56 protein-coding genes (1 of these 56 running past the window's edge) are annotated in these 57,671 nt (G+C 53.1%); 34 read left to right on the forward strand and 22 right to left on the reverse strand.

What is annotated here, in order from left to right:
- Together IE065_RS08455 and IE065_RS08460 are read left to right on the forward strand one after the other, a co-directional pair.
- Nucleotides 1-623, forward strand: a 623-nt coding sequence (locus IE065_RS08455; RefSeq protein WP_189513933.1) for a PD-(D/E)XK nuclease family protein, incomplete at its 5' end; no start/stop codon positions are given.
- A 457-nt stretch (nt 624-1,080) separates the two neighbouring features.
- A complete protein-coding gene (locus IE065_RS08460; protein ID WP_189513936.1) occupies nt 1,081-2,673 on the forward strand; it encodes an ABC transporter substrate-binding protein in 1,593 nt (530 codons plus the stop codon).
- Nucleotides 2,674-2,685: 12 nt separating this feature from the next.
- Here IE065_RS08460 and IE065_RS08465 read toward each other — a convergent pair whose 3' ends face one another.
- From IE065_RS08465 to IE065_RS08490, 6 genes are all read right to left on the reverse strand, one after another.
- Nucleotides 2,686-3,498, reverse strand: a complete 813-nt coding sequence (locus tag IE065_RS08465) for a metal ABC transporter permease (protein WP_189513939.1) — start codon at nt 3,496-3,498, stop codon at nt 2,686-2,688.
- The gene (locus tag IE065_RS08470; protein ID WP_189513942.1) at nt 3,495-4,214 is read right to left on the reverse strand and encodes a metal ABC transporter ATP-binding protein; all 720 of its coding nucleotides are present in this window, start codon (nt 4,212-4,214) and stop codon (nt 3,495-3,497) included. Before IE065_RS08470 ends, IE065_RS08465 begins: the two co-directional genes overlap by 4 nt.
- Nucleotides 4,215-4,220: 6 nt before the next feature.
- On the reverse strand, nt 4,221-5,240 hold the full coding sequence (locus IE065_RS08475; RefSeq protein ID WP_189513945.1) for a metal ABC transporter substrate-binding protein: 1,020 nt from the start codon (nt 5,238-5,240) through the stop codon (nt 4,221-4,223).
- Nucleotides 5,241-5,298: 58 nt separating this feature from the next.
- Nucleotides 5,299-5,679: a Fur family transcriptional regulator gene (locus IE065_RS08480; protein WP_189513947.1), complete on the reverse strand. Its 381-nt coding sequence runs from the start codon at nt 5,677-5,679 to the stop codon at nt 5,299-5,301.
- Nucleotides 5,680-5,848: 169 nt separating this feature from the next.
- A complete protein-coding gene (gene sixA / locus IE065_RS08485) occupies nt 5,849-6,343 on the reverse strand; it encodes a phosphohistidine phosphatase SixA (RefSeq protein ID WP_189513950.1) in 495 nt (164 codons plus the stop codon).
- A gap of 50 nt (nt 6,344-6,393) precedes the next feature.
- On the reverse strand, nt 6,394-6,915 hold the full coding sequence (locus IE065_RS08490) for a hypothetical protein (RefSeq protein WP_189513954.1): 522 nt from the start codon (nt 6,913-6,915) through the stop codon (nt 6,394-6,396).
- Between the two features lie 253 nt (nt 6,916-7,168).
- On the opposite strand from IE065_RS08490, the gene IE065_RS08495 reads away from it, so the two are divergent.
- Nucleotides 7,169-7,741 (forward strand): outer membrane beta-barrel protein, encoded by a 573-nt coding sequence (locus tag IE065_RS08495; protein ID WP_189513956.1) that lies wholly within the window; start codon nt 7,169-7,171, stop codon nt 7,739-7,741.
- A gap of 332 nt (nt 7,742-8,073) precedes the next feature.
- Nucleotides 8,074-9,990: an autotransporter outer membrane beta-barrel domain-containing protein gene (locus IE065_RS08500; RefSeq protein WP_189513960.1), complete on the forward strand. Its 1,917-nt coding sequence runs from the start codon at nt 8,074-8,076 to the stop codon at nt 9,988-9,990.
- A gap of 166 nt (nt 9,991-10,156) precedes the next feature.
- Here IE065_RS08500 and IE065_RS08505 read toward each other — a convergent pair whose 3' ends face one another.
- Entirely contained in the window at nt 10,157-11,035 is an 879-nt protein-coding gene (locus IE065_RS08505; RefSeq protein ID WP_189513963.1) for a polyprenyl synthetase family protein, read from the reverse strand.
- A gap of 48 nt (nt 11,036-11,083) precedes the next feature.
- On the opposite strand from IE065_RS08505, the gene IE065_RS08510 reads away from it, so the two are divergent.
- From IE065_RS08510 to IE065_RS08520, 3 genes are all read left to right on the forward strand, one after another.
- Nucleotides 11,084-11,692 carry a DUF4013 domain-containing protein gene (locus IE065_RS08510; RefSeq protein ID WP_189513966.1) on the forward strand — a complete coding sequence of 203 codons (609 nt, stop codon included), beginning with the start codon at nt 11,084-11,086 and terminating at the stop codon, nt 11,690-11,692.
- Between the two features lie 5 nt (nt 11,693-11,697).
- Entirely contained in the window at nt 11,698-11,982 is a 285-nt protein-coding gene (locus IE065_RS08515; RefSeq protein ID WP_189513968.1) for an FmdB family zinc ribbon protein, read from the forward strand.
- 264 nt (nt 11,983-12,246) lie between these two features.
- Nucleotides 12,247-13,782, forward strand: a complete 1,536-nt coding sequence (locus tag IE065_RS08520; protein WP_189513971.1) for an adenylosuccinate synthetase — start codon at nt 12,247-12,249, stop codon at nt 13,780-13,782.
- A gap of 67 nt (nt 13,783-13,849) precedes the next feature.
- On the opposite strand, the gene IE065_RS08525 is transcribed toward IE065_RS08520, so the two are convergent.
- The 6 genes from IE065_RS08525 to IE065_RS08550 form a co-directional block, all read right to left on the reverse strand.
- Entirely contained in the window at nt 13,850-14,254 is a 405-nt protein-coding gene (locus tag IE065_RS08525) for a Fur family transcriptional regulator (protein WP_189513972.1), read from the reverse strand.
- Nucleotides 14,255-14,287: 33 nt separating this feature from the next.
- Nucleotides 14,288-15,133, reverse strand: coding sequence for an SMP-30/gluconolactonase/LRE family protein (locus IE065_RS08530; protein ID WP_189513975.1), 846 nt, complete (start codon nt 15,131-15,133; stop codon nt 14,288-14,290).
- 79 nt (nt 15,134-15,212) lie between these two features.
- Nucleotides 15,213-15,776 (reverse strand): AlkZ-related protein, encoded by a 564-nt coding sequence (locus IE065_RS08535; RefSeq protein WP_189513977.1) that lies wholly within the window; start codon nt 15,774-15,776, stop codon nt 15,213-15,215.
- A 27-nt stretch (nt 15,777-15,803) separates the two neighbouring features.
- Nucleotides 15,804-17,726 (reverse strand): potassium transporter Kup, encoded by a 1,923-nt coding sequence (locus IE065_RS08540; RefSeq protein ID WP_189513979.1) that lies wholly within the window; start codon nt 17,724-17,726, stop codon nt 15,804-15,806.
- 54 nt (nt 17,727-17,780) lie between these two features.
- On the reverse strand, nt 17,781-18,419 hold the full coding sequence (gene pdxH / locus IE065_RS08545; protein WP_189513981.1) for a pyridoxamine 5'-phosphate oxidase: 639 nt from the start codon (nt 18,417-18,419) through the stop codon (nt 17,781-17,783).
- 47 nt (nt 18,420-18,466) lie between these two features.
- Nucleotides 18,467-18,967: a cupin domain-containing protein gene (locus IE065_RS08550; RefSeq protein WP_189513983.1), complete on the reverse strand. Its 501-nt coding sequence runs from the start codon at nt 18,965-18,967 to the stop codon at nt 18,467-18,469.
- Between the two features lie 113 nt (nt 18,968-19,080).
- On the opposite strand from IE065_RS08550, the gene rpsP reads away from it, so the two are divergent.
- The 5 genes from rpsP to rplI all read left to right on the forward strand — a co-directional run bounded on the left by rpsP (nt 19,081) and on the right by rplI (nt 21,679).
- Nucleotides 19,081-19,365 carry a 30S ribosomal protein S16 gene (gene rpsP, locus IE065_RS08555; RefSeq protein ID WP_189513985.1) on the forward strand — a complete coding sequence of 95 codons (285 nt, stop codon included), beginning with the start codon at nt 19,081-19,083 and terminating at the stop codon, nt 19,363-19,365.
- Between the two features lie 120 nt (nt 19,366-19,485).
- A complete protein-coding gene (locus IE065_RS08560; RefSeq protein ID WP_189513987.1) occupies nt 19,486-20,022 on the forward strand; it encodes a GNAT family N-acetyltransferase in 537 nt (178 codons plus the stop codon).
- A 51-nt stretch (nt 20,023-20,073) separates the two neighbouring features.
- Nucleotides 20,074-20,784, forward strand: coding sequence for a tRNA (guanosine(37)-N1)-methyltransferase TrmD (trmD, locus tag IE065_RS08565; RefSeq protein ID WP_189513989.1), 711 nt, complete (start codon nt 20,074-20,076; stop codon nt 20,782-20,784).
- A gap of 10 nt (nt 20,785-20,794) precedes the next feature.
- Entirely contained in the window at nt 20,795-21,163 is a 369-nt protein-coding gene (gene rplS, locus IE065_RS08570) for a 50S ribosomal protein L19 (protein WP_189513991.1), read from the forward strand.
- Nucleotides 21,164-21,190: 27 nt separating this feature from the next.
- Nucleotides 21,191-21,679, forward strand: a complete 489-nt coding sequence (rplI, locus tag IE065_RS08575; protein WP_189513992.1) for a 50S ribosomal protein L9 — start codon at nt 21,191-21,193, stop codon at nt 21,677-21,679.
- Nucleotides 21,680-21,930: 251 nt separating this feature from the next.
- Here rplI and IE065_RS08580 read toward each other — a convergent pair whose 3' ends face one another.
- Together IE065_RS08580 and IE065_RS08585 are read right to left on the reverse strand one after the other, a co-directional pair.
- Nucleotides 21,931-24,105 carry a protein-disulfide reductase DsbD family protein gene (locus tag IE065_RS08580; RefSeq protein WP_189513994.1) on the reverse strand — a complete coding sequence of 725 codons (2,175 nt, stop codon included), beginning with the start codon at nt 24,103-24,105 and terminating at the stop codon, nt 21,931-21,933.
- 52 nt (nt 24,106-24,157) lie between these two features.
- A complete protein-coding gene (locus IE065_RS08585; RefSeq protein WP_189513996.1) occupies nt 24,158-24,592 on the reverse strand; it encodes a hypothetical protein in 435 nt (144 codons plus the stop codon).
- Nucleotides 24,593-24,790: 198 nt separating this feature from the next.
- On the opposite strand from IE065_RS08585, the gene IE065_RS08590 reads away from it, so the two are divergent.
- Genes IE065_RS08590 through IE065_RS08605 form a run of 4 tightly spaced genes read left to right on the forward strand, consistent with a single transcriptional unit; the run spans nt 24,791 to nt 30,523 of the window.
- Nucleotides 24,791-26,050, forward strand: coding sequence for a glycosyltransferase family 4 protein (locus IE065_RS08590; RefSeq protein WP_189513998.1), 1,260 nt, complete (start codon nt 24,791-24,793; stop codon nt 26,048-26,050).
- Nucleotides 26,051-26,089: 39 nt separating this feature from the next.
- A complete protein-coding gene (locus IE065_RS08595) occupies nt 26,090-26,503 on the forward strand; it encodes a four helix bundle protein (protein ID WP_200163362.1) in 414 nt (137 codons plus the stop codon).
- 31 nt (nt 26,504-26,534) lie between these two features.
- Nucleotides 26,535-28,283: an alpha-amylase family glycosyl hydrolase gene (locus IE065_RS08600; protein ID WP_189514000.1), complete on the forward strand. Its 1,749-nt coding sequence runs from the start codon at nt 26,535-26,537 to the stop codon at nt 28,281-28,283.
- Nucleotides 28,284-28,327: 44 nt separating this feature from the next.
- Nucleotides 28,328-30,523 (forward strand): cation:dicarboxylate symporter family transporter, encoded by a 2,196-nt coding sequence (locus tag IE065_RS08605; protein ID WP_189514002.1) that lies wholly within the window; start codon nt 28,328-28,330, stop codon nt 30,521-30,523.
- Between the two features lie 48 nt (nt 30,524-30,571).
- On the opposite strand, the gene IE065_RS08610 is transcribed toward IE065_RS08605, so the two are convergent.
- Entirely contained in the window at nt 30,572-31,051 is a 480-nt protein-coding gene (locus IE065_RS08610) for an RrF2 family transcriptional regulator (RefSeq protein ID WP_229792080.1), read from the reverse strand.
- Nucleotides 31,052-31,170: 119 nt separating this feature from the next.
- Between IE065_RS08610 and IE065_RS08615 the strand changes: the two genes are divergently transcribed.
- The 3 genes from IE065_RS08615 (at nt 31,171) to IE065_RS08625 (ending at nt 33,341) form a co-directional block, all read left to right on the forward strand.
- Nucleotides 31,171-31,425, forward strand: coding sequence for a YecH family metal-binding protein (locus IE065_RS08615; protein ID WP_200163363.1), 255 nt, complete (start codon nt 31,171-31,173; stop codon nt 31,423-31,425).
- A gap of 44 nt (nt 31,426-31,469) precedes the next feature.
- Nucleotides 31,470-32,696: an NnrS family protein gene (locus IE065_RS08620; RefSeq protein WP_189514007.1), complete on the forward strand. Its 1,227-nt coding sequence runs from the start codon at nt 31,470-31,472 to the stop codon at nt 32,694-32,696.
- A gap of 72 nt (nt 32,697-32,768) precedes the next feature.
- Nucleotides 32,769-33,341, forward strand: coding sequence for an Ntn hydrolase family protein (locus IE065_RS08625; protein WP_189514011.1), 573 nt, complete (start codon nt 32,769-32,771; stop codon nt 33,339-33,341).
- 23 nt (nt 33,342-33,364) lie between these two features.
- Here the strand turns inward: IE065_RS08625 and IE065_RS08630 are convergent, their stop codons facing one another.
- Nucleotides 33,365-34,345 (reverse strand): endonuclease/exonuclease/phosphatase family protein, encoded by a 981-nt coding sequence (locus tag IE065_RS08630; RefSeq protein WP_189514013.1) that lies wholly within the window; start codon nt 34,343-34,345, stop codon nt 33,365-33,367.
- 34 nt (nt 34,346-34,379) lie between these two features.
- Between IE065_RS08630 and IE065_RS08635 the strand changes: the two genes are divergently transcribed.
- The 4 genes from IE065_RS08635 (at nt 34,380) to IE065_RS08650 (ending at nt 37,376) form a co-directional block, all read left to right on the forward strand.
- The gene (locus tag IE065_RS08635) at nt 34,380-34,889 is read left to right on the forward strand and encodes a Dabb family protein (RefSeq protein ID WP_189514016.1); all 510 of its coding nucleotides are present in this window, start codon (nt 34,380-34,382) and stop codon (nt 34,887-34,889) included.
- Between the two features lie 86 nt (nt 34,890-34,975).
- Nucleotides 34,976-35,620 carry a hypothetical protein gene (locus tag IE065_RS08640; protein ID WP_189514019.1) on the forward strand — a complete coding sequence of 215 codons (645 nt, stop codon included), beginning with the start codon at nt 34,976-34,978 and terminating at the stop codon, nt 35,618-35,620.
- Nucleotides 35,613-35,981, forward strand: coding sequence for a transcriptional regulator (locus IE065_RS08645; protein WP_189514022.1), 369 nt, complete (start codon nt 35,613-35,615; stop codon nt 35,979-35,981). Before IE065_RS08640 ends, IE065_RS08645 begins: the two co-directional genes overlap by 8 nt.
- Before the next feature lie 9 nt (nt 35,982-35,990).
- Nucleotides 35,991-37,376 carry a hypothetical protein gene (locus IE065_RS08650; protein ID WP_189514024.1) on the forward strand — a complete coding sequence of 462 codons (1,386 nt, stop codon included), beginning with the start codon at nt 35,991-35,993 and terminating at the stop codon, nt 37,374-37,376.
- On the opposite strand, the gene IE065_RS08655 is transcribed toward IE065_RS08650, so the two are convergent.
- Nucleotides 37,373-37,834 carry a hypothetical protein gene (locus tag IE065_RS08655; RefSeq protein WP_189514027.1) on the reverse strand — a complete coding sequence of 154 codons (462 nt, stop codon included), beginning with the start codon at nt 37,832-37,834 and terminating at the stop codon, nt 37,373-37,375. The genes IE065_RS08650 and IE065_RS08655 overlap by 4 nt on opposite strands.
- Nucleotides 37,835-38,042: 208 nt before the next feature.
- On the opposite strand from IE065_RS08655, the gene pyrG reads away from it, so the two are divergent.
- The 4 genes from pyrG (at nt 38,043) to IE065_RS08675 (ending at nt 43,464) form a co-directional block, all read left to right on the forward strand.
- Nucleotides 38,043-39,704, forward strand: a complete 1,662-nt coding sequence (gene pyrG / locus IE065_RS08660; protein ID WP_189514030.1) for a CTP synthase — start codon at nt 38,043-38,045, stop codon at nt 39,702-39,704.
- A 136-nt stretch (nt 39,705-39,840) separates the two neighbouring features.
- On the forward strand, nt 39,841-41,643 hold the full coding sequence (locus IE065_RS08665; protein WP_189514034.1) for a heparinase II/III domain-containing protein: 1,803 nt from the start codon (nt 39,841-39,843) through the stop codon (nt 41,641-41,643).
- A 65-nt stretch (nt 41,644-41,708) separates the two neighbouring features.
- Nucleotides 41,709-42,572, forward strand: a complete 864-nt coding sequence (locus tag IE065_RS08670) for a glycosyltransferase (protein WP_189514037.1) — start codon at nt 41,709-41,711, stop codon at nt 42,570-42,572.
- A 94-nt stretch (nt 42,573-42,666) separates the two neighbouring features.
- Nucleotides 42,667-43,464 (forward strand): ABC transporter ATP-binding protein, encoded by a 798-nt coding sequence (locus tag IE065_RS08675; RefSeq protein WP_189514040.1) that lies wholly within the window; start codon nt 42,667-42,669, stop codon nt 43,462-43,464.
- Here the strand turns inward: IE065_RS08675 and IE065_RS08680 are convergent.
- A complete protein-coding gene (locus IE065_RS08680) occupies nt 43,461-44,672 on the reverse strand; it encodes a glycosyltransferase (RefSeq protein WP_189514042.1) in 1,212 nt (403 codons plus the stop codon). The two genes, IE065_RS08675 and IE065_RS08680, sit on opposite strands and share 4 nt — an antisense overlap.
- A gap of 228 nt (nt 44,673-44,900) precedes the next feature.
- On the opposite strand from IE065_RS08680, the gene IE065_RS08685 reads away from it, so the two are divergent.
- Entirely contained in the window at nt 44,901-45,890 is a 990-nt protein-coding gene (locus IE065_RS08685) for a glycosyltransferase family 10 domain-containing protein (protein ID WP_189514046.1), read from the forward strand.
- Between the two features lie 23 nt (nt 45,891-45,913).
- On the opposite strand, the gene ychF is transcribed toward IE065_RS08685, so the two are convergent.
- Both ychF and IE065_RS08695 read right to left on the reverse strand, forming a co-directional pair.
- Nucleotides 45,914-47,014 carry a redox-regulated ATPase YchF gene (ychF, locus tag IE065_RS08690; protein WP_189514234.1) on the reverse strand — a complete coding sequence of 367 codons (1,101 nt, stop codon included), beginning with the start codon at nt 47,012-47,014 and terminating at the stop codon, nt 45,914-45,916.
- A 138-nt stretch (nt 47,015-47,152) separates the two neighbouring features.
- Nucleotides 47,153-47,968 (reverse strand): PEP-CTERM sorting domain-containing protein, encoded by an 816-nt coding sequence (locus IE065_RS08695; RefSeq protein WP_189514049.1) that lies wholly within the window; start codon nt 47,966-47,968, stop codon nt 47,153-47,155.
- Nucleotides 47,969-48,266: 298 nt separating this feature from the next.
- Here IE065_RS08695 and IE065_RS08700 point away from each other — a divergent pair, with 298 nt between their 5' ends.
- Nucleotides 48,267-50,360 carry a RecQ family ATP-dependent DNA helicase gene (locus IE065_RS08700; protein WP_189514052.1) on the forward strand — a complete coding sequence of 698 codons (2,094 nt, stop codon included), beginning with the start codon at nt 48,267-48,269 and terminating at the stop codon, nt 50,358-50,360.
- An 18-nt stretch (nt 50,361-50,378) separates the two neighbouring features.
- Here the strand turns inward: IE065_RS08700 and IE065_RS08705 are convergent, their stop codons facing one another.
- Nucleotides 50,379-51,971 carry a mechanosensitive ion channel family protein gene (locus tag IE065_RS08705; protein WP_189514055.1) on the reverse strand — a complete coding sequence of 531 codons (1,593 nt, stop codon included), beginning with the start codon at nt 51,969-51,971 and terminating at the stop codon, nt 50,379-50,381.
- A 371-nt stretch (nt 51,972-52,342) separates the two neighbouring features.
- Between IE065_RS08705 and IE065_RS08710 the strand changes: the two genes are divergently transcribed.
- From IE065_RS08710 to IE065_RS08730, 5 genes are all read left to right on the forward strand, one after another.
- Nucleotides 52,343-52,516: a DUF1328 domain-containing protein gene (locus tag IE065_RS08710; protein WP_189514059.1), complete on the forward strand. Its 174-nt coding sequence runs from the start codon at nt 52,343-52,345 to the stop codon at nt 52,514-52,516.
- 97 nt (nt 52,517-52,613) lie between these two features.
- Nucleotides 52,614-53,819 (forward strand): phospholipase D-like domain-containing protein, encoded by a 1,206-nt coding sequence (locus IE065_RS08715; protein WP_189514062.1) that lies wholly within the window; start codon nt 52,614-52,616, stop codon nt 53,817-53,819.
- A gap of 119 nt (nt 53,820-53,938) precedes the next feature.
- On the forward strand, nt 53,939-55,426 hold the full coding sequence (locus tag IE065_RS08720) for a sigma-54-dependent transcriptional regulator (RefSeq protein ID WP_200163365.1): 1,488 nt from the start codon (nt 53,939-53,941) through the stop codon (nt 55,424-55,426).
- 123 nt (nt 55,427-55,549) lie between these two features.
- Nucleotides 55,550-57,415: a sensor histidine kinase gene (locus tag IE065_RS08725; protein WP_189514065.1), complete on the forward strand. Its 1,866-nt coding sequence runs from the start codon at nt 55,550-55,552 to the stop codon at nt 57,413-57,415.
- Nucleotides 57,405-57,671 carry the 5' portion of an ElaB/YgaM/YqjD family protein gene (locus tag IE065_RS08730; protein WP_189514068.1) on the forward strand. 60 nt of this gene lie beyond the right edge of the window, so only the first 267 of its 327 coding nucleotides appear in the window; its start codon is at nt 57,405-57,407; its stop codon lies beyond the right edge, outside the window. Before IE065_RS08725 ends, IE065_RS08730 begins: the two co-directional genes overlap by 11 nt.

Consider the following 57,671-nt stretch of genomic DNA (forward strand, 5'->3'; position numbering starts at 1 on the left):
CCAAAGGTCCCCCCCCCCCTTTTACCGGGCATGCACGTGATGAAAGCGACTGGCGCTCCGAACCGGGATACCCCGAAACCCGCGTTGGCTCAGAGGCCCTCGGCGGCGCTGACTATGGGAACTGGTGGCACAACGCCATGGAGCATGCCCCTTGGGGGCAACCAATGTCAGCCTGGGCGGATCACCTCGCCACCGTCACCCCCCATTGCCCAATCCCAGAACGCGGCCCCCGCGAGCTGGAAGCCCTCTTCGCCACAGCGGAATTTGTCTGGCTCAACGACGATGCACGCCAAGTTCGCACCGAAGTTTCTCTTTTCTGGCCGGAAGCCGCCCAAGCACCAGAGCAGCCCGAACTCAACCTCACTTCCCCCCAAGCCCCCCCCCCTGCATTTGCCTACGACGGCTTCATCGACCTGCTCGCCCACGATGAACCCCGCGATCGCTGGCGCATTGTGGACTGGAAAACCGACCGTATCAGCAAAAATCCCGCCACCGAACTCCGCGACGCCTATGGCCCGCAACTTGCAGCCTACGTCACAGCACTGCGTTCACTCTTTGGCCGCCCAGTCGAGGGCTATCTCTACAGCACCCGCGCCGCTAAATGGATTCGCCTGCCCGATTGATATCGGGTTTATCGTTGGGAAAACTCACAATGTTCACTTTAATATACTCCTGCTGCATCGCCTTAATTGCCGCGTTCTTATTTCCACTGATTCTAGGTGGCTTAACTTTAGACCGACCAAGTGGCAACTCAGACAATCTCCTTCAAATAATGCCTGCTGTATTTATATTTTACGGCTATTTCTCCATATTTTCATGTGCCGTCTACGCAATGGGCACCCGGCGAGGATATTGGAAAGCTACATGGTGGAAAAACGGCCTACTTTTTCTGCTGATGCTCGTCATACTGCCTCCGACAACGATCATAGTTTCCATCAAACTCTTTGGCGCTAATGCTCAAGCTAGCACAATATCACCTTTTACTCAATTTCCCGCCTACATCGTGCTAACTATTGCTGTGCTCATTATCGGCTTTTGTTTAAAGCCTCGATCTTCGTTAACCACCTAATTTCTCAACGCATGTTCTCAAAAGTTAATTGCTTCGCCGCGCTCCTTGCTCTGGCCGCGCTCTTCGCCGGTTGTGGAGAAGGAGAGAAAGGCACCCTGAGCAGTTCCGCGCACAAGAATACCTTTATCTTCGCACGAGGCAGCGATGCCCAAAAGCTGGACCCCGCCGATGTCGACGACGGTGAATCCGTCAATACGATCGCCCAAGTCTGCGAAGGACTGCTCCGCTTTAAGCCTGGCACGGTCGAGCTTGAACCTTGGCTTGCTGAGTCCTTCACCTCGTCGCCGGATGGCCTCACACACACCTTCAAGCTGCGTCCCGGAATTAAGTTTCACGATGGGACCCCGCTCAACGCCGAAGCTGCTGCATTCTCCTTTCGCCGCCAACTAGACCCTGAACACCCTGCACATTTGCCCACAGCCAGCTTCGTTTACTGGAACTTCCTGTACAACGAAATCCAATCAGTTGAAGTCATCGACGAAATGACGCTGCGCTTTCATCTCAACGAGCCTAATGCGACTATTTTGTATTCCCTGGCAATTTTTCCGGCATGGCTGATCAGCCCGAAAACGCCTCCCACAGACATCCCCTATAAGCCCGTTGGCACGGGGCCCTATCAATTCGCAGAGTGGGCAGTGGGCCAGGCTATCGTCCTGAAGCGCAACCCCAATTACTGGGCATATACGCCTCAGTTCGACCGCATTATTTTCAAGGCCGTGCCCGAAAACACCGTTCGCCGCCTCGAACTAGAGGCTGGCGACATAGATGGCATCGACGGCGTTCAGCCCGCCGAAGCCATTGCTTTAAGCAAGAACCCGGATTTTAAGCTCTATCGCGGGCCCAGCATGAATGTCGGCTATCTAGCGATCCAGACTCAAAATGTCCGCTGGCAAGACCCTGATATTCGTCGTGCATTGGCCATGGCAATTGACCGCAAGGCCATTGTCGAACTCGCGCTCGACGGCGCAGCAGTCCCGGCAGACTATCCAATTCCACCGGGCTTCCTTGGTGAACCCCAAGACCAACCACCGCCGTACCAACACGATCCCGTCGCCGCAAAAGCCCTCTTGACTAAATTTCCTCAGCTGCTCAAGACGCCAATTGTGCTAAGCACCCTTAGCGACTCGCGGCCGTATTTCCCTGACCCACAGCGTGTAGCCTCCCTCATTCGCAGCGACTTAGAGACCATCGGCTTGACCGTTAAAATCGAGACCCGTGACTTCAAGAGTCATCTGCAAACGCTTCGCAACGGCGACTTCGAAATCGCTCTCATTGGCTGGATCGGTGACAACGGTGACACGGATAATTTCCTCGCAACCTTCTTTCACAGCCGCGCCGCGGTCCCCGGCAGCGCCACGAATTATTCATTTTACAAGAACCCGGAAATGGACCACCTGCTTGACGCCGCACGCCGCGTTAGCAACCCAACTGAGCGCACCAAACTCTACAACGAAGCACTCAAGGTCTGGTCGCGCGATCTACCAATGATCCCCCTCGTTCATGCGGAACAAATGATTCTCCTGCGCAAGCAGGTAACAGACTTCACGCTGTCCCCGACCGGCAATGTATTCCTTGGCCCAGTTGGCTGGTCATCGTCTGATTGAATCTGAAGCAGCTCAGCCGCGCCACGCGCGGGCAAGCCAACTGCCTGCAAAGCACGCCGTGGATGCTAGGACAATCGATGCCCCGGAGCTAAAATCAAACTGGTAGGAAATGATCAGCCCAGCAATCACGCTGAAAGCTGCAATCCCCGACGCCAACAGCATTGCGATGCCCACCGAACGCGCCCAAATCAATGCGGCGGCGGCAGGTGTTATCAGTAGAGCAGTCGCCATCAGGGCACCGACCACACGCACCGCCGTAACGACGCTCAGCGCCGTCAATACGAGCAACACGGTGCGCATCCGATCGGGCCGGGCACCGATCACCCGCGCGTATTCTGGGTCCACCGAAGCCAGTTCGAGCTCCTTATTGATGAGGCCTACGGCAATCAGCACAATCACGGTCACAATCGCAGTTAAAATCAGGTCCGCTGGGGCAACGCCCAGTACACTACCAAAGAGCAAGGCGTTGAAATCACGGAAAGAATTAACCTGGCTCATCATCAGGACGCCGAGAGCAAACATGCCAGAAAGCACCACGCCGATGGCGGCGTCTTCCCCCACTTCACGTCGGCGAGCCAACCAACTCACACCAAAGGCTGTCGCCAATGCCGCGCCCAGCGCGCCCCAGAAAATGTCCAGCCCACGCAGAAAGGCGAAGACCATGCCCGGCAAGACTGTGTGCGAAAGCGCACCGCCAAAAAACGACATGCGCCGCTGGACGATATATACGCCAATGACTGCACAATTGACGCCTGCCAAAGCGGCGGCGAGTAACGCGCGTTGCATGAACGGCGCAGCAAAAGGATCAAGCAGCCAATCGATCATGGTGCGCCCTCCTCTGTCAGAGAGCCGTCAGTCAGGCGAAAACGGGCGTCAAAGAAGTCTTCTCCAAAATCTAGCTCATGGGTAGCGGTCACCAACGTTTTACCTTCGGCCTTGAGCCCGCGCAAAACGCCACGCACAAGTGCGCGATTCTCGGCATCAACCGCATTAAAGGGTTCGTCGAGCAGGAGTAGGTCCGCCCCATGAAGCAATGTTCGCGCCAGCAGAAGACGCTGCTGTTGCCCCCCCGAGAGCTCGTTGATACGCCGCTCCGCCAGCGAGGTAAGCGTTAACCGATCAAGTATTTCGGCGGCTGCCTTGCGTTGTACACGCCCCGGGCGACGAAACCACCCCAAGTGAATGTAAAGGCCAGTCAGTACAAAACGTTGCACGCTAATCGGGAAGTCCCAATCGATATCTCGATGCTGTGGCAGATAAGCGACTTGATGGTGACACTGTCCAACAGCGTGACCAAGCACCGAGATCTTCCCCTGACGTAGTCGAAGCAGACCAGCGATGCTCTTGAGCAAGGTCGATTTGCCAGAGCCGTTATCACCGAGCAGCGCAATACTGCGGCCGCGATCCAGAGTCAGATTTAATCCACTGAGTACAGAGGAATCGGCACCCGGATAGCCCAAGGCGACATTCTGAAAGACCAATGCAGGAGACTCATGGGCGTGATGCCCTCCGCAGGTCGCATGATAGCGCAAAGTTTTCAAAAGCGATTAGCGTAGGGCCGTGACGATCGTTTCAACATTCCCACGCATGAGAGAGAGATAGTCCGGTGCTCGACCATCGGCAGCAGTGACGTTGCCAGTGTAGAGGACAAAAGGTGTGGGGAGACCGGCCTCACGAACGACCTGCTCAGCCAAGCGCGGGTTCGCCGTAGAATCGACAAATACAGCTGGCACGCCGAATCTACTGATTAATTTAAGCAGGCGATTGAAATCGCGAGCAGAAGGGTCAGGAGACTCCGTACTCACACTGCCTAAAATGCTCGTTGGGGTAAAAAAACCGTAGCGCCTCCCAAAATAGCGGAGATTGTCGTGATAATTGATCAACAGTCTGCGGCGGGTGGGGATTTCGCCCAAGCGGGCCTCCGCCCATTCGTCCAGCGTGATAATCTCATCTAAATACTTTTCGCGGCGCTTGTCGAAGTAGGCTGCATGTATCGGATCAAGCTCATTGAGCGCATTGTTGATCGAAAGGATCATTAAAACGGCCATTTGGGGATCGAGCCAGACATGAGGATCATATCCATGATCATGATCATGCCCATGTCCGTCATTCGCTGATTTGGGCATTTGCGGAATCATTGAGGTCCAGATTTCATTCGCCACCAACGCATCTTCCTTACAACAGGGAGGCTTATTGGCGGCGTCTGGATAAAGCAGGGGGCGATCAACCCAAAATGCTTCACCTGGCTCCAAGAGGTCCAAGCCATCAGTAAGAATCAACTTCCTAGCGGAAGTTCCACTGGCGACTATTGCCTCATTGAGCCAAGGCTCAAGTCCCTCTCCAAAGGCAACAATCAGGTCTGCCTTGGCAAGTTCGTTGATCTGACGTGGGCTGGGCTCAAAATGATGCGGGTCCGCTCCCGAGTCGGCAAAAGACGCAACCTGTACTTGGTTGCCACCCACTTGGCGCACCCAATCCGCAGCAATGCCGTTACTCGCAGCTACGGTTAAACGTGCTGGCAGATGTGCGACAGCTAAAAAGGCTGCAAGCGTGATAATCCACTTCATCGCCACAAACTGGCGAGACCTCCGAGGAAATGCAAATCTTTTGCAGTAAGAGGTTTCGCTAGTCTTCGTCTACAAATTGCCCGTAAATATAAATCTCGATTTCTTCCGGCTGGAAGCCTTCGGGCAGGGAGTCATGGTCAATTTTAATGTCCATGCCTTCGGCTAAGCGCACACGGTTCGTTTTACGGCATATAACGACAGCACGCTGGTTACTGCGTGGCAAAAGATAGCAAGTGCGATGGCCTGGTACCTCAAGTGCCTCGATCTCTTGACTATCTAGTAATAAGCGAATGTTCCGATAAACCGTGGCAATGCCCAAGCCTGGCGCATGGTCTGCCGCCTGTTCCCGAATTTCCTTCGGCGTCAGGGGATGCTCAGCTATGCGCAAAGTAGCCAAGATCGCGGCCCGCTGCTTCGTCTCACGAAAAATTTTTCCCATCAAATCTACAATTCACCTAACTAATTGGCTATCAGGTAATTTCTTTTCAATGCAAAAATCAGAAAAAATGATATACACTGTTATTGATAGTCGATTCTCACCTTCAAAACAAACGTTTGTTTAAGGAATGGAGCGGATTGACAAGTATTTGACACATAAACAGTGGTCCTCAATTTGAAACAGGGTTGTTAGTCAGGAACCAACTAAGAACCCAAACACCAGCGGGTCGACGAAAGCTCGGCCCTGAACCACGCTCCAGGCAAAGAAGACCGCTTTTTTTGAAGTCTATGCAATCAGCACTCGGGTTCCCCGTCAGCAACCAAGCAGTCAGGATGGATAAATGTGGATTGTGGCCAACGATCATTAGATCTTTATCCGAACCGTGCAAAAAAGACAACAAAGCCAAAGGATCGTTCTCCGGGGCAAGACCAGCGATTTCAATTTGCGGGATGCTCAACCCAAGCCCTTCACGAAATAGCTGAGCCGTCTGTTTAGCACGCAGCAAGGTGCTGTGGTGGACTGCCAAGAGATCACCGAACTCCTTGGGTTTTAGCAGGCCACAAAGTTTTTCAATGGATTTCTCACCCTTAGGCGTCAACTCACGCTCCGAGTCGCTTGGCGCATCGTAAGAAGCTTCGGCGTGGCGTAGGAGGTATAATCGCATACCGGTTTGTAGCAGGATACGCGCACATGTCTAGCGAAACGTGATATTTTTCATTCATCTTCATCAACTGAGCCGTCATCCGCCGCATTGGCAGGTAATTCATGAGGCAAGGCCAAATAGTAACTCATCAGCCAGAGACTCCAAGCCCAGGGATAAATGAGCGGCGGCAAAAGCACCCCCACCGCCACACAAAGCACCCCTAGAATCGTGCTGGAATATGCTCCTGCCAGGTAGAGCGCGATCAGCACAGGGAAGCAGCCAAAGACGGTGAGGCCATAATTCCAAACCATTGCCCCCAAATAAAAGCCCTCCGTTCGCGTCAGCTTCAGTGAACAGTGTGGGCATCGGTAATGCAATCGAAACCAAGTCCGGAAAATCTGCCTACCACCACAATTTGGACAGCAGACAGTCAAGCCACGTAGGAAAATCTGGAATCGATTGACAGGAACCATCCCCCACACCATGCGCAAGTAAATCAACTTGGCAAGCAGCGCCATAAAAGCTTTGCACCGAAGATCTTTGTTATAATTAAGTTGGCGCACGCCACGTATGTGAGGGTCCCAGATGCGCATAAGGATGCGTGTTATTAACCAGACCCCAGCCCTTGCCTTCCCAACGACAAGCCATGAACTCCAATAGACGCCCCAAATCCTCTGAAAAAAAAGAGTGAGGGCCTGGCCTAGGTGTTTTCTTCATTCATGTTTGACGCGATCCTCATTCCCTTTTTCGTATTATTTTATATATGCAAAAAAAGACATTTACCTTTTTATATAGTGATGCAACTTTGCTGCGACTGCTACATCAGAAACCCATAAATAATCTAAAATGACAAATAGCAAAAAAATCCTCGCAATTGGAGCCGTCGCCTTACTGGCAAGCGCCACTCAAGCTGTCGCAGAAGGCGGCGAATGGTATATATCCGCTAAGGGCGGTGCAAATTTCCCGGACCAGGGTCTGGACACCGGTTGGCAAATCGACGGCGGAATCGGCTATCGTTTCTTCTTGGACGAATCTGTTAATAAAGGCACGGACAACGAATTTGCACTACGCTTGGAGTTCAATCCCGGCTTCCTCCAAAACAAGCCATCAGGTGCCACGAACAATGTAAACGTAGGGCGCTTCATGGGCAATGTCCTCCTTGACGTTCCCGTCATCGACTGGGCTTACCTCTATGGTGGCCTCGGCATCGGCGGCGCATACTATAATGTGGAGTCAGTCGATAACGACTTCGTGTTTGCCTATCAGGGCATGGCTGGCGTCGGTTTCGTCGTGGCAGAAAACGTTAAACTGGAAGTTGGCTATCGCTACTTCACCACCCTGGACCCCACCTTGCTCGGATTCGCCGTTACCGCGCCAAAATATCACGCAGCAGAAGCAGGCATCCGCTTCGAGTTCTAAGGCACTTCCTCAGTTTTGTTTGCAAGACCCGCCTTCCGGCGGGTTTTTTTATGAACCTGACTAGCCAATCAGTAACAACTGACAGGCTTTCCTACAGCTAGAACCGATTCGGCGAAATCGAGGTGCAGTTAATTCACAACAATCAAGCATTCTACTGATCAATATAAGCGCATTTCATAGACCTCTGTCCCCCCTCTATTCTTCTGTAAAATCGTGTGATCCGAAGCAACATAGCTGATAATCACGGTGAAATATTTTTAATTTGCAATTTCCCTGCCACCGACAGTAAATCTTACGTACCAATCAACACAATTTAACCATCACATACACCTATGAAGCGTAGATTCAATGTAACCGTTGCAACCATCGCATGCCTATCTAATATGGCATTTGCTGAAACCTTCAATGAGCAAGTCACCATTGATGACGGCAATTCAGCCCAAATCGATTTGGTCGTTTCAGGCGATGCCTCCGTAGCAGGCGATTTAACTGTAGGCGGCGGGAATGTCCTGACAGACCTCATCATCGATCCCGCTTTGAATATATATACCAACGACTATATCACGGCGACCAATCCATACATCCTGGACCAAAAGTTGTATCATCCTTTATTGACAAACATCCTCTTCCTGGCCCCTCAGCAATTCGACGTCAGCGCAACATTGGATGCTTCAGCAATACCGACGAGCCAAGTTGCCTATTTGTTTGATGGCAACCATCACGATGAGAATGTGTATGCAAGTGGTGGAGAACTCGTCATTACAATCGATTTTTCGCAGAGCAATTATTTGGCCCCATCTCAGGGCCTAGGTTACGGCGCAGGCGAATTGGTACTCGCTGCCTATGATGGAACCACCCACCCCAGCGCCGTGTCCGCTCGCATTTATTCGCCCACTCATAATTGGTTGCCTTTGAGTAAGCTACCAGACCTATACGGAGTTGCAAATGGCGACATCTATGGAAATGGCAAACTGTGGTTTCTGCGGTTAGTGAGTGACAATCATTCGCCGTCAACAAAACTGGAAATTACCATTACAATGGATCCAGGCTGTTCCTTGTCTGAACTAGAATTCCACCCTCAAAAGCCGTATAGATTATTTCAGACACCGGTGGTGACAAAATACCAAGACGAAATCCTATACAATGATATCAGTTTTTACGACTCAAGCAAAACTGAATCCATCAATTTTGATGCGGAAGCGGGTGCCATTACGGCCAGAGAACTCGTTATTGACGGCTTTACATTAGACAGCAGCAACAACACCTTGGTGTTCGAAGACAGCCAATCATCCGGCAACGCCTCTATCGAAATCGGAGCCGCCAACCCGGTCATGGTCTTTCAGGATACAAATATGGTGTTTGGTGAAGCCAGCGGTAATCTATCTTCGATAACTGGAGCCGACAACTTAGTCTTTGGCAATAGCGCAGCCCAAAACTTAACGACAGGCTTCAACAACATCGCATTGGGAGAATATAGCTTGGGTTATGCAGATGAAGGAGATGGAAATATAGCTTTAGGAGCTGCTTCAATGATAAATGCAGCGGGGCCAAATAGTAGGATTAACATAGCCATTGGCGGATGGACGCTCTCCAGAATCAAAGACTATATGAACATCGCAATTGGAAATGCCGCTCTCCGATATCAAGAAACGGGAAGTTTTCAAATTGCAATTGGGACAAATGCCATGGGTGGTAGCGGTGCAGGCTCTGCCCCTGGAAACACCTCATATTCCCTCGCAATCGGATATGCCGCGCTCAATAACCTCGATAACGGAACACATAATCTAGCAATAGGCGGTTACGCTGGCGATGAGCTAGTAACTGGATATAATAATACGTTCGTAGGGGCAGGAGCAGCGGGTCTTCTTACAACAGGTTCACATAACGCTTTATTTGGAGGAAACGCAGGCTCTGCTCTAACCTACGGTGATTATAATTCGATGTTCGGCCGTTATGCTGGTGATAATCTCGTGACGGGTCATCGAAACATTGCGATCGGCTATCAAGCGACATTCCCCAATGCAAACGCCAGCGACCAGCTCAACATCGGCAACACGATCTACGGTGACCTCGCAACCGACAAAGTCGGGATAGGCGTCACAGATCCTCAAGCCACACTCGATGTCGGCGGAGACGCAATTGTCTCTGGCAACGCTGATGTCGGCGGAGACCTTCAGGTAGCTGGCACCATTACCATGACTGCACCCGCAGGCGACATATCCATGGGGATTTTTGGAACTAATCCATAAAAAGCAGCAGTCTTTTCTGTTTCCCCAAAGCCCCGCCATCGTGCGGGGCTTTTTTTACAATCCGATACATTCATTGGCGAACGCCAAGCACCTCGGCTCAAGGCAACCGCCCCGCTACCCTAATCAACCAAAACGAAACTCTAACCTCCAGCGCCTGTGGCGCTGGTTAGTGCACCCGCTGCTCCATATAGCGGGCGAGCTCAATGAGAACCGTGTTGTTGCCGCCGAGCTGTTCAAAGCCCTTAATCGCTTCGTCAGTGTGTTCCTTAGCCTTCGCGCGGGAAGCCTCAAGACCGTAGAGACTTGGATAAGTCATCTTGTTGTTTTCTTCGTCAGCGCCCACGGGCTTACCCATGGTCTCAGCGTCAGAAGTGGCGTCGAGAATGTCGTCGATGATCTGGAAGGCGAGGCCGAGGTGGCGGCCCGCTTCGCGCATGATCGCTACGTTTTCTGCGGACGCACCAGTCAGGCGATAGCCCATGGTCAGGCTGGTCGTCATGAGGGCACCGGTCTTATTTAAATGAATGAACTCCAAGCGCTCGGCGGTGGGTTCGTCACGCTCACCGAGAAGGTCTTCCATCTGCCCGCCGATGAGTTTCTCGCTGCCAGCGGCATCGCCAAGGTCATGGACGAGGTCCACCGCAAGTGCGGGATCGTAGCGATATTTATCGGCGAGAATCCAGAGCGCATAGGTCAGCAGGGCGTCACCAGCCAGCAACGCAGTTTCGTCGTCGAACTGCTTGTGGCAGGTCGGGTTTCCCCGACGCAGGTCACTGTCATCCATGCAAGGCAAATCGTCGTGGATGAGACTGTAGGTGTGCAGGCACTCCATGGCGACGCAAGCTGGAAGCGGGTCGTTGTCCGACGGAAACAGTTCGTAGGCGGCCAAGATCAGGCATGGACGCAGACGTTTGCCACCAGCCTGGAGGCTGTAGCGCATGGCTTCGTGGAGCACAGCTGGGCGCGTCGCAGCAGGCGGCGTTAAATCATTGAGGGCTTGTTCGACGCGGTCGCGGTAATCCTTTATCGTTGCTTTGAAGTCCATGAGAGTAATGATCGTCGGCTTAATCTTAAGCGTTAAAACCGGCAGGATATGGCAAGCATTGAACAGATAGGCGAGCGCATTTTTCGACAAGAAGATAGCTGGAAGCGGCTGCTAATCGGCGGAGCCCTGTGTTTAACAGTGTTCGGACTACCGCTGGCCTTCGGTTACCTCTTCGTATACTCTTTTAACCTGAAGAAAGACCCCGAGGCCCCCCTCCCCCCTTGGGACAACTGGTCGCGCATGTTCATCGTGGGGCTGCACGGGCTGGCAGTCTTCCTGGCTTGGGTGGGCATACCGCTCGCCATCGCGTGCCTGCTGACATGGCTCTTCGGCATGGCACCGGGCAGCTTCCTAGATATATTTAGTTGGCTGGCGCGAGCAGTGGCCTTTGTGGTTGGATTGCCGCTCTTCGCTTCGGCGCTCATCCATTACCAGCGCGAACACGAGTGGAAAGCCCTGGCCGATTTCGAAGCCATTTGCCGCCCCGTGGAGAAGCACTGGAAGGCGCTTATTCTGCCCGGCGTCGCTTGGTGCGGCCTGATGGCAATTGGTCTACCACTGCTTCCCTTCACATTTTTTCTTGGCATGGTCGTCTTCCTCGCTTACGCGATTCCGCTACTTTCCCAACCAATACCGGGCAAAGCTCCAAAAATTTAACGACTATGCCAACTTACGATTACCACTGTTCCGCCTGCGAAACGGACTTCGAGCACGTCCAATCCATGAAGGACGCGCCGCTAACGGCCTGCCCGCTCTGTAAAAAGAAGGGCAAAGTAAAGCGGATGATCAGCTCTGGTGCCGGCATCATTTTTAAAGGCACGGGATTCTACGAAACCGACTACAAGAAAAAATCTGGCGGGGAGCCAAAGAATGAGACCCCGAAAGCCGAGACGAAGTCTGAGCCCAAAACCGAGAGCAAAAAGAGCGACTCGAAAAAGTCGGATTAAAAGGTGAATTCAAATGCGGCGCAAATCGTCCTAGATTGGCATTACATTGGATGAGCCGAATGGAACTGCGGATCGAGATGATCCTCACCGCCTTCATTTGACTTGGTTCGCAACATTACTGATACGTGCCTTCACAGTCAGTATTCAGTCGATTGACTATGCAGGCATTGGTTACGCTTGCATTGAGAGTCCGACTCGCTACTCTGCAACGTTTTGCCCGAATTCGGGGTACCAATAGCAACACTCTAGCACACAAAGTTTACCATGGCCCTAACTCCATTTTCCAGCCGCCTCATTGCCGACGTTGGTGTCAGCATGGGGGACGAAGGCAAGGGACGGCTCATCCCAGAGGTGATTGCCGAGATAGCGGAGCAGACGGGTCATCCAGACGCCGTAGGCATCGTGATGAAGGTCAACGGCGGGGCCAACAGCGGGCACACTGCTGGTGGGCTGAAGCTTAATCTGCTCCCTGCTGGCGTAGTCGATGCCTCGGTACGCTGGCTTGCAATTGGCAGCGGCGTAGTTGCCGATCCGCGTAAGGCGCTTTGGGAGCTCAAGCCCCTTGAGGCCAAGGGCTATAAGCTTTGGAACCGCCTCGTCTTTGATGAACGCACGATGGTCAGTGATCTGTCCCATCGCCTCCTCGATCTAGCTTGGGAAGACTACCGACAGAACGTTTTAAAGGGCGAACCCCGTGGCTCGACCGGCCGTGGCATCACCCCGGCCTACCTCGACGAAGTTGGCCAGATGCAGATTTTTTACGGCGACATTACTGAGAGCCCCAAAGCGTTGGCCAAGCTCTTCCGCGAACGCCTTGAGCGCGCTGTAAGCATCATTCGCCACGTTTGCGAAGTGACGCCCGCAGCCTGGAGCGAGTTCTTCGACACCCTCACCAACGCAGAAACGCGCGCGAACAAAGATAGCATCGAAGCAGGCATTTTTCAGACCAGCGAGTTCGACTTCACCCAGTTCCGTGGCGACGGTGATTACGGCCTCAACATCGACCGCGTGGTCGAAGTTTACACCGCAGCCCTCTCCGAGTTGAAAGGCAACATATCCGACGTGCGCGAGCTCGTGCTGGCTAATCAACAGGCTGGCAAATACTTGGTTGGCGAGTTTGGTCAAAGCTACTGGTTGGACAAGCGGGCGGGCTTCTCGCCCAACGTCACTGCCTCCCACACCTTCACACCTGAGCTATTCCAGAGCGCCGGCATCCCCGTCCAGCCCGTGCACACCATCGGCTGCTGCAAGGCCTACGACACCAAGGTCGGCACCCACATTTTCCTCACTCAGATGGACGACACGGCACCACTGACGATCGCGCTGAAAAAGCTCGAGTTCGGCGTCAGCACTGGCCGTCAACGCATGGTCGGCTGGTTCGATGCGGTGGAGAAAGGTGACTGCTTGCGCTTCGGCGGCTATCAGGACCTCGTCATCAACAAGCTCGACGCCCTCACCCAACCCGACGGCGGCAAGCTGAAAGTCTGTATTGCCTACCGAGCACCTGACGGATCAGTCGTCAACGCCGTACCACGCGAAGACGCTACCCGTCGCAGGTTGAAACCCATTTACGAAGAACTGGAAGGTTGGACTCAGGACATTTCTACCGTGCGTTCCTTCGCCGATCTTCCTACTGCAGCCCAGCGCTACGTGGCGTTCTGCACCAAGGCCACGCTTGATGTCGCGGGGCGCGGAGGCGAACATCCACCGCTCAATGTCCGCTATGTTGGCGTTGGCCCCGAACCGTCGCAAATCATCAAGGACGTGCCCGCGATTGCGGATCTGCTGAAGTTGGCATAACGCACCACCTTTTGCCACTTCGACTCAAGCTCCTCCCACCATTGGTGGATATGGCTAGTTGGCTTGTTCAGTCTTTCGGGCACTCGAGGCAGTAGCCGTAGATGATCACTTCCTCGCCTTCGGGGATGAAAGCCGGCGGGATTTTCGCTGCGTATTCTGGGAGAATGTCTTGGGTTTCCTCGGGAAGAACGAACACATTGTTGCACTTGCGGCAGATGAAATGCGGGCAGTGGTTGAACGTTGGCAGTTCGTAACGGGCGGGCTGACCGGGCAAGTAAACACGGACTAAGCTATGCTCATCGAGCATTTCTCGGACATTCCGGAATACCGTGCGCTCGCCAAGGCGGGGGTAATGCTGACGCGACCGCTCCAGTAACTCTTCAAAGCTCAACGGGCGCTCGGCCTGTCCCAAAGCTGCATAGATGGCTTCGCGCTGGCGGGTGCGGCGAAAGGTTGGTGAATCATCGGGCATGGCAGCTAAGCGAAAGGCAACGCAGGCATCTGGTCAACGCTCCAACGTGACACGATAGACGGATTTCACCGCAGTTACAAACAGAACGATTGGATCTTCGCTGATCACCGATACGTTCGCTGGGCGCTCGGGCAGTTCAATAGAGTCCAGGAGTTCGCCGCGACTCGAATAGATATCAACTGCTGCTGCCGTCAGGTAAACGTTACCCGCAGTATCCATCGACATCCCATCGGAGCCCTGATCCGCGAACAAAACCTTATCCTGCAACGTTCCATCCTCCCTGATTGTGTAGCGCCAGGTCTTACCAGCGCCATGGTCCGCAATGATGAGCGTCTCTCCGTCGGGCGTCCCAATAATACCATTGGGACGAACGAAGTCGTTGACCACGCGCGTCAGTGTCTTGCGGTCCGCACTTAGATGATAGACATGCTCGCCGTCCTGCTCGAGATTGTCCCTGTTCCCATAGCGCGGATCGGTGAAATAGACACCACCGTCAGGCGCGATCCACAGGTCGTTTGGGCTGTTGAGTTTCTTGCCGTCGTAGAACTCCGCAAGCACAGTCGCCTCCCCCTTGACGATGGATTCTTCGATCAGCATCCGGTGCCTACCGGCACAAACAATCAGGTTATTATCATCGCGAAACAACAGGCCGTTGGCCCCGCCGGAATCTTCGCGGAAAACGGTGACCTCACCCGTAGTCGCGTCCCAGCGATGAATGCGATTCTTCGGGATGTCGCTGAAATACACGGCATCGCCATTCGGGCTGAGCGCGGGGCCCTCCGTGAAAGAAAAACCAGTCGCGAGTTGCTCGATTTGAGGCTCAGCGCAGGCAATCGAGGTAAGGATGGTTAGCAGGGTAAAAATCAGACGATGGGGCATAAAACTACCTAGATAATAGCGACACGTCGAAAGGCGAATCAAAACCAATGCCACCGCAATTCTCAAGATCCACCGATCCTTATTCTCCCGCTGATTCGTGAAGCTCGGGATAAGCTTCGACAATGTCGAGATGCACTTCGCGAAAGGGAACCCATTGATCATTATCAAGGTTCGGATCATTTGAGCGCACAATATTCAGGCTGATTTGGAGTTTCTTCAGTGCGGTATCGAAACGGCTCTTCGTGCAATGAAACTCAGCCACGGCATGCTTCCGCAAATCACCAGTAAACCATGGTTCAATCCGGATGCATTCAAAGATTTGCTGACAGAGCAAAGGCAGCTCGGAAACGGCTTGATAGGCTTTCGGGTAATGGGTGCTGCGCAAATATTCCATCTCCATAAGGACAGCGTCTCCGCCGGGCACTTTGCCGTAGAATATCTCGTCGGGAAAAGTTTGCGGGATCCGGGTTTTCCAATCCCAGATGGCGCTCACCTTTGGATTCCAGCCGCCTCCTTTGGGTTTCTTATCCGAGATATCAGTATTCTCCCAGAGTGAAGGATACGGGGAATCCTTGCTCCCAAACACGGTGCAAACTTTATGTTTCAGCACAAACTCAGTGGCATCTTCGAAGGTTTTAATCATGGCGATAATTGTAATTTAGACCCGACGCTATTTTTCCTTTTCGTCATCAAACCGGACGGTCTGAATCGTCTCAATGAAATCGTCCGGCTGCCAGCGGAAGTATTCATAGATTGGTCGGGAGTTGCGTAGCATAAAGGCAAACATCCGCTGCTTGAACTGAGACATCAGCGCATTGCGTGTCGGCGTCAGGCGTTCGCGGGAGACAAAGTAAATCACCGGGCGCGGCACGGCACCAGCGAACAAGCGCGACTCAGCCTCGGCTAGGATTTCGTCGAGATCCGGATTGTCTTCGTAACCGTAAGAGGCCGTGACCCGCACAAAACCATGAGGCAAGGGCACCGTCTCCGTGATCATTTCCCCATCCACACGCGGAATGGACTCCGGTGCCATAGTCAGCACAATGTTCCGCTCACGCAGGGAATTATAGACGCGCAAATGGTTGGCCAACGCGATGGGCATGATCAGATTATTGCCCGTCAGGAAAACCGCCGTGCCCGGCAGTCGATTATATTCCTCCGGCTTCAGGTTCTCCAAAAACGCGCTCAACGGCTCACGGCGTTCGGCGTGATAGGCGTGAATCAGGCGCCGTCCCGTGCGATAGGTGACCATCAGCAGGAAGACCACGCCCGCAATCGCCAATGGATAATAACCGCCCGAAAGCAGCTTGATCAAATTCGCACCAAAAAATGCGAAATCGATCGTCAAAAACAGAACCAGCAACACAACACTGCCCACGATTCCCTTTTTCAGGCGTTTGCGACGAACTTGGAAATAGGCAATACTCGTCACCATCATCGCACCGGTGTCCGCCAACCCATAGGCCGAGGCCAAGTTCTCCGCCGAGCGGAACATCATCACCGTAAAGACGCACATCACCCCTAGGCTCAGATTAACCAGCGGGATGAAAATCTGTGACTCGTGCTCAACTGAGGTGTGGACGATTTTTAAGGGCGGCAAGAGCCTGAGCTGGATTGCCTGACGCACCAACGCAAACGAGCCAGAGATAAGCGCCTGCGAGGCCACAATCGTCGCCAGAGTCGCCAAAATTGTTAGCATTAGCGTTGGCCAACCGTCAGGCACCAGCGCGTAAAACGTATTCTCAGGCGGAACTCCTGCTGCCAACACCAACGCCGCCTGACCAAAGTAGTTCAGCAGCAGCGCCGGCAGGGCAACGCCATACCAAGCCAGCTTGATCGGCAGACGCCCGAAGTGCCCCATGTCGGCAAAAAGCGCCTCGGCCCCCGTTACACAAAGCACCACAGCACCGATGACCAAAATCGCCGTGTGTGCATGGGTGAATAGAAACGTCACTGCGTGCATCGGGTTGATTGCCGACAGCACAAAAAAACCATGCTGGTATAATTGCCAGGCCCCAAGCGCGGCCAAAGTCAGGAACCACACCAGCATCACCGGGCCAAAGAGAACACCGATCTTACCCGTGCCAAAGCGTTGCACTGCAAACAACCCAGCGAGCACCAGCATCGACAAAGGCACAATAAAGCGCTCAAGTCTTGGCTCGAAAAACTCCAAGCCCTCCACCGCGCTCAATACCGAGATAGCGGGCGTAATCACGCCGTCCCCTAAAAGCAATGCTGCACCGAAGATAATGATTATCAATATGATAGGCGTTCCGCTCTTCGAAGCAATGTAGGGCCGCAATTGCGCCAACAGTGCAAATACCCCCCCCTCCCCGTGGTTATCCGCTCGCATAACAAAACCCAGGTATTTCACCGAAACGACCAGAATTAGCGCCCAGAAAAACATCGACGTAATCCCGAGGACGGACTCCGTCATCTGCCCGGCATCGAGGTATTTACAGGCTGTCGAAAAAGCGTAGAGCGGGCTTGTCCCGATATCACCAAACACGACGCCGAGCGCCCCGAGCAATAACGCCCCGGACAGACCCTTCTTAGCCGCAGCCGGCTCGTCGCCCTGTATTTGCTCCCCCACGTGGCAAAGTTCTATTTGTGCGAATCAGCAATGACAAGCTTTGGGGGATAATGTTTAGGGAGCCAGCCGCTCGATGCGCCAGCTCGCCCCATTGAGCGAGTATTGTAGGCGGTCATGGAGCCGATTTGGGCGCCCCTGCCAGAACTCAAAGGTCGCGGGCGTCACTCGAAAGCCACCCCAAAAATCCGGTAACGGAATCTGCCCATCGCCAAACTTCCGCTTCATCTCGTCCAGCTTCATCTCAAGCAAACTGCGCGAGCTGATAACGCTGCTTTGTTGCGAAACCCACGCTCCAAGCTGGCTACCTCGGGGACGGCTCAGGAAATATTTCAACGATTCCGTTGCGGAAATCTTCTTCGCCGAACCCCTGATTTTCACCTGACGCTCCAGCCCCAGCCAAGGAAACTGCAGCGCCACCCGGGCATCATTAGCAATTTCCCGCGACTTCGCGCTTTGAAAATTCGTGAAAAACACAAAGCCGCGCTCATCGTAGGCCTTGAGCAGAACCGTACGGGAATTCGGTGCCCCGTCGGCATCCACCGTCGAGAGCGTCATCGCGTTCGGCTCGACCAACTGCGCGGCGAGCGCCTGCTCAAACCAGAGCCGAAACTGGGCAAAGGGGTCCGCCAAGGCACTCTCCTCGGAAAGTCCAGCCTGGGCGTATTCACGGCGCAAATCTGCGGGATCAGTCATGCAGAGAAATGTGAACGAGCAATTCCGGAAAAGCAACCCACGGCATATTACCGCACTAACCGGCGAATGTCGTCCGCCCAGTCGGGATATTCCTCGATCAGTGAATCACGGTCGCCCAGCACAAAATCTTCCCAATAAAACGCAGGCGCGACCATGACGGAAAGGAAGGCGTAGCCGTGGTAACTCGTTTCGTCACTCAGGCGGGCCCCCTGCCAGACACCGCGCGGCACGATGGATGTCGGCACGTGGCCGTTGGAGTATTGGTTACTTAAGATAACTTTTTCTCCGCTGCCATCCGGATGCAGCAGTAATTGCTCCATTGCATCCCCCGCATGCCAGTGAAAGGTCTCCGTGGAGCGAAGTAACTGATGCATAGCGGAGTAATTTTCGCGGGTAACCAAGTAGTAGATGCCCGAAATCAGGCTACAAGCTGGACCCTTGACACCGGCTGGGATCTGTTCATCGTGAGTGTAAATGCGGCGGAACCATCCTCCTTCATGCGGTAGCGGCTCCAGCCCGAAATCGTGGATGATAGTTTCGGCGTCCATGGAATAATAACGATAGTTCACCTAGAAAGTGGCTTGACAGGCTGGGCAGCAACCTATTTTTTCCTCTGTTTTCCACAATTCCAGCAACCGAATTTCCATCATTTAGATCAATCATGGCCCTTAAAATCCGACTCCAGCGCCACGGCTCCACCCACAATCCGGTTTACCGCATCGTAGTGGCCGAATCCAGCAACCGCCGTGACGGCCGCCACAACGAAGTCCTCGGCAGCTATAACCCACGCGCCCGCGGCAAGGACACCGAGCTCAGCATCAATCTTGAGCGCGTCGACTATTGGGTCAGCGTTGGTGCCAAACCAACCGACACTACCCGCACGCTGATCAATCGCGCACGTCGCGCTGAAACAGCCGCACCAGTAGAAGCAACGGCCGAAGCCTAAGCACTGCCGCAAGACTTCCAGTCCTGCGACATTCTGGCCCCGGCGATTTGCCGGGGTTTTTTGTTGGCTGAGGTCAGCAAAACGATTTTCAAAAACACGAAGGACACCAAGAGTACGAAGATGAAGACGAAGTGTGGCAAAGACCTTACTATCAGAGCAGCGACCGCAGATGACGCCAGCGCACTCATTGATTTCGTAAATCAGGTCAGTGGCGAATCCGATAGCTTGGCCTTCGGAACGGGCGAATTCGGTGTATCCGTGGAGCAAGAGGTCGATATCCTTAATGACTTTGCTCAATCGCCCAATAAAGTCTATCTAGTAGCAGTGGTCGATGAACGAATAGTCGGCGGACTGTCTTTCAGCGCTGGACATCGACCGCGAATTCAACACTGCGGAGAATTTGGCCTTTCTATTCTTAAGGAATACTGGGGTAAAGGTATTGGTGGCTCAATGATTGATGAGCTCATTGCCTGGTGTCACAAAGGTGGCAGAGTAACAAAAATCAACCTTCATGTGCGCACAATAAATCAGCGGGCCATTGCATTGTACATGGGCAAAGGCTTTACTGTTGAAGGGAAGCACTCGAATAGTATCAAGATTGATGGCCAATACTTTGATAATTACAGTATGGGAAAAATCTTAGATTCATGTGTTTAGCTTTGAAGATAATTAACCTTCGTGATGTTCGCACCCTTTCTGGTTCAATAAATGCGCTTTGATTTAATCACGCTTTTCCCTCGCATGGCCGAGGGCTACTTGCAGGAAAGCATGCTCGGGCAGGCCACCAAAAAGGGCCTGCTGGACATTGGCGTACATGATTTAAGAGATTGGTCGCAAAATAAACACAAAACCGCCGATGACCGACCCTTTGGCGGCGGCGCAGGCATGCTATTGTCGCCGGAGCCGCTATTTTTATCGATCGAGGAGGTTGCCACTCCCGGCGCGGAAGTCATTTACCTCTGCCCCGACGGCGAGACGCTCTCCACGCCAATGGCCCGTGAACTAGCGGCCAAGGAACACATTGTGCTGGTCAGCGGACACTACGAGGGCATTGACCAACGCGTCCGCGATACACTAATCACGCGAGAGGTCTCTATCGGCGATTATGTGCTGACGAATGGCACCCTGCCCGCCTGTGTTTTGATCGACTGTGTAGCCCGTTATATACCCGACGTTTTAGGTGAAGAAAAATCCTTGACGCAAGACTCCTTTAGCGACACTTTCCTCGGTTTTCCTCAATTCACACGTCCAGCTGACTTCCGTGGGATGCAAGTTCCCGAGGTTTTGCTCAGTGGCGATCACGCCAAGATCGACGCGTGGAGACGGGAACAAAGCCTTTTGAAAACCAAGCAACGTCGGCCTGACCTGCTGGAGAAACGCTCAACTAGCAGACCCTCCGGCAAAGAAGGCCCCCAGTAAATTCACAGTCATGCAAGCCACAATTGAATCAGTCACCGCCGATCAACTCGACAATAGCCGCCTGAATTTTAAGGTCGGTGACGGCGTGCGCGTCCACACCCGCGTCCGCGAAGGCGACAAAGAACGTATCCAGATTTTCGCTGGCATCGTCATTGCCCGCAAGGGTTCCGGCATCCGTGAAGCCTTCACGGTTCGCCGCATTAGCTTCGGCGAAGGCGTCGAGCGCGTATTCCCAATCCACAGCCCGAACATCGACAAGATCGAAGTCGACCGTGAATCCATCACCCGCAAGGCCCGCCTCTATTACCTACGTGATCGTATCGGTAAGGAAGCGACCAAGGTTAAGGAAAAGCGCCTGATCGAAGCTGGCCGCAAGTAACCCCCCCCCTCAAAAAGAATTTATCCAATGAACACCGACGTTTTATTGCTCCAGCCTGTCGAGAGCCTCGGCCACGAAGGCGACCAAGTCTCCGTTAAGGCCGGTTACGCACGCAACTATTTGCTACCGCGCAACCTCGCCCTTCCGGTCAACCGCGCCAACAAGAAATACATCGAGTCTCTCACAGCCCGCAAAGAATCCCGCCTCAAGCAAGAGCGCGAGCATGCGGACCAGATTCTCGCTCGTCTCGAAACCGTTTCTATCGCAATTGCGGTGAAAACTGGCGAAGGCGGCAAGATGTTCGGCTCTGTCTCTTCTCAGGATCTCATTGACCGTCTCAAAGAAGACGGCATTGAAGTCGAGCGCAAGCAGCTCAATCTGCACACGCCCGTCAAGACCCTCGGCAAGCACACCACCAAGATCAAGCTGCACCCTGAAGTCAGCTATGAACTGGAGTGGGAAGTCGTCTCGGAAAACCCGATCGAAGAAGCACCGACCGAAGAAGAACAAGCCTAGGCACCGTCTTCAAGAAACACCCGAAACTTTCCAATAACCGCCCGGACTACCGGGCGGTTTTTTTGTGCCTCCCCCCCTTTCACTTCACATAGACAAAAAAATAGAGGCCCCCCTCTCCCAAGGGGGACCTCCCGCCATCTCTACTGTGTTATCATTCCGTCGGGTTCTCACCCGAGAAAATCTCCTATAAAGACTATATCGTCTTCCGCTTAATTAGCTTTAGCAGAAATGAGGAAATTTTTCGCAAAAAATTACTCTACGCCAATTTCCGCTAACGCGGCCTGCACATTGGCCTCGGTGAGTAGCTCTGGCAGCGTGACTGGCTCCGAGCGACCCGGAATGTACAAAACGTTGAAAGGCACTGCACTTCGACCAAATTCGGCCAACGCACGCGTTACCTCCAGATTGTGATCCGTCCAATCCGCCTTTAGCGTGGCGACATTGTTTTTCTGAAAGTCTTCAATCAGTGCCTTACTCTTATAGACACGCTTATTAACCTGACAAGTGGCGCACCAGCGAGCGGTGAAATCGATATAAACAGGGCGGCCCTCCGCTAGTAAAGTGCTCACCGTTTCGGGCGACCAAGGCTCCCACACCAAGAAGTCGAGCTTTTGCCCGGTTTCTTTTGCAAGCTGGATTTGATGCTCGCGGCGCTCGTCCTCACTAATGCGGCTAAAAGTGTAAAGTACTGGGCCAACGATCAGAATTAACGCAAAAACAACAGCGATTCGACGCGTGCCCGCCGTTTTGTTAATGGCCCCCCAGCGACCAAACACCCAGCTGCCCATCCCCGCCAGTACAATGCTGATCAGTACGAAAAACAGTGTATAAGGCACCACTTGATCAGCAACCACCCAAACCAGCGCCGCAACTGTAGCGTAAAGCAAGAAGGCCATGCCTTCCTTAAAGGTCTCCATCCACGGCCCAGGACGCGGTAGCTTGCGCGTCAGCCCCGGGAAAAAGGACAAAATCAAATACGGGGCTGCCAGCCCGAGCCCCAACATCGTCAGCAGTAGCTCACGTGCCGGTAACGACGTCTTGACGAGGGCACCGAGCACGGGGGCAAGGAATGGCGCAGCACATGGGGCACCGACCGCTACAGCGAACAGCCCAGCACTGAAGGTGCCCGCATAGCCCGCCTTTGCACTTAGCGATGAGCCTAGGCCAATAGCGGAGACTCCGAATTCAAAAAGCCCGCTTAAGCTCAGACTAAAGACAAAGACCAGAATGATCAAAAACAGCACGAAGCGAGGCGTCAGCCAAGCAGCCCAACCACCTTCAGCCTGACCAGTGCTAAGGAATGTCTGGTGCACCGGCTCGAACATCAACCCAATCGCCCAGAAGCTCACCAGCACGCCCAACGTGTAGACTAGGCCATGGGCAATGACCTTGCCCGGCGACTCACCCGCCTGATTCACAAAGCCCATGACTTTGAGCCCAATCACCGGGAAAACGCACGGCATTAAATTAAGAATCAGCCCACCCAAAAAGGCCAACGCCAACAGCCCGAAATAAGAACGGCCAGCAGTCTCAGATCCCTTCGCGCTATCCGCCACTAAAGGTGTTGAAGCGGTCGCACCAAAGGTTGGGTCAATAGACATGCCAATGCCCTCTCCGCTCGCGAGCCAGCCCTTCTCTGCCCGCAGTACCCCTGGCAGAGCCGATGCTGATCCGGAGAAATACTCGCTCTTGGTCAGCTCAATGGTTAGCGTCCCATTAGGCGCACGGGTGACGACTTGCGGGGCGCTTGGCTCCACATAGGCATTGGCCGAAAAGAATGTCACCTCGCCCGGATTGTGATGGGGGGGGGCGGACAATGGACGCACCGTTAAGGTGATCGTAGTGGCCGATTGCTTTGCCTCGGCTGCCCAATCCTCTGATAATTCGCGGGGCCAAAAGTCTTGCTCGGTGGCCTGAAGTGCGGGGGCCCACGTTGAGGGGGGGGGGGGGGCGTTTTCTACGGGCAGTTCCAATTTTAGGTCAACACCGCCTGGCACGCAGGTTTTGTCATCACACTCCAACCAATCTGCGCGCGCAGCCAACTGCAAATTGTCACCAGCCGGTAAATTAGCTGACGGCGTGGCCTGCATGATGAGGAAGACCTCGCCTTCGTAGACATAATTGACGATTCCGCCCTGATCGAAGCTATGCGGCGTCGGCCAATGAATTTCGCCAATGGTCAGGCCTTCCGGCAGGTTTTGCCACTCGATCTCAGTGACCAAGCCTGCGTCGCCGGGATTTTTCCAATAGGTGTGCCAATGCGGGTCCATTTTCATCCGCAGGGCGATCTCAAACGGCTTACCGGGCTGAATGCTCGTCACATTGGCCACTAATTCGGCCTCCACATGCTGGCTGCGTGCGGGTTCGGCGGACAGCACACCGAGGCCAACCAGCCACAATACAAATATACGTAAAACGGTTTTCATGAAACACTTGCGTCGCAAATATCTTTGCTTCCTGACAGCAAAGTTTAACGGATCACTGGATAAATTGAATGGCCATGCCGCGGAAAATCGAACGCGAGCGAACGGTTTCCGTGTAGAAAACACCCCAATCATAGACGTAGTTTGGTGTCGTGTAGCTATCCACCGCCATTTGCGGATCGAGCAATATCACACCATCGGCACCGACCTCAGCCGCCTTATCGCGGAAGAGCTGGAAGATTTCCTCCTGCGGGGGTACCGTTTGATAAGTCGGAATCGTTATCACGCCAAGCTCACGGTATTCTCCCTGCGGGCGCTGCGTCAGGAACAGTGTCACCTCCGAGGGCGAAATCGGCCCGCGTGCTGCCACAGCCGACGCATCCTCAGCATTCAGCGGAGTGATCGGATTATTCAGCGCCGAATATTGCACGTTGTAGCCACAGCCTGCAAAAGCCAGTGACGCAGTTAAAAGAAGTCCGGATATTTTCACTTTCGACACGCTAACTCAATTTTCCCTGAACGCCAATCGAATTGGTGAAAAGGAAATCACGCCGAGCAATTTTGCCCATGTCCCCTCGCCTCTCATTCCTACTCCTTTCGCCTTTAATCTGCCCTAGCTAAAAGCTTCCCCTTGCCCCTGCTATAAAAATAGGCATACTGGCAGCCAATCTGCTAACCTAACTACTGCATGCCCAAGAACATCGGATTTATCTCGACTCGCTTCGCCGGAACAGACGGCGTCTCTCTCGAAAGCGCCAAGTGGGCTGAAGTCCTCTGGGACGACCGCCATATAAGCTACTGGTACAGTGGGCTGAGCGACCGCAGTAAAGACATCGCATACGTCGTGCCCGAAGCCCACTTTGGCCACCCGGAAAACGAATGGATCAACGAACGCCTGTGGAAACGTACCCAGCGCGATCCCCTCGTATCTTCGCGTATCCGCGATTTAGCCGACTACCTGAAGGGTACGCTGCACGATTTTGCCCGTCGGTATAATCTCGATTTCATTATTCCGCAAAATGTGCTGACAATTCCCATGCACGTTCCCCTTGGAATCGCGGTAACCGAGTTTCTCGCGGAGACAGGAATGCCCGCCATCGCGCACCATCACGATTTCTACTGGGAACGCACGCGCTTCTCGGTGGGCTGCATCCAAGACTACCTCGACGCGGCCTTCCCACCCAGCCTATCGAACATCCGCAATGTCGTCATCAATCGGCCGGCCCAAGAACAGTTTGCGCTGCGTAAGGGCGAGTCTGCGCTGCTGATCCCCAATGTTTTTGATTTTGACCAGCCGGCTCCTCAGCCCGACGAATACTCAGCCGATATTCGTGAACAAATCGGTCTGGAAAAAGATGACCTGCTCATCCTCCAGCCCACGCGCATCGTCCCACGCAAAGGCATCGAACACGCGATCACCGCCGTGGGGATGCTCAAGGACCCGCGCTGCAAACTCGTCATCTCGCACGCCGCTGGAGACGAAGGCATGGACTACAAACACATGCTCGAAGAGAAAGCGCGCGAGGAAGGTGTCGATGTCCGTTTCTTCGACGAGCGCATTGGGGAAGTCCGCCAGTTTGACGACGAAGGCCGGAAAATTTACACGCTGTGGGATCTCTATCCGCACGCGGACTTCGTTACCTACCCGAGCACCTACGAGGGCTTTGGCAACGCCCTGCTGGAGGCCGTGTATTTCCGCAAGCCAACGCTAGTCAACCGCTACTCAATCTTCATTCAGGACATCGAGCCCAAGGGCTTCCGTTTCGCCTTGATGGACGGTATCGTCACCAACCGCGTCGTCCGCGAGATCAAGCGCATCCTCGACGACCCTGCCTACCGCGAAGAAATGTGCGAGCACAACTACCGCGTCGCGCGACGGCATTATTCTTATACGGTACTGAGACGATCGCTGCGCACATTGATGACGGCGTTGACTGGCCTCAATTAATTGAGGCCAGAGGTTAAAGTTTTAAGGTTAAAGGCTAAAGTGGAATTTGAAATTGAGGAACCGGGAAAATCTTTTGAAAACTTGAACGTATGGAAGCGATCATGTCGCTTAGCTGTTTCAGTGTATCAGGCATTGGGAAATTTCCCTGATCGGAGTTTGAAGGATCAGATGACCCGGGCCGTTGTTTCGATCGCCTCAAATATTGCTGAAGGACATGAGAGAAATAGCCCCAAAGACTTTATTCGATTTCTTCGAATCGCCAAAGGCTCAACCGGCGAACTCAAGACCCAACTTTATATTGCTCAAGCAATCGGTTATCTCGGTAAAGAGGCATGCGATCCTCTCGCACAGGAGTGCCGCGAAATTTCGGCCATGATCCAAGGCCTCATTCGGAGTATCCCCACTGATAAGCCTAAAGCTAGCGATAAAACCCACATACTTCAGCAACTTTAACCTTTAACCTTACAACTTTAACCTTCTCCCCATGATCAAATACATCGACCACGCCATTCTTTCCCGCATCAAGCGACGGCTCTTCAATCTTTATGGTGATCGCGCGGACCAATTGACCGAGCGACTCTACTATCTCGTTGGACGGTATGGAGTGGGTGCACAGCCGCCTGTCGCGCCTGAACAACGCTGGACCGAAAACGATGTTTTCCTGATTACATACGCCGACATGGTGCAGTCCGAGGAGGATACGCCGCTGGCCACGCTCAAGCGTTTTTCCACAGAGCACCTCAAGGGTGCAATCAATACGATCCATATTTTGCCGTTCTATCCTTGGTCCAGTGACGATGGTTTTTCAGTCATTGATTACCGCGCGGTAAAAACCGATTACGGTAGTTGGAAGGATGTCGAAAACATTGGCGATGAATTCAAGCTGATGTTTGACCTCGTGCTCAACCACTGCTCCAGCCAAAGCGCGTGGTTCCGCGACTTCTTGACCGGTATTGCACCAGCCAACGAATACTTTGTGGAGATGGACCCCAAGACGGACCTCTCCGCCGTCGTTCGCCCGCGCACCTCGCCTCTGCTCACCAAGACCATTACCCGTGACGGCGATGCCTGGGTCTGGACGACCTTTAGTGCTGATCAGGTGGATCTGAATTGGAAAAACCCTGACCTACTCTTCGAGTTTCTAGACATTCTGCTGCTCTACATTAGCCACGGTGCCACCACACTACGCCTCGACGCCTGTGCCTTTATGTGGAAAGAACTGGGCACGGACTGCCTGCACCTGCCGCAGACCCACGAGATGATCAAGCTTATGCGCGACGTTTGCGAGCTCGTTGCGCCACAGGTGCTGATCATCACTGAAACCAATGTGCCGCACGAAGAAAACATCAGCTACTTCGGCCAAAACGACGAAGCGCATTTGGTCTACAATTTCAGCCTGCCGCCGCTGCTCCTGCACGCGCTGTTGACCAGCAACAGCAAATACCTAACGAAATGGGCGTCGGAGCTCGCCTTCCCCGAAGCAGGCAAAGGTACGTTCTTTAACTTTACCGCCTCGCATGATGGTGTTGGCGTGCGCCCGCTCCAGGGGCTCCTGCCCAAGAAGGAGTTCGACAAGCTCATCCATGCAGTCGAAGAGCGCGGTGCCCACGTTTCCAAACGCACACTGCCAGATGGTTCGCAAAGCCCGTACGAACTCAACATCACCTACTACTCCGCCCTGGCCAGCCGGCATGATTCCGAGGGGCTCGGCATCGCGCGTTTCCTTTGCTCACAGGCCGTAGCCCTCGCATTCAAGGGCGTACCCGCGGTGTATTTCCACAGTTTGGTCGCCACGCCCAACTATCACGAGGGCGTCGAAAAAACCCATCAACCGCGTACGATCAATCGGCGTAAATACAATGAGGCCGAGCTCATGCACCAGTTGGCCGCCGAAAATGGCCCACAAGGAAAAGTCTTCCGCAAGTATCTACAGATGCTCCGTCGCCGTACGAATTACCCAGCCTTTCATCCGGATGGCGACCAAAAGATCATCGATGCCGGGCCCAATCTTTTTGCGCTCGAACGCACATCTCCGAGTAAGAATCAGACCGTCTTCTGTGTCTTCAATTTCACCGATGAGGAACAGGCGGTGGTCAATCCCAAGGACACCGAAATGCTCAAGAAAGCAAAGAAGTTTTATGACATTCTTTCCGGAAAAACCCATAGCGACGGCTCGCGTGGAATCAAGCTGGCACCCTACCAAGCCATGTGGCTCGTCCCACGCATTGAATAATTTGACTGGTAATTTGGTTCCATACTTTCTATCGCAGAGTGAAAATGAGCGAAACTGACTCTGCCACCGCAACGGAACCGACCAAGAAAAAGCTATCGCTGACCACGATGATCATGATCGGGGTGGGCCTTGGATTGCTCACCGGCTTATTCTTTGGCGAGGCGTGCGCGGGGCTTGATTTTGTCGGCCAGGCTTTTATCCGCCTACTGCAAATGACGATCCTGCCCTACATCGTCGCCTCCCTGATCCTTGGTATTGGTAGTCTGACCATTGAAAAAGCCAAGATGCTTGCGATCTACGTGGGTGCACTGCTGCTAGTATTTTGGGCGATTGGTTTCGTTGTCACCATGCTCATGCCGATCGCTTTCCCCAGTTGGCAAACGGCTTCTTTCTTCAGTACATCCTTGCTAGCACCCCCGCACCAAGTCGACTTCTTAGAGCTCTATATTCCAGCCAACCCATTTAACTCACTCGCACAAAACGTCATCCCCGCTGTCGTGCTGTTCAGCCTGGCCCTCGGCATTGCGCTGATCAAAGTGAAGGAAAAAAAGACCCTGCTCGACAACCTGCGCACCGTGGCCGAAGCCCTGACCACAGTCGCCGGTATGATTGTTAAGCTGACCCCGATCGGCGTATTCGCCATCACCGCTTCAGCCGCTGGCACACTAACTCTGGAGGAGTTGAGCAAGCTCCAAGTCTACTTCGTCAGCTACATGAGTATCGCGTTGTTCCTCTCGATCTGGCTGCTACCGATGTTAACTGCGGCGATCACGCCATTCTCCTACAGAGAGATCATGCGTGTCTCACGCGATGCGCTCCTTACTGGCTTCACAACAGGCAACCTGTTTATTATTCTGCCCGTGCTTACGCAGAACTGCCGCGAACTGTTTGAACTGAAAAAAATCAAAACAGAAAATACCGATTCCTACATCGACGTCGTCATCCCAGTGACCTTCAATTTTCCCAACTTGGGCAAAGTCACGATGCTTCTCTTCATCTTGTTCGCTCTCTGGTTTAGTGGCGGAGATTTAAGCATCACGCAATATCCTGTGTTTATATTCTCCGGCTTGTTCAGCCTCTTTGGCAGCTTGAATGTTGCCGTACCGTTCCTGCTCAACTTGCTCAATGTCCCGGCGGACCTCTATCAGCTCTACGTCATCACGGGTATCATCAACGGACGCTTTGCCACGCTGCTTGCAGCGATGAATTTGCTCACGTTCACACTGATCGCGGTGTGCGCGATGACCCGCAATCTGCGGTTCAACCCCATCGCGCTCGGGCGTTTTGGGGCAACCACCGCTGGACTACTGGTGGCAATTATTGTCCTCAACCGAACTTATTTCGAATATGCCGTTAAAAACGAGTATGACATGGACAAGCAACTCGCCTCCATGCACACGCTGCTGACACCCAGCAACGCCAAGGTTTACAAGGATAACCCGCCCACGCCACCGCCGCTTACCTCACGCCAATCAAGACTCGATCGCATCAAGGAGGAAAAACTCCTCCGCGTAGGCTACTTGCCAGAGCACCTGCCCTTCACCTTTTTTAATGAAGAAGACCAGCTTGTCGGCTTCGACGTCGACGTCGCCAATCTCTTAGCTGAGCAACTGAATGTTGCCTTGGAATTCATCCCCGTTAAGGAGAGTACCATGGCCGAGCAAATCCAGCGTGGTGAGTGCGACATCGTTATGTCTGGCATTGCGATGAACGTTGCAAGGCTCGAGCAAATGTCCTTCTCCCAGCCCTACGAGCACCTCACCTTTGCATTCATTACTACCGACAAGAAAAAAGACATTTTCTCGGATCGCGTACGCTTGACCAATACCAAAGGCCTGACCATCGCCGTCGTCAACGATAGCTACTATGCAAAGAGCCTGAAAATTTATCTGCCGCTAGCCAACATCAAGAACATCAATACGATGGAGGAATACTTCAAGGCACCTACGGGCACCTACGATGCCGTCCTCACCAGTGCAGAAGAAGGCTCAGCTTGGACACTACTTTATCCAAGCTTCGCCGTGACCATTCCCAAGCCGGGCACGGTGTCACTCCCCATTGCTTACCCGGTTCCTTACGACGACGTTGAGTTTGAAGATTTCATTTCCAAGTGGATTGCGGTTAATCATGGCGGCCTGCGATACGAAGAAATCTACAACCACTGGATCCTTGGTCGCGGCGCCAGCGTCACCAAGCCTCGCTGGTGCATCATGCGCAATGTACTCGGTTGGGGAGACTAACCTTTTAAAGTGCGGATTACCAAACAAGGCCCTTGAAAACAAAATTCATCAACTAGATTTTGCCGAAGAATTACCAATCCCAGTCGGGTTTTGCTTCATGAACACATCCAATTTGGTTTGCTCAAGATATTGATGCATCTGGTCATTCAACGACATTAGCTGATCATGCAAGGGGCAGGGATCTTGCTTACCGCACCAATTCGGCCCAAACGGGCACATGATTCGATCTTCGACCTTCTCGAACAGACTCACGATCTCCAGCAGTCTGATTTTAGATGGATGCTTTGCCAGTGAATACCCACCACGAGGTCCTGGAGCCCCTCCGACCAACCCTCCTTGCGACAATATCACCAGCAATTTCGCGACAAGGGGTTTCGTCAACTCACGTTTCTCCGCGATATCTAACGAGCTGAGGCGAATGCCTGCGCCATAGACTTCCGCCAAGTAGCTCATCGCCGATATCGCATTTTGCGCAGTCTTTCCGTATTTGAACATCAATTGTGGGCTGTGATCGTTAACAGAACACATTAGAAATCTATCATCAATTCAAGAATAAAATGTATTTAATTATTGATTATTGATTCGAGACCGCTAAATTTTCCAAATCACAGAGCTTAATAAGAAATCAACACCCAATCAACGACCTCATGAATCACGACATAGTGAATGAAACCCACGGCCACGCAGTACTGCAAATGATGGACGAATCCGGCAAGACTTACTCACAGGAATCACTCCTTGACGCCATCAATAAAAAGTTTGGCGATAGCACTCGCTTTGTCATCTGCTCCGGCGGCAATCTGACTGCTAGCGAACTAATCGAAGCACTCGACGCCAAAGGTAAATTTATCGGCGAGAAAGATGCTTTCAAATTCGACCCTGACGCCATGTGCAATCACTAACCCCGGCTCGACATAGCTTGTAGAACCAAGGAAGGACTTCTCTCATGCCAAACGATAATGCCAGCCAACCATCGCACTCGTCATTCGAGCGCCCGGGCTACTGGAAATTAGTCGCAGCGGGGGAACCCTATCGCCTGCTTTTTGTAGTCGGGTCAGTTCTCGGTCTATTGGGCATCGGGCTATGGCCTGCATATGCTTTGAAATGGATAGATTTCTACCCCGGCCTGATGCACGCACGCATCATGATTGAGGGGTTCCTGACCTGCTTCGTCGTTGGTTTTCTGGGAACAGCGTTCCCTCGCCTACTGGACGTAAAACGCTTCAGTCTTGAAGAAAGCCTGACGTGGACAGTCGCTCTGATCACAGCAAGCCTGTGCCACTTATTCGGCAATTACCTCTGGGGCGATTTTCTTTTTACGTTATCCATACTCCTACTAGTCTACAACTTATTAACGCGATTTGCTTCGCGCAAGGACACGCCTCCGCCGGGTTTCATCTTGGTAATGCTGGGCATGTTGTGTGCACTGTTTGGCGGCACGCTCCAAGTTGTAATTCATCTGTCTCCAGACGGCATCAATTATGCCATGTCAACTTTCTCTAGGCTCGCACTCAATCAAGGCTACCTGCTCCTGCCGGTTATGGGCATCGGAGCGTTTCTAATACCTCGATTTTTTGGTCTGCCAAATCGTCAAAACTTTCCTGAATCCAAGAAACTTCCCGTTGGCTGGATTCCAAGGGCACTCTTTGCTCTGTTTTGCGGCATACTTGTTTTGGCAAGTTTCGTACTAGAAGCCAACAATTACCTACACACAGGCTACTCACTGAGAGCCTTTGCGATTTTGTTGTATTTTTTCCGCGAATTACCGATCCATCAGGCAAAGTTCAATCAAGGTGCCCTGGCGCTTTCAATACGAATTGCCCTGATCTCCATTCCACTCGGCTACATACTGATGGCGATTTGGCCCGAGCGACAGGCTGCGTTTATTCACGTCGTGTTCATCTCTGGCTTCAGCCTGTTAACATTTATCGTGGCTAGTCGAGTGATCCTGGGGCACAGCGGCCAGTCTCATATGTTTCGCAAGAATTTGAAATCGGTGTATGCCCTGCTTGCTTTAATGTGCCTGGCCATGCTCACCCGAGTCAGTGCTGACTGGCTACCCAGTGTCCGTATGAACCATCTAGGCTATGCAGCAGCAACATGGATGATTGCTGTCATTCTTTGGGGAACTCAGTTTTTTAAGTATCTCTCGCACGAAGATTGCGAATCATAGACCAACCCTAACTAGCACAATCGAAGCCTTCTTTTAGTTGGCAAATACAGCCGAAATCAGAAAACTGGCCACATGTCCGTAGTCGTTGCTGTCGAAAAAGGAAATCGGGTGGCCATTGCCGCCGACTCACTATACACCGCTGGAAATCTCCGCGTTCCGCCAGAATACAAAATCAACCATCAAAAGCTATTCAAGTGGGGGTCTTGCTGGCTGGGGCTCATCGGATGGGGCGCATTGAGCAACATCACCGAGTCACTCATCCGCGATTACCCCGACGCAATGAACGACCCGTCCAGACAAGGCGTTTTTGACTCCCTCCGCGCACTGCACCCCATTATGCGCGACGATTTTTACTTGGAAACCAGCGAGGACAAAGGCCAACCAGTGGAATCCTCTCAGCTCGACGGCCTCTTAATATCTTCGCGTGGCATCGTTGGCTTCAGTAGCTATCGCAACGTCAATGAATACGCACGCTTCTGGGCGATTGGCGCTGGCCGCGAATATGCGCTGGGTGCGATGCACGCTTGCTACGACCGCCTCCGCGATCCGGCAGCCATTGCGCGAAATGGCGTCAACGCCGCGATTACCTTTAACGACTCCTGTGGCGCGCCAGTACAAATCCATACGCTGAGCAAGAAGCACTGACCTTCAGCGTGAGGCCAACATACCTATTCACTTTGCGATGCAAAGCCGAAATCTAAACCAATGGGATAATGGTCGCTACCGAGATCCGGGCCAGTCCATTGTGTAACCGCGCCCAAGCCATCACTCAGGAAAAACTGGTCAATGGGAATCCAAAGCAGCGGATTCGTAGTGGGCCAAGTCCGTCGCGGCAAAATACTGGTAACGACCGGAGTCACGTTGCTTTTCGATACAAAGTCTCGGTAAAATGGCGACCAAGGCGTAGTGTTCATATCCCCCATGACCAAAGTCGGGACTCGCTCGGATTCTTTGGCGCTGTAGTTGGCAATGGCAGTCAGCGCATTGCTGCGCCAGTTCCACGCTTTTTCATTAGTCGGTGAAAGAGGGTGAATCAACAGCAGCAGCAGTGGTCCATCGGGCGTCATCACCTCATAGGGCACTGAACCAACGCCCGCAAAGCCAGGCGCTGTTTGCTCTGTCGGCGGAAAGCGACTAAGCACCGCCGCGCCATAGCGTCCGCCCCACATCTGCACCTGCTGATAGGGTAGAATGTCCTTTAAATTCTCCAAGACGACTTGCCAATCACTGGTGAGTTCGATCAGCGCAACGAAATCAGGCTCCTGCTGCCTAATCCATGTCTCGGTACGGTCCAGTTGGGAATTTTTCGTGTAAACGTTGGCACTGATGGCGCGATATGTGCGCTCAGGTGACTCTATGCGTTCCGTTGAAAAGTTAAAAATCTCCCAACCGTTCCAGAGAACAATCACCAAGCTCAGGCCGAGGATGACTCCGTAGCGACGCCATGCAGCAACGGCACACAGGACCAAGGCCCCTAGATAATACTGCATCTTAAAATTCGCAAAAAGCTCCAGCCGCCAATCATCCCGCCCCCAGTAACCAGCCATGCCTGCTGCGAACAGTACCAGCCATGCAACGCCCAGACTGAGCCTCTCAACATTGCGCCAGCTAACAATGCTACGACGCGCACGATTGTGCTGAGTCGCCATTTACGCCCCTGCCCTCCGCTGAGTCTGCGGGAAAATGCTTGCCGCGATGGGCGACATGCCAAGCCTGTCTGTCATGCTCCGCACTTGTTTCATCGCAATGGGTTTATTCGCCATGCTTGCTGGGTGTCAAACCATGCCGTCAGCGGAATCGTCTCCAGAGCCCGGCGCGGTATTCCATTTCCTCGCAATCTGGCTCAAAGACCCGACTGACCAAGCGGCTCGCGAGCGCATTGCTACTCAGACGGAAGCTTGGCGAGATTACCCCGGAGTAATCAGCACCGTATGCGGTCAAGGCCTACCCGGCGAGCGCACAATTGTGCAAAACTACGACCTCGGCGTCATGATTGTCTTTACCAACGAAGCCGCGCTCCGCGCCTACGAACAGGACCCGGCGCACCAACATATCATCCGTGAAATTCTGGCACCCGCAGCCGAAAAGGTAATGATTTATGACTTTTTGGTGTCAAATGAAGCCGCAACTGGAGTTAGCCGAGCGATCCTCCGACAGCGTCAATATCAGCATTATCGGGAGTTCGCAAATTAAACGCTAGGCGGCGTGAACATAGTTACAATCTGGCTTCACGAAACTTTTACTTGCTTTTGCAAAGTAACTTTGCCATACAAAGGAGCATGTCATTCGGCCTGCATCATGCCTTGCGCGAAGTGCGCCAGCTAAAGCGCCATATCCTCACCAAGCAACGCTTTAAGGGCTATTCAGGCCGCGCCCGAGCACTTGGTGGATGCGCCGCGCTGGCAGCGGCCCTCATTTTACGCGGTGAATACATAAATGCTGACTTACCGAGCCTACTCAGCATCTGGGGTGCCGTGCTGGCCTTGGGACTCTCGCTCAACTACGGCGCACTTGTTTACTGGTTTCTCTACGATGAAGAAGTCGGGCGCGATTGGCATAGCCTAAAACCCGCTTTGGAAGTCTTGCCAGCATTTGCGGTCGGCGCGTTGGCAACAGTAGCCTGCATCCAGCAGGGCTGCGTGGAACTGCTTCCCGGCCTATGGATGTCCCTTTACGGTCTGGCGAATCTAGCTTCGCGCCATGTATTGCCACATAAAATCAGCTGGATCGGTGGCTGGTATATTGCCGCTGGCGGCGCATGCCTTCTTTGGCCAGTTTGGGCGTGGACGCAGCCGCTCGCGATGGGAGGGGTGTTTTTCGTCGGCGAATGGCTCGGCGGGCTCGTTTTACATAACGACGAGGCTGAGGGGCGCACTGTTTGGAGTTTTTTCGGACTACCCAACTTATCCCAAAATTATGAGTAAGAAAACGGAGAACCCATACGATAACCTCGAACGCATCTTCCACGAGCCCAAACGCTTAGCGATGATAGCCGCAGTAGCCGAGTCCGAAACAGGGCTGAGCTTTAGCGAGCTAAAGGAAGCCTGCGGCCTGACCGACGGCAACCTGAACCGCCACCTTAAGCTACTCGAGGAAGAAAAAATCGTGATCGCCAAGAAATCACTCGCTGGCAACCGAGCACGGACCATCGTGCGCCTTTCTGCCGCAGGCCGCCGTAAGTTCGTAAAGTATCTTGAATCACTTGAGGAAGCGCTGCAGCAAGCCGCTCAATCCATGGGTGCCAAAACCAGCAGAACCAGCATCCTGAAGGGCGTCACATCATAAGGAACACTAATGATCAGAAGTCTCTCCATTCTTCTGCTGGTAATGCTAGCGGGTAGTTTGGGCGTCCTTAGCGCCCAACACGAGGAATCGGAGAAATCTGCTCGGCCCGCCTTTACTCAAACGCAGGCCGAGCAATGGCTAGAAGAAGTGCTGCCCGTCCTCGAGAAAGTCAGCGGACGGCAATTAGCCCCCCCCCTCCCAACGGTCGAGTGCGTTGGCCAAGCCGCCCTCGCCAAAGTATTGACGAGTGAATTTCTCGACGCACTGAACCGGCTGACACCTGACGACAAAGACTCGACCAACGCAATACTTGCCCAAGCACAGGGCGCTCAGATGGCTCAGGCTATGCTTGGTAAATATAGTCTGAAGCAGAAGAAACTTCTGCTCGTACCCAGTAACTTTACCCGAATCATGGACTTGGCGGACATTCCGCCTGAGCAGCTAGAGCCACTCGTCAAGCTGACCATTGCCCATGAGCTCGGGCACCGCCTGCAGGACCAGGAAATCGACCTTGCTGCGGCATTGGGGACCATTACCGAGCTGGAGCCGATGCAATCCTTCAATGCCTCAATGGAAGGCCAAGCGATTGTCTTTCATGAAATGGTCGGCGATGAACTCGGGCTGGAGGTAGCCGTTGCCACGCTGAATTACCTGATGCCAGGCGGCGGATTCATGCAGGATAAGTTTCCGAATCTCGAGAACGCCAAGACTCCCCCCCCCATCTACCATAAAATCAACTATGACTATGGCGGCGCGTATATGCGCAAACTTTATCAGGCGGGAGGCCCTGATGCGACGTGGGATGCCATGGCGAAGGCCCCTGTCGACCTGAACATTATCCTCACAGCACGCGCGGTTAGCCACGAGGGCAAGAGCTACATGGAGCGTCTTCAAGGCATTGAGCAACTGTTCGACGGAGGCAAATGGCAGGTAAAGCAGGTAGCACTGGATCAGCAAGGCGTACGCTCCCAGTTCAATCATCTACCTAAAGACCTTCGTAACAAGATGCTCGCCGCAGTCACGAGCTCTTCCAGCATCATCGCTGGCCAGCAGAGCCAGCGCATTGTCGTTTTTTCGCTGATGACCCTCAGTGATCCCAAATACGTGGCTGCTGTTCAGGAATTCATGGCCAATAGCATCGCGGAAAAAATTACCACCTTCCGCCGCCAAGGCATCCAGTTTAAGCAGAATGAACGTAATATTGAGCTGCCCAACGACGTTACCGTGTTTGAGACAACGCTCGAAATCACCATTCCGCAAACTGGCGAAAGTGCCGACCAATACCTCTGCCTGATGCAAAAGGGCGATGTCATCGTCCAAATCCTGCTATTTGGCGTTCCCAAGCCGGACGATGCCAAGTATCAGCAAATTGCCGACCGCATCTTCGACCACTAACCCTCGTAGCCGTAGCGATCGAGCATGTCCGTGAGCACATTGACCAGCGACTCTTTGTGTGGGAGGCCCTTCTGAGACTCCACGCAACAGCTAATGTATTCTAGTATCTGCGCCAGTCCCGGCGAAGTGCGGCCTTTTTGAGCGAGCCAATCGTAAAAATACTCCACGGCCACAATCCAATCACTCAAAGGGTCGGGTGAGTCATCCACGTGGTCGGCCAACAAGTTAAAGCCATTCGGGGCGTAGGGATGCTCCTTGGCGTGCTCGTCAAAGGCTTCCACGAGCAAGGAAAACTGCTTGGGCGTGGCACACGATTCGGCGCTGATACGGAAAGCACGCTCGCCCAAATGCGCCTCTCCCTGTAAGAAAGCTCCCTCGGACAAGGCTTCAAGCCATGCCATATATTGGCCCTTCTCGCCATCAGCAAGTTGCTCCGCAAGTTCCTCAATGTTGGGCATAGAGGAAAATCTAGCCCACCTAGGCTCCGAAGCAATAATGTATTTTCCCCCTCTGTTTCAACACTTTGCAGAATCCATCCAATTATTTTCGCCTACCGGAGGGAAAATCAGGTTGCGCTAACCGGGGTTCACGCCTTTTTATTGAGACCCGGGTAGCGGTCACCTCCGCCGCCCGTTTTTTATTTTCCTGATTGAGCATTTTTCTTCCATGGCAGACCAAGCGGCATCTCCAAAAACCAAGTATATTTTCATCACCGGTGGCGTAGTCTCGTCTCTGGGCAAGGGCCTGACGGCGGGCGCACTAGGCGCGTTGCTAGAGCAGCGCGGCTTAACTTGTCGCCTACAGAAGTTCGACCCGTATTTAAACGTTGATCCCGGTACGATGAGCCCCTTTCAGCATGGTGAAGTCTATGTGCTGGACGACGGAGCCGAGACCGACCTAGACCTCGGCCACTACGAACGCTTCACCAGCGGCACGCTTTCCCGGAATAACAATCTGACCTCGGGCCAAATCTACGAGGAGATCATTTTAAAGGAGCGCCGCGGCGATTTTCTAGGGAAAACCGTGCAAGTCATCCCCCATGTGACTGACGAGATCAAAAAACGCATCTATGGCGGGGGTGACGATGTTGACGTGCTCATCACCGAGATTGGTGGCACCGTCGGGGACATCGAGGGCTTGCCTTTCTTGGAAGCCATGCGCCAATTCGCGCTCGAAGTCGGCTTTGAAAACGTGCTTTTCATCCACGTCACACTGATTCCATTCCTCAAAGCGGCTGGCGAGCTGAAGACTAAGCCCAGCCAACAATCCGTCGCTAAACTGCGCGAAATCGGCATCCAGCCTCACATATTGGTCTGCCGCACGGAACAACCAATCAATCACGAAATCCGCCAGAAACTGAGCTTGTTCTGCAACATCCCGGTCAAGTCAGTCATTGAGGAGATGGACGTGGAAACTTCAATTTACGAACTGCCCATCCGCCTTGCTCAAGAAAATTTAGACGACCTCGTAGTCGATCACCTGCGCCTCAATGCGCCCGACAGTGACATGACCGAATGGAAGTCCGTTGTCCGACGCCTCAAATATCCCGCCAGCCGTATCGACATCGGCGTGGTCGGCAAATACATCGAGCTACAGGATGCCTATAAAAGTGTTTACGAGAGTATAACCCATGGTGGCGTCGCCAACGACTGCGGCGTAAACATTGTCCGGATCGACTCCGAAGCGATTGAGGAAGATGGCGCAGCCGCACACCTCAAAGGCCTCGGAGGCATTCTCGTCCCCGGCGGCTTTGGCGACCGCGGCATCGAAGGCAAAATCGCCGCTTGCGAATATGCCCGCGAAAACATGGTGCCCTACTTAGGCCTCTGCCTCGGTATGCAAATCCTTGTCATCGAATTCGCGCGCGCCGTTGCGGGCTATCCGACCGCGAACAGCATGGAATTTGCGCCGGACTGCGAGCACGCAGTCATCAACCTGATGGCCGACCAAGTCGGCGTGACAGACAAAGGTGCAACGATGCGCCTCGGTGCTTGGCCATGTCAACTAACCCCGGACACACATTCCTGGGCAGCCTATGCGGCACACTATGGCGAGCCCGAGGGTAACGAGTTCATCATTCAGGAACGCCATCGCCATCGCTTTGAGTTCAACAACGCCTACCGCGAAATTCTGGAACGCAGTGGCCTACGTATCGGAGGAGTTAACCCGGAGCGAAACTTGGTGGAAATCGTCGAAGTATTTGACCACCCGTGGATGGTCGGTGTCCAGTTCCACCCGGAATTCAAATCCAAGCCCAACCGTGCACACCCGCTTTTCGCAGCCTTCATTGCTGCCGCGCTTGAGCAGCGCAAAAAAGGTGCAGATTAATTAGTTAAATTCAGTAGGCGTTGACGCCTACCCACGTTTTTGTGAGATCCCTTCTGTGCGATGAGTTTTTTATCGATCGCTGCGATTTACTTTGCGGTGTTGTATGCAGCCCTCACCCCAAGCCCAAGGACAAGACGTGAAATCCCTATTAGCCACTCCTAAAGCGCATCCGCGCCTTTTCCTGAATGCAGGGGACGATATCGCCCTCCACGCAAAAATCGAATCGGATGCGTTGTTGCGCAAAGCCTCCGAGAACATCATTGCGATGGCCGATGACATGGTCACGCTGCCACCGCTCAAACGAGAGCTGGAAGGCAAACGGCTACTCGCCGTTTCCCGTACGTGCCTGAAACGCATGAATTATCTGTCGATGGCCTATCGACTCACGGGAGACACACGTTACGTCGAAGCCGCTGAAATGCAGATGCTCGCCGTTACGAAATTTACTGACTGGAATCCAAACCACTTCCTCGACGTTGCTGAGATGACTACCGCGCTCGCCATCGGCTACGATTGGTGCCATAACGCTCTCAGCCCGGAAACTCGCAGCAGCATCCGCGACGCCATTATAGAAAAGGGCCTGAATGCATCATTTGAGAGCGATTACCCGTGGATCAAGCGCAAGAACAATTGGAACCAAGTCTGCCACGGCGGCATGATCATCGGCGCACTTGCCATCCAGGAAGACCAGCCTGAGCTAGCTCAGCGGGTCATCGAACGCGCGATTGAAAACGTCCCCAAGGCCATGGCCGCCTACGCACCCGATGGTGCCTATCCAGAGGGGCCAATGTATTGGAACTATGGCACCTCGTATAACGTTCTGTTGATTGCAGCGTTAGACTCCGCATTGGGCACGGATTTCAATCTTTCGAAAGCTCCTGGCTTCATGGAATCCGCGGACTTTTATCAACAGGTGGCTGGGCCATCCGGCGATTTTTTCAATTACTGTGATTGCCGACAAAACAGCGGAGTCGCGCCAGCTATGTTTTGGTTTGCCACAAAACGCAACGACCCTTCCTTACTCTGGCAGCAACAGACCGCATTACAGTCTTTTTTGGATCATCCAGATAAAGCAAACGGTGAGTCCGAGCGTTTTTTCCCGCTTTTGCTGATCTGGACTGGCTCACTGGAAAATATCGCCGCCCCCACAACGACACATTGGACCGGTGAAGGAGATTCGCCCATCGGCTTGCACCGCACTGGTTGGAAGTCTCCCAACGAAACCTTTCTGGGCATCAAGGGTGGCGGCCCCAATGCAGGCCATGGCCATATGGATGCCGGCGTCTTCGTCATGGAGTCCGACGGCGTACGCTGGGCCGAGGATCTAGGCATGCAGGACTACCACAGCATAGAATCCAAGGGCATCAGTCTCTGGAGCTATGAGGGCCGGTGGTCGATCTTGCGCCTCAACAATTTCGGGCACAATACCTTGGTCGTCGACGGTCAGCTTCAAACAGTCAAAGATAATGCCCACGCCCCGATTATCGCCCACACCGCAGATGGGCCAATGCCACACACAATCGTCGACTTAGCCACTATCTACGCCGATCAACTCGCCACCGCCAAACGCGGGGGGGGGCTTCATCAGGACGGCTACGTGGTCATTCAGGACGAAATTAAAACACTCGATCGTGACACCGAAATTCGCTGGGCAATGGTTACCCATGCCGAGGTCAGCTTCGACAATGATCACCAAGCGACTCTCCGCCAAGACGGTCAGCAGCTCACTCTGAAAGTGCTCTCACCCTCCCCTGCCAAGCTGGAGATTTACGAAATCGAAAATCCGACCAATGACTATGACGCCCCCAACCCCGGCGCTAAAATGATCGGCTTCAAGGTAAAGCTCTCTGCTTCAACCGAGGCAACCCTTACCGTAATACTCCAACCTGGGGAGGCACCGAAGGCGGTACCAGCGATTGCCAAACTGGCTGATTGGTAATGATGCTTGTCATTTTGCTGCAACTCAATCACTCCATGTAACGCCAGCAAGAATTGGCGAGGAGCATGGACATTGACATTTGCATACCGACTTTTGGCCAAGCAAAATACTTGCGGGCGACTCTGGATTCCCTCCCGTCAACGGAACTTGGAGTCAGCATTTTCGTGAGCGATGGCGGTTCCAATTTTGACCATTTACTCTATCCAATGGTGAAATGGAAGCGCCTCGAACCTGACCCTGGCTTGGTCGCTTGCTGGACAAACGCTGCCAATCGAGGATCGTCCGATTATCTGGCCTTTATCGCTGATGACAACTGTTGGTTACCCGAAACGCTCGAGTTGATAGAGGCATTTATTAAGCGGTTTCCCAAAGCAGACATCTGGTTTGCTCGCCAACAGTTTGTGGATGCAGATGGTAAGGAAATTCACCAAGAGATTCAGAATTTCGACAATCAATTTGGACGTAATCAATTAACTGAAGGCTACCTAAATTCTGCCGAGCGCCTAATCGCTTTGGAGAAAAACAGCATTCCGCTGGAAGCCTGCGTTATCACTCGAAAAGCGTGGGAACAATTAGGCGGATTCAGCTCGGAGGCTCATGGCGCGTTGGACCGTCATTTCTTTGCCAAGGCGATCGCCGTTGGTATCGAAATCGCCTATGATCCTTCATATTGGACCATTTTTCGGTTCCATGAACAAGCCTATTCGAGTCAATCACGCCAAGAGCAGATTCGCGGTACCCACTGGAGCTTACTAGACGCCAGAAAATTAGCCGACATCACCACCCAGCCCGTCTTTCAACGATTAATCTGCAACAGTACACTAAATCTTTTGAGAACCTCGCTTGGAAACCTTGATGCTTGGCGACAAGCGATAACTCAGTTCATCCGTTCGCCAGTTACATTTTTCAAAGCGGTAATGCGTTTTTAAGCATAAAACAAAATAGCCGGCAATCATGTTGTCTGAATGATGTGTATGGAAGCACACTTGTCTTTCAATATGCGTGTGACCTATACCCTATCCCATGGATTCAGCAAACGACTGCGTAATCAACGTGCAAGGCCTCGGCGTGGAGCGTGGTGAGACCACCATCCTGCACGATGTCAACTGGCAGGTCGCCCGTGGAGAACACTGGGCAATCCTTGGCGCGAATGGCTCCGGGAAGACCTCACTCCTGCAAGCGCTAACAGCATACTTGACGCCCAGCTGTGGCGTGATTCAGGTCGATGGCGAAACCTACGGCCAGACAGATTGGTCTCAATTACGACAACGCATTGGTCTGGTCAGCTCAGGCATCGCACAGAAGGTGCCTCTCGACGAACCTGCTCTCAAAACCGTGCTCAGTGGCCCTACGGCGCAACTCGGGTACTGGACACGCGAACCGCAGGCCACGGACAACGCTTTTGCCCACGAATGTCTGGCGCGCATGCGTTGCGAGCACCTCGCCGAACGCAACTGGATGTATTTGAGCCAAGGCGAACGCCAGCGTGTCTTCATTGCACGAGCACTGATGACGCGACCTGTATTGCTCATCCTCGATGAGCCTTGTGCAGGCCTAGATCCAGTCATGCGCGAAATGTTTTTAAAAGGAGTCGCTGAACTCGCGCAGCAACCCAACGCGCCAACGCTCATTCTCGTGACACATCACGTCGAGGAAATCCTGCCAGTCTTTTCTCACACGTTGATCCTCCGCGGAGGCGAGACGCTGGCCCAAGGACCAACTGAAAACATACTGCGCAGCGACTTGCTCAGTGAAGCCTTTGGCGCACCGCTAACCGTTACGCAAACGGGGGATCGCTGGGAGCTTCGTGCTGGGCGTTAGCGTTTCAGGCTGCGGGCAAAGGTAAGAATGTCGCGAGCATAGTCACCCCAGTTACGAAAGGTCCGAGCTTTGGCTTCGGTGGCGAGTCGTTCGCGCAACGAGACATCCTCAATGAGTTGGCGCATCGGGACCGCAAGATTCTCTGCTGTTGGCTCAATTACCATTAGACACCCCCCCCCCACGGCGACCTCCCCCAGCGCATGCTTCTCACAAACCACGCAAGGCTTCGCGTAGTGCAGACTCTCAATCACGGGCAGGCCAAATCCCTCCATCAGTGACGGATAGACGGTAAAATCGGCTTGGTGATAGGTCTCAGCGAGGCTTTTATCATCAAGCGCTCCAAGATATTCTACACTGCGTCCGGCGGCTTTAAGCTCCTCCAATCGCTTCATTGCGACGCTACCGGTTTCACGGTTGAGCATACCCACGAATCGCAGGCGAAAATCGACTCCTTGAACCCAAAGCAGCTCTGCCGCTTCCAACAGCGCAATCTGATTCTTGCGGCCTTCAAAGGTACTAACAAACAACGCTGTTACCTGCGCGTTATGTTCACGCTTAACGGACGCCGCTGCCTGATCAAAATTAGAGAAATCCACGCCCAGCGGCACTGCCTCTACCGGCGGATGATCCGTGATCCCCTGTTCGCGCCAATGAGCCAATAAATCGTCACGCGAGGCGGCAGAGATCGCCGCAATCCCGTCGAAATCCCGGAGCTCGTTCAGGTAAGTCTGAAAACGTTTCACTGTTCCGGCAGGAGTAAACTGCGGGAGGCGTAATGCAATGAGGTCGTAGAAAATCGCGATTTTCGGGCCACTCAGTTGAGGAAAAAGCTTAGCGTAAGCGGTATAGGTTTCTGGATAAAAAATTTCTGGCGCAATGAAGGCCTCAGCTTCTGCGAGCGCTGATTGCTGAATCGAACGGTAGCCCAACGGCAGTCCCAAGCTGGCTAACTTGCCGCGGATTTTATCTTGGGCTCGCCAGCGAGCACCACGTTTTTTCCCTGGAATGATGTTGGCGTTCCACTCAATCAGGTTCCATTCGTAGGAGATAGGTTCGCGCCAATGACCATAGAATTTATCGTGGATGATAGCCTGCATGTCATCACGACCTTCGGCTAACTGCGCCTGACGAAAAAACTCCCGGCAAACGCGTTGAATGCCAGTGTTGCTCGGGCAACGTGCGGTGTGTGATAGGTCTACAAGAAACATGTTCCGGAAAGAACTCCAAAGTTGGCGTTATTGTGGTGCATATGTCAATCTGACTTATAAGTTGAGTTACTCATTAGCGGCATCCACAGATCCACCATGATGCTCAAAACCTGACCGCATCCCCCTTCATTCTATTGCCGATTGGGCTATGCAGAAAACCATAAAGCTGGCCTCATATTCTACATTTGCCTTGCTGTCCTTTGAGGAATCGGACATCCGTTACAGGCGATGCGTACCTTCTACGACCGCTACCATCTGCCAGAGATTTCCCTTGGCTTCTGCCGGGAAACCATGCGCGGCATCGCACAGACTGAACCAGAGAAAAGCTGGTATATTCAATGGATGCTTTCCCGCGCTTTTCAATTGAATCTAAACGACCATCCTGACTTCATTTTCTACAGTTGCGGTGGTAATCGGCAACACCTGCTGAATACATCTTCGATCCGCATCTTCACCACCGGGGAGAATATACCGCCCAATTGGGACGAGGCTGACTACGCCCTTACCCACGAACGAATCTATAATAACAGACACTGGCGAGTGCCACTGTGGCGACATTGGTATGCCCATGGCCAATCAACTGTCATGCAGGATTTCGAGACCGTCAAGGCTCGGGTCGAGCGTTTCTGCAATTTCATCTACAGTAATGATCGCGCTCTGGAACGCATTGATTTCTACGACCTCCTGCACGCCCGCAAACACGTGCATGCAGGAGGCAAAGTGCGTAATAATATCGGTGGACGCGTAGAAGACAAAGCAGCCTTTATCGCGGGATCCAAATTCACCATCGCCTTCGAAAATGAAAGTCATCCTGGTTATTCGACGGAGAAAATCATCCAGCCACTCATGGCAGGAAGTATCCCGATCTACTGGGGAGATTCTACCATCACCCAAGACCTTAACCCAAACCGGTTTATCAACGTCCACGATTACCCATCATTTGACGCTGCTATTGACCGCGTATTGGAGATCGACCAAGACGATAAGCTATGGGAAGCTTACATTCGCGAGCCTCTCTTCCGTCATGACAAAATACCCGACGAGCTTAGCGACGAGGCCATTCTCAACTTCTTTCACCAGATTTTCTCCAAAAAACAGCCCCAGATTGGTCGCTTGAAAAAACTCCAGCAGAAATCTGGAATGAGCCTGCGTGAATCTGCCTTAAAGAAAAATGTGAATCGTGTAAAAAATAAGATTGCTCGTAGCTTTGGCAAATAAAGACGGCAGCAGGCTCTAACGGACTATCCCCCTACCTTAAACAGCGCCACATCGCCGTCTTTGAAGACATACTCCTTGCCCTCGAGGCGATATTTGCCAGCATCACGAGCAGCGGGCACAGAACCTGCGGCCATCAGGTCAACATAGCTGACGACTTCTGCCTTAATGAATTTCTTCTCAAAATCAGTATGAATGACGCCCGCGCACTGCGGTGCTTTCATGCCCACATGGAAGGTCCATGCGCGCACTTCCTTTTCACCAGCAGTGAAGTAGCTCGCTAAACCGAGAAGCTTATAGGCGGCCTGAATAAGGCCCGTCACGCCACTGCCATCGACGCCCAAATCGGCCAAGTATTCCTTCGCCTCGGCGGGCTCTAGCTCCGACAATTCTTCTTCTATGCGTGCGCAGATAACGCATGAAGAAGCACCATGATGCTCAGCGGCCCAAGCGGCGACCTTTGCAGTGTAATTATTGCTCCCGTTGGCAAGGTCATCCTCAGCCACATTACAGGCGTATAGCACATCCTTGGCGGAGAGCAGGCAGAACGATTTCAGCAGCACACGCTCGTCGTCAGTCAGATCCATCGTCACCGCTGGTTTGCCGTCGTTGAGATGCGTGACGACCTTCTCAAGCAGAGAGGCATTGGCTAGGGCTTCCTTGTCCTGCCCTTTGGCACGGCGCCGATTTTTGTCCAATTGACTTTCGGCGCTCTCTAAATCGGCGAGAATCAGCTCAGTATTAATGATCTCAATATCACGAATCGGGTCAACGGTTTCCATCTTGTGGATGATGTCGTCGTCATCAAAGCAACGTACCACGTGGACGATAGCGTCAACCTCGCGGATGTTAGCGAGAAACTTGTTACCCAGGCCTTCGCCTTTACTCGCGCCTGCCACGAGGCCCGCAATGTCCACGAATTCAATCGCCGCTGGGATGATGACCTGCGTCTTCGCAATTTCGCGCAAAGGGGCCAAACGCTCATCTGGCACCTCGACCACGCCCACGTTGGGCTCGATCGTGCAAAATGGATAGTTTGCCGCTTCCGCCTTGCGGGAGCGAGTAAGTGCGTTGAAAAGAGTGCTTTTGCCCACGTTGGGCAGTCCGACGATGCCTGCTTGCAGCATAATAAATATCTGGGTTTGAAAGAAACCCGCAACGCAAGGGCCAAAGCGGCGACGGGGCAAGCCAGTATTTAGGCCATCAACTGAGAGCCCCAAAAAAAGCGGCGCAAGATGCGCCGTTTTAGAGAAAGCAATCATGGCCTACTTGCGCCGTTTATTGGAGACAAAGGCCATGATGCCAATCATTCCAGCAAGCAAAGCAGCCGTAGTACCGGGTTCCGGAATAGTAGCTGGCGTGAAGCCAAGATCATCAAACGCTGCGGTGGAAATGCCGCTCGGATGGAACGTCCGAACCCGAATCTTGGAAATCCCCTCCACGCCATTATCGTAGCCAAAGTAGATATTAGACAAAGTGTTGTCCACGGATTGCGTCGAAACAATGGTTCCCGCCGGATTGTAAAAATCGACGATAGCACCAGTAGAAGTCATATTCGTCAGGCCCGTGAGCGCAAATCCAGCCGCAGTAACTGAATTGACGTCAGGATCAAAGCCAGTACTACCCGAATCATAACTTCCGAAATCAATAACGTAAGTCAGTGTTCGATTGGAACCTGAGTTATTGCGAAACTGAATAGCTTGATCCAGCGATGTTGCCAAACTTGCACTATTAATCACATTTCCGTGAGAGCTCGCTGATGCGCTGCCTGATGCAGTGAATTGGATATCCGCATACGTCGATGCAGTAAAACTAACCGTGTTGTCGCCAGAATTGCTCGCAACAAATCCAGGGAAATCCTTTAACACAGCAAACCCCGAAAGGGCTTCAATCGTGCTTTGTGACGTCGAACCAACTGCTTCTGCATCGATTTCAGCACCACCTACAGGGTCGATAACTGAGCCCAACGTGGGATCTGTTACGACGACGCCGTAAACACTCGCCTGCATAACGAAGAGTGCGCCGAAAATTTTACCTAAGCCAATCGCTTTATCGCTGATGAGAGAAAGGGGGGGGGGCATAATTTAATAATAGTTTACATTTGAGATGCCTGCGCAGGCCGTAAGCCCGCCGGATGCGAATGCCATTATCATAGATTCTATAAAACATGATAAAAGAGCGGAATTCGATAAAATCAGTTAATCTATTAAATCACTTTCTCTGCACTCGCACTTTCATAGTCCCGTTTAGAGCGTCACTACCAGTGATCCAATATTTTTGCTCCGAATCATTTCCAGACGAAGCACTAACAAATTCAAATGCCGTCATAAAGGACTTAGGCCTCGACAGGGTGTTATTTCGATCACTTGATTGAGTCAAATGACACCGGGGGAAGGATTAAGGAAATATTTCGGCTTTGAGCAATTTCGCGAGCCACAGGATGAGATTGTATCATCCATTCTCGGGAAGCGCGATACGCTGGTCATCATGCCGACCGGCGGCGGAAAAAGCCTCTGTTATCAACTCCCCGCCCTGATGCTGCCAGGAGTCACGCTGGTCATTTCGCCGCTGATTGCGTTGATGAAAGACCAGGTCGACGCGCTCAATGCGCGAGGCATCGATGCGGCCATGATCAACAGTTCGCAGAGCTGGGACGAGCAACGCGCCTGCCTGGACAAACTCAATCGCGGCGAGTTAAAACTGGTCTATGTCGCCCCGGAACGCTTCCGCGCCCAATCTTTTGTCGACGCCCTGCGTGGCTGCGAAATTTCCTTGGTTGCGGTCGATGAGGCACATTGTATTTCCCAATGGGGCCATGACTTTCGCCCAGATTACATGCGGTTGGGCGAGGCATTGGAGCGTATCGGACATCCGCTATGCGCAGCATTCACAGCGACTGCGACGCCCGAAGTTCGCGCCGACATCGCCAAGAATCTTAACCTGCGCGACCCGTCAATCTTCGTATCAGGCTTTGGTAGAGATAACCTTTCCTTTGCGATCCGCCAAGTCGATAAACGTAAGAACAAATACGCACGCATCGTTCAGCTCATCGAAAATAATGGCGTGGGCATCATCTACTGCTCCCGGCGTAAATCCGTGGAAGAGGTGTCCGCAGGACTGCGGGAAGATCACCGCCCACACGTCATCTATCATGGCGGGATGACCGCCTCCGAACGCGACGCCGCGCAAGACCGGTTTGTTCAAGGAGAAGTCCCGTTGGCCGTCGCAACGAATGCCTTCGGAATGGGCATCGACCGGGCGGACATCCGCTTTGTTTGCCACTATGAAATGCCGGGCAGCGTGGAGGCATATTATCAAGAGGCTGGTCGCGCTGGGCGAGATGGCAAGCCCGCCTATTGTGAAATGCTTTTCTGCTACGCAGATAAGACGACCCAGGATTTCTTTATCGACGGCTCGAACCCGCCATTGACCCTGATCTACAGTATTTACTCAGTCTTGCAAAGGAATGCCAACGAACAGCAGGAAGTCTATCTGGCCATCGACGAAATCAAAGATAGCTTGCCGGGAAAGGCAAATGGCATGGCCGTCAGCGCCGCGCTGGGCATCTTACGCCGCCATGGCGTCATCGAGCGTTTTGACGTGACGGGATCGCGCATGCGCGGCACGCGAATACTCAAGGCCGTCAAATCAGCGGGCGACCTCGGGCTGGACGCACGCGGGTTACTCATTAAGCGAGAGCGGGACGAAAATAAATTACGGCGACTAATCCAGTTTGCCTATGCCAAGAGCTGTCGCCAGCAGTGGATACTCGAATACTTTGAAGACGCCGATGCGGCCGAATGCGGACAATGCGACCGTTGTCGCCACCGTGAGGGCGATGTTCGCGTGTTGGGCGAGGCAGAGACTCTCACTGTGCAAAAGGCGCTCAGCGGCGTCGCCCGTATGTCCACCCGACGCACGCGGCATGAGTGGGTCGCACGTTATGGCAGAGATCGCGTAATCAAGTGCCTGACCGGTAGCCAAGCCAAGACCATTCTGGAGCCCGGCCTTGATAAACTATCGACTTGGGGAGTGCTCAAGGATGAAGGCGTAGAGTTTGTTGGCAAACTACTCGACGAGTTGGAAAACAGCGGTTATCTGGCCGTAGCCGAAGGCGATTACCCCCTGCTTGAGCTCACGGAGTCCGGCTCCAAGGTCATGTTTGGCGAGGCCAAGCCCCGCCTTGTCTGGCCTCAAACGGCGGCTTCGGTCATGGAAACCACCGAGCCCGATGACAACCTCTATGAACAGTTGGTGAAATTGCGTAATGAAATGCGCCGCAAACGCGGCAACCCGCCCGCCTATACCATTTTTCCGAATACTGTGCTCAAGCAACTTGCCGCCTTGCAACCCGCAACAGCAGAAGAAGCCATGGTTGTTAAAGGCGTCGGGCCACAAAAAGCGCGCACGATCCTGCCACCATTTCTGGAAATAATCGCCGCCCATTCTGGGGAAGCTCAGACCGTTGGCTAAATCGTTTGTAGCGTGAAGCTACATTGGCATATCTGGACCCCAATCACCGGGCAAACGGCCATCGCCGCTATCGCCACCACCGAGCTGCCCCGGAGGTCGGTTAGGGTCGAAACCGGTGTCGGCTGGGCGACCACCGCCAAGCCCCCCTTTACTCACCTGATCTGACCAGCGGTCCTCGTAGTCAACCTGCGCCATGCGACGTGCGACTTGTCCATCTAAGTAGAGTGTACGTGTTGGGAAGGCCACGGAGAGGCCACGTTTCTGGATGGCGCGCATGATCTTGCAGTTCACTCGCTGTCGTACATCCATGTATTCCAGCCACTTGGTAGACAGCGTGAAATAGTAAACGAGGATATCCAGCGAGCTGTTTCCAAAGTCAGTGAAGTTCACCAGGATGAACTCTTGGTTGACGCCTTCGTCACTGCCGAGAATTTCACGAATGTCGAAAACCAACGCATCCATATCGTCCGCAGTCGCCTCGTAGGTAATGCCAATAACCTGCTTAACGCGGCGCTTCGGCATACGCGTCCAGTTATTAATGTATTCGTTGGCCAAGACACCATTGGGAATTGAAATGACAGTCTTCGGCCAAGTCCGCACCTTGGTCGAACGCAAGCCGATGGATTCGACATCGCCATCGACTTTGTCACCGACGATAATCCAGTCACCCACTTTGAACGGGCGATCGAGCATGATCATGAACGTACCAAACAGATTCTTAATAGTGTCCTGTGAAGCAAAAGCAATCGCCGCACCCCCGAGGCCCAGTGTAGCCAATATCCCGCCCACATTATAGCCGAGATTGTCGATGACCAACAACATCCCGACGATAACAATGAAGATTTTCAGCGTCTTGTTGATCGTCGGAATAAAGCCATACAGCGCCGAACCGCGTTCCTGTAATGAGCCACTGAACGCATTGGTCAGCACATCAGTCGTGCGTACCAACGCCCAGACAACAATCAACATTGAACCACCGCGAAAGAGGTCCTGCAATAGACCATCAATCACTGGCGTTAGCGGCAGCGCCAAAATCGCCAGATTAATGCCCAACACCAATAGGAATAACGACACTGGCTTCTCCAGCACCGCCAATAGTGCGTCATCGTGTTCAAATGATGTCTTTTTGGCCAAGGCTTTGATCCGGCGAAAAATCACACGGGTCAGGAAGTTACGCGTCAGCATAGCCAACAGCAAAATTGTAAAGCTCAACAGCAAATCTTTCACTCGGAAACTGCCAAACTGGTAATTGAGGAAAACTTTGATCTCACGTCGAAATCCCGTTGCCTCGACCGCCTCGTTCGCAAAGTCGCGGACTGAGGCCTTGAGAGATTTCCCGAGATCATCGACGCTGCCGCCCAAAAGATCAGAAGCCTCGTCGATCGCCGTCGGCTGTGTTGCTTCAGCAGGTACATCAGTGGATACAACCGTCTTTTCAGCTGTGTCCGGTGCAATAAGCGCCTCTATCGGCGAGGTCGTCTTCTTATCCGGGGGGGGGGGGGACTGGGCGGGCTGCTCCGGAGCCGATTGAGACTCCTGCGCGGTAGAGACCACTGAGAACCACGCAATCAACGTGGCGATGAGCAGCACAAAGCTGATAAATTTTCGCATGGGCCTTGTTATCAGATGTGTAGGCGGGCGATCAAGCCCGGTTCAGCTAAATATCAGCATCAAGGCGCTAGGCGCGCTCATTATGCGAAAATGGCCAATTTCGTGGAGCCAGCGGCTCAACAAAGCCGTGAAAAAAATAATTTCGCGCACAAGAATGCCTCAGTGGTTGATTGGCCGCATTTGGTCATGCAAATGGCCTTAATGCCATAGTCCGCCTGCTTGCATTTTGCATTAAATACACTCGGGGGATTTTCCTTAAAACACATTAATCCCTATAAACCAACATCTTACAAATTACCCAAGAAATTGGCACCAGCAATGCATTAGTAGATGCGTTCTAACAATCAATAATCTCTAAAAAAGGAAACACCATGTTAAGCTGGGCACTCACATTCTTCATTATCGCATTAATCGCCGCCGTATTAGGCTTTACCGGTATCGCCGGGGCAGCAGCTGGAGTCGCCAAGATATTATTCTTCGTCTTCCTCGTCCTCTTGATCGTATCCGCTTTGGTCGGTGCGCTACGTGGCAAGAAACCGATGTAATTTACCACCTGGCCCTACCAACCACCATGCACATCAAAACGCCCGGTCTGCGGTCCCAATCCCAGCCGGGCATTTTTAATGCCTAACCTAAATCACCATGTTGGACCCTACTATGCCTGAACTCACTACCAATTTTCATTCAACAGATTCCCATGATGGTGCCGCGCCCTCACGAATAGCCTATATGGAGAACGCACTTGGCGTTCCCTTCACTCATGGCAACACCGTGGATGCACTCGATAACGGTGACCGCATTTTCCCGTCCATGCTCGCCGCCATACGCAGTAGCCATGACCACATTGAGCTGCTGACCTATATCTACTGGACGGGTAAGGTCGCCCAAGAATTTGCTGACGCCCTGAGCGAACGCGCCAAGGCGGGTATTACCGTGCGCGTGTTGCTCGACTCTTTTGGCTGCTCTGATATTTCCAACAAACTCGTTGATCAAATGACCGAAGCGGGCGTCCATGTACAATGGTTTCGCCCTGTACGCCGATCCATCGTAAAATTTGATTGGCGCACACACCGAAAGATTCTGATTTGCGACGGTCGTATCGCTTTTACTGGTGGCGTGGGCATTGCCGAGGAATGGGAGGGTGACGCCCGCAACCCCAGCGAATGGCGTGAGACGCATTTTCGCCTTCGTGGGCCTGCCGTCAAGGGCCTCAGCGGAGCTTTCTGGGACAATTGGATTGAAGAAGGCGAGCCGCCTGTTAAAATGATGACTGCCAGCCCCAACGAACGCCCTGATGGCATCTCGTTGCAAGTAATACGCTCAAACTCCGGCTATCGAGTGAGTGACGCCTTTAAGGTGCTTCACTCGCTCTTGACGCTGGCGCAGGAACGCATCGACATCGTGACGCCCTATTTCGTCCCCGAGCCAGACCTGCTGAAGTTGCTCTGCATCCGCGCCGAAGCCGGGGTGCGCATACGCGTGCTGATCCCTGGTGAGTATACGGATAGACGCTTTGAACGACGCGAGTCAGCTCGCTATTTTGGGGAACTGCTCGAAGCTGGAGCCCAAATTTATCTCTATAAGAAGACCATGATCCACACCAAGCTGGTGCTGTGCGACCAAGAACTCGCCATGTTCGGATCGATTAATTTCAACCGCCGCTCCTTACTCAAGGACGAAGAAATCGGCGTCGTCGCCGCAAGCCCAACCTTTGTCCAGACAATGAGAGACAAATACGAAGCCGACCTCGAATACTCCGATCGTATTGATCCCAAAACTTGGCGCGGCCCGAATATGATGGAGTCGTTGACTCACTATTTGCTCACCCCGTTTCGCAATCAGTTGTAGCTCCTACCAAACATTGCAATTTGCATGAAAATAAGGCCTTGGCCATTTGCGATTTGCAATGTTTCCGTTTTATTTCCCACGCCGCTATAAATATATCCATCGTACTACTAGGGCCATTTATGAGTTATCGATACAGCGCTCAATCCGTGAATCCAAAGGCAACTCAAGCCATCGACCAAGAAAAGATAGAGACTAAAGGCCCTATGCCGATACGCGATAGTCATCAGTCAGCAGGAGAAGACGGCACAGGATTAGCATCAAGTGCACGTAGTATGAATATTTTGATCGTTGATGACGAAGCCAACATCCTGCGAACCACCTCCATCGCGCTTAAAAGTATGGGCCACACGCCCTTCACTGCTGAGTCTTCTCGCCGGGCAGAATTCATTCTGGCTGAAGAGAAGATCGATGCGATGTTCCTTGATGTGATGTTGGGCAATGAAAATGGCTTGGATTATCTAACCAAACTCCAAAACCGGAAAGAAAAAATCCCAGTCATAGTATTCACCGCGCATTCCTCAATCGAGTCCGCTGTCGACTCAATGAAGCGCGGCGCGTATGATTACATACAGAAGCCATTTATCCCCGATGAAATCCGCCAGATGCTTGCCAAGCTCGCGCGCAGTATTTCGCTGGAACGGAAAGTCGAGGACCTCCAAGAGCAGGTTGCTGACGCTGATGCCACGATTCGCTTGGAATCGGAAGAGCCTACCGTCCAAAAAACTTACGACATGGCCTTCAAGGCAGCGAACTCTGAAGCCTCAATCCTGATCCTTGGGCCCAGCGGCACCGGTAAGACCGTGCTGGCCCGCAACGTCCATCAGCGCAGCCCACGCGCAACGGAGCCCTTCGTTACGGTTCACTGCCCTAGCCTCTCCAAGGAATTATTGGAAAGCGAACTTTTCGGCCACCTAAAAGGCTCATTCACGGGTGCGGTCAAGGACACTTGGGGCAAGGTCGCGGCAGCCGAAGGCGGCACGCTATTCCTCGATGAAATCGGCGAGCTGCCAATGGAAATCCAGCCCAAGCTACTCCGCCTGCTCCAAGATCGTGAATATGAGCGGCTGGGCGAAAACCGCGTGCGCAAATCAAATATCCGTGTGATTGCCGCGACGAATCGTGATCTATCCAGTGAAGTCCAAGCTGGAACCTTTCGCGAAGACTTATATTATCGCCTCAAGGTGATCGCCGTCGAAATGCCGCCGCTGTCTCAACGCCCATCAGACATCCTTCCACTGGCAGAAACATATCTGAAGCACTTTGCGCGCCGCGAAGGCCGAAAAAAACTAAACTACAATTCCACCGCCGCCCAGGCACTGATCGATTATTCTTGGCCCGGCAACCTTCGTGAAATGCGTAACGTGATCGAGCGTTCTGTCATCCTGTCAAACGGGGACGAGATCGATGCCAGCGATTTGCCCGATGATTTTATTGCCGACGAAAATGGTGGACCACGGCCAGGCCAACTGATCTCCCTTGCCGATTTGGAGGAGGCGCACATCCGCCGCATTCTCGCCAAATCTGAAAGCCTAGAACAGGCAGCCGAAATCCTAGGTATCGATACCGCCACCCTCTACCGCAAGCGCAAGCGGTTGGGGTTAACATAGAAATCCTTGCCCTTCATATCTAGGCCAACCAATTTATTTTTAGATCACAAATTAAGAAATACGGATAAAATAATTCTAATTACGTCCTCAAGCCATCAACGCTAAAAAATCCAACAAAACTGAATGAAGAAGCTCCGCAATCGCCTATACGTCGCCCTGCTGCCGCTACAGTTGCTACTGGTCGGACTTGCGTTATGGACCTTTTTCCTGCTCGCCAACCTCGATGCCCTAGTCAGCGATGCCAAGACAACTCACGAGGAGTTTGCTGAGGTTCTCGACGAAGCACTTTTTCATCTGCATGAGTTAAGCATCCTTGTCGAGATGACGGCTGAAGTTGATGGCCACAGCCTGCGCGATGATATCAGCCGGTCACACCGTGACTATCTGAAAGCCGTCGAGACTGTTGGCCAAAACCCACACGCCCAAGAAGCCGAACGCATGCCTCAACTAATGAGCATGAACGACCAAATTGGTCCAAGCCTCAGGAAAATGCTCGCACAGTTAAACGATCCGTTTATCGCATCACAGCGCACAGAACTACTCATGCTCTGTCAGCGTGCGGAGAACTTACTGGAAGGTCTTTCCACCGCCGCCATCGACGAGCTACTTAACCTGCAAGGTGCCTTTCGTGAACGCATTAGCCAATCATTCGCCGTGCTGGCTGTGGGCATCTTGTTGGGTGTTTTCGGCACGCTCCTGATCAGCCGCCAAATTGGCCGCATGATCCTCAGCCCACTGGAGCAACTGGAAGCCAACTTGGATGACGTCAGCCGTGGCAATTTGGACGTTGAAGCATCTTTGAATCGGCAGGATGAGATCGGTCAACTCGCACGAGCGTTCAACTTAATGGTCGGGCGCCTACGTGAATACCGTAACCTGACTGACCAGAAATTGCTCACCACCACACGCACCTTTCGTAGCGTGTTGGAACGCACGCCGCACGCCATCATTTTCCTGACCAGTGAGATGAAGGTCTTCTTCGCCAACCCGCCGGCAGGCGCATTGCTCGAAACAGCCGAGTTCAAGAGTGACCTCCCCGAGCCCTTGCTTAAGTTTGCGCAGGATGCGCTAGAGTCTCGGGACATTGTCGTGCAAGATCGTTTGCAAGAGGCGCTTCGTATCAATGTCGCCAGCCAGCCAATGTATTTTCTGGTCGCCGCTTTTCCCGTGGACCTCGTGGACACCGGCAATAACGACTCAAGCGGCGTCGATGACGAAGGCGTCGCACTGCTCCTGCAAGACGTCACCCGGATGAAACTTGCCGACAACCTCAAGGGCAATGTCGTGGCGACCGTCAGCCACGAATTGAAAACCCCGCTCACCAGCGCACGCATGTCCCTCTACCTCCTCAGTGAGGAGACCATCGGCCCACTCAACGAGGACCAGCGTGAGCTAGTTGATACGGCCAAGGAAGATCTCGAGCGCCAGCTCGCCACCATCCAGAATTTACTCGATCTGAGTCGTATTGAGCAGAGCGATAAACGCCTTCAACGCGAAACTTGTCGGGCCAACAGTATTATCGAGAAATCAATTCTCGCACACCGCGATCTGGCGAACTCCTGCGACGTTAATTTAATCGCCGAACCTGCCGAAGACGATCCCTACATTGAAGCCGACTCCAAGGGTATCGAAATCGTACTGAACAATTTCCTGTCCAATGCGCTTCGCCACGCACCAGCCGACTCCGACATCATTATCCAGACAATCACCCGCGGCGACAATGTGCGTTTCGCAGTCTGCGATCAGGGGCCCGGCGTCCCCGAGGAACAGCTTGAACAAATCTTTGAACGTTATGCCCAGGGAGAGGACAGCCGCCGCCACGGCAGCGCTGGCTTAGGCCTCCACATTTCCAAGGAAATCATCGAAGAACACGGTGGTCAAATCGGCTGCGAATCCGTCCTAGGCCAAGGCAGCAATTTTTACTTTGTTCTGCAAAGCGTTCCCAATCCAAACAACGAACCATCAACCGAAATAAACCATGCCAACTAAAACAACACCTAGCGATAAACTCGCAAAAGACCGCGATAAACTAATCGCTGACCTCAAGCTTCTAATGGAAGACGCCAAGCACCTGACAAGCGACGCATCCGACGCCACGCAGGACTTCGCCACCGAAAAGGCTGAGCACGTCCGTGAACAACTCAATGACGTCATGGACAAGCTCAAGGACCAAGGAGAAGTCGTGAAGGCCAAGACCAAAGAAACCGCCAATGATCTTGAAAAACTGATCAAGGACAATCCTTGG

The sequence above is a fragment of the Cerasicoccus arenae genome, assembly GCF_014651635.1.
GTDB lineage: Bacteria > Verrucomicrobiota > Verrucomicrobiia > Opitutales > Cerasicoccaceae > Cerasicoccus > Cerasicoccus arenae.

Coding starts and splice junctions, on each gene's coding strand:
- IE065_RS08715 (WP_189514062.1), top strand. CDS start 52,614: ATGTTGGACCCTACTATGCCTGAACTCACTACCAATTTTCATTCAACA.
- IE065_RS08675 (WP_189514040.1), top strand. CDS start 42,667: ATGGATTCAGCAAACGACTGCGTAATCAACGTGCAAGGCCTCGGCGTG.
- ychF (WP_189514234.1), bottom strand. CDS start 47,014: ATGCTGCAAGCAGGCATCGTCGGACTGCCCAACGTGGGCAAAAGCACT.
- IE065_RS08500 (WP_189513960.1), top strand. CDS start 8,074: ATGAAGCGTAGATTCAATGTAACCGTTGCAACCATCGCATGCCTATCT.
- rplS (WP_189513991.1), top strand. CDS start 20,795: ATGCAAGCCACAATTGAATCAGTCACCGCCGATCAACTCGACAATAGC.
- IE065_RS08505 (WP_189513963.1), bottom strand. CDS start 11,035: ATGGACTTCAAAGCAACGATAAAGGATTACCGCGACCGCGTCGAACAA.
- rpsP (WP_189513985.1), top strand. CDS start 19,081: ATGGCCCTTAAAATCCGACTCCAGCGCCACGGCTCCACCCACAATCCG.
- IE065_RS08625 (WP_189514011.1), top strand. CDS start 32,769: ATGTCCGTAGTCGTTGCTGTCGAAAAAGGAAATCGGGTGGCCATTGCC.
- IE065_RS08510 (WP_189513966.1), top strand. CDS start 11,084: ATGGCAAGCATTGAACAGATAGGCGAGCGCATTTTTCGACAAGAAGAT.
- IE065_RS08550 (WP_189513983.1), bottom strand. CDS start 18,967: ATGGACGCCGAAACTATCATCCACGATTTCGGGCTGGAGCCGCTACCG.
- rplI (WP_189513992.1), top strand. CDS start 21,191: ATGAACACCGACGTTTTATTGCTCCAGCCTGTCGAGAGCCTCGGCCAC.
- IE065_RS08680 (WP_189514042.1), bottom strand. CDS start 44,672: ATGTTTCTTGTAGACCTATCACACACCGCACGTTGCCCGAGCAACACT.
- IE065_RS08635 (WP_189514016.1), top strand. CDS start 34,380: ATGCTTGCCGCGATGGGCGACATGCCAAGCCTGTCTGTCATGCTCCGC.
- IE065_RS08670 (WP_189514037.1), top strand. CDS start 41,709: ATGGACATTGACATTTGCATACCGACTTTTGGCCAAGCAAAATACTTG.
- IE065_RS08525 (WP_189513972.1), bottom strand. CDS start 14,254: ATGCCCGATGATTCACCAACCTTTCGCCGCACCCGCCAGCGCGAAGCC.
- IE065_RS08580 (WP_189513994.1), bottom strand. CDS start 24,105: ATGAAAACCGTTTTACGTATATTTGTATTGTGGCTGGTTGGCCTCGGT.
- IE065_RS08530 (WP_189513975.1), bottom strand. CDS start 15,133: ATGCCCCATCGTCTGATTTTTACCCTGCTAACCATCCTTACCTCGATT.
- IE065_RS08520 (WP_189513971.1), top strand. CDS start 12,247: ATGGCCCTAACTCCATTTTCCAGCCGCCTCATTGCCGACGTTGGTGTC.
- IE065_RS08645 (WP_189514022.1), top strand. CDS start 35,613: ATGAGTAAGAAAACGGAGAACCCATACGATAACCTCGAACGCATCTTC.
- IE065_RS08475 (WP_189513945.1), bottom strand. CDS start 5,240: ATGAAGTGGATTATCACGCTTGCAGCCTTTTTAGCTGTCGCACATCTG.
- IE065_RS08600 (WP_189514000.1), top strand. CDS start 26,535: ATGATCAAATACATCGACCACGCCATTCTTTCCCGCATCAAGCGACGG.
- IE065_RS08710 (WP_189514059.1), top strand. CDS start 52,343: ATGTTAAGCTGGGCACTCACATTCTTCATTATCGCATTAATCGCCGCC.
- IE065_RS08460 (WP_189513936.1), top strand. CDS start 1,081: ATGTTCTCAAAAGTTAATTGCTTCGCCGCGCTCCTTGCTCTGGCCGCG.
- IE065_RS08650 (WP_189514024.1), top strand. CDS start 35,991: ATGATCAGAAGTCTCTCCATTCTTCTGCTGGTAATGCTAGCGGGTAGT.
- IE065_RS08685 (WP_189514046.1), top strand. CDS start 44,901: ATGCGTACCTTCTACGACCGCTACCATCTGCCAGAGATTTCCCTTGGC.
- IE065_RS08640 (WP_189514019.1), top strand. CDS start 34,976: ATGTCATTCGGCCTGCATCATGCCTTGCGCGAAGTGCGCCAGCTAAAG.
- IE065_RS08620 (WP_189514007.1), top strand. CDS start 31,470: ATGCCAAACGATAATGCCAGCCAACCATCGCACTCGTCATTCGAGCGC.
- IE065_RS08725 (WP_189514065.1), top strand. CDS start 55,550: ATGAAGAAGCTCCGCAATCGCCTATACGTCGCCCTGCTGCCGCTACAG.
- IE065_RS08590 (WP_189513998.1), top strand. CDS start 24,791: ATGCCCAAGAACATCGGATTTATCTCGACTCGCTTCGCCGGAACAGAC.
- IE065_RS08610 (WP_229792080.1), bottom strand. CDS start 31,051: ATGTGTTCTGTTAACGATCACAGCCCACAATTGATGTTCAAATACGGA.
- IE065_RS08655 (WP_189514027.1), bottom strand. CDS start 37,834: ATGCCCAACATTGAGGAACTTGCGGAGCAACTTGCTGATGGCGAGAAG.
- pdxH (WP_189513981.1), bottom strand. CDS start 18,419: ATGACTGATCCCGCAGATTTGCGCCGTGAATACGCCCAGGCTGGACTT.
- IE065_RS08605 (WP_189514002.1), top strand. CDS start 28,328: ATGAGCGAAACTGACTCTGCCACCGCAACGGAACCGACCAAGAAAAAG.
- IE065_RS08480 (WP_189513947.1), bottom strand. CDS start 5,679: ATGGGAAAAATTTTTCGTGAGACGAAGCAGCGGGCCGCGATCTTGGCT.
- IE065_RS08630 (WP_189514013.1), bottom strand. CDS start 34,345: ATGGCGACTCAGCACAATCGTGCGCGTCGTAGCATTGTTAGCTGGCGC.
- IE065_RS08490 (WP_189513954.1), bottom strand. CDS start 6,915: ATGCGCATCTGGGACCCTCACATACGTGGCGTGCGCCAACTTAATTAT.
- IE065_RS08720 (WP_200163365.1), top strand. CDS start 53,939: ATGAGTTATCGATACAGCGCTCAATCCGTGAATCCAAAGGCAACTCAA.
- IE065_RS08615 (WP_200163363.1), top strand. CDS start 31,171: ATGAATCACGACATAGTGAATGAAACCCACGGCCACGCAGTACTGCAA.
- IE065_RS08465 (WP_189513939.1), bottom strand. CDS start 3,498: ATGATCGATTGGCTGCTTGATCCTTTTGCTGCGCCGTTCATGCAACGC.
- IE065_RS08495 (WP_189513956.1), top strand. CDS start 7,169: ATGACAAATAGCAAAAAAATCCTCGCAATTGGAGCCGTCGCCTTACTG.
- IE065_RS08560 (WP_189513987.1), top strand. CDS start 19,486: ATGAAGACGAAGTGTGGCAAAGACCTTACTATCAGAGCAGCGACCGCA.
- IE065_RS08535 (WP_189513977.1), bottom strand. CDS start 15,776: ATGATTAAAACCTTCGAAGATGCCACTGAGTTTGTGCTGAAACATAAA.
- IE065_RS08700 (WP_189514052.1), top strand. CDS start 48,267: ATGACACCGGGGGAAGGATTAAGGAAATATTTCGGCTTTGAGCAATTT.
- trmD (WP_189513989.1), top strand. CDS start 20,074: ATGCGCTTTGATTTAATCACGCTTTTCCCTCGCATGGCCGAGGGCTAC.
- IE065_RS08515 (WP_189513968.1), top strand. CDS start 11,698: ATGCCAACTTACGATTACCACTGTTCCGCCTGCGAAACGGACTTCGAG.
- IE065_RS08695 (WP_189514049.1), bottom strand. CDS start 47,968: ATGCCCCCCCCCCTTTCTCTCATCAGCGATAAAGCGATTGGCTTAGGT.
- pyrG (WP_189514030.1), top strand. CDS start 38,043: ATGGCAGACCAAGCGGCATCTCCAAAAACCAAGTATATTTTCATCACC.
- sixA (WP_189513950.1), bottom strand. CDS start 6,343: ATGCGATTATACCTCCTACGCCACGCCGAAGCTTCTTACGATGCGCCA.
- IE065_RS08705 (WP_189514055.1), bottom strand. CDS start 51,971: ATGCGAAAATTTATCAGCTTTGTGCTGCTCATCGCCACGTTGATTGCG.